59 protein-coding genes (2 of these 59 running past the window's edge) are annotated in these 57,671 nt (G+C 40.7%); 8 read left to right on the top strand and 51 right to left on the bottom strand.

Features of this window, described 5'->3' with window-relative positions; translation table 11 throughout:
• The 6 genes in view from AB5N96_RS02800 to comGA are tightly spaced (at most 12 nt apart) and all read right to left on the bottom strand, a layout consistent with a single transcriptional unit that may run on beyond the window.
• On the bottom strand, positions 1–324 hold the 5' portion of the coding sequence (locus AB5N96_RS02800; protein ID WP_204589326.1) for a ComGF family competence protein. It extends 114 nt beyond the left edge of the window; 324 of the gene's 438 nt are visible here — the first part of the coding sequence; the start codon lies at positions 322–324; the stop codon falls past the left edge of the window.
• Positions 312–581 (bottom strand): hypothetical protein, encoded by a 270-nt coding sequence (locus AB5N96_RS02795; protein WP_204589327.1) that lies wholly within the window; start codon positions 579–581, stop codon positions 312–314. The genes AB5N96_RS02800 and AB5N96_RS02795 overlap by 13 nt, the downstream gene beginning before the upstream one ends.
• Entirely contained in the window at positions 574–999 is a 426-nt protein-coding gene (gene comGD, locus AB5N96_RS02790; protein ID WP_499704618.1) for a competence type IV pilus minor pilin ComGD, read from the bottom strand. The genes AB5N96_RS02795 and comGD overlap by 8 nt, the downstream gene beginning before the upstream one ends.
• 5 nt (positions 1,000–1,004) lie before the next feature.
• A complete protein-coding gene (gene comGC, locus AB5N96_RS02785) occupies positions 1,005–1,310 on the bottom strand; it encodes a competence type IV pilus major pilin ComGC (protein ID WP_204589329.1) in 306 nt (101 codons plus the stop codon).
• 12 nt (positions 1,311–1,322) lie between these two features.
• On the bottom strand, positions 1,323–2,306 hold the full coding sequence (locus AB5N96_RS02780; RefSeq protein WP_204589330.1) for a type II secretion system F family protein: 984 nt from the start codon (positions 2,304–2,306) through the stop codon (positions 1,323–1,325).
• Positions 2,307–2,309: 3 nt separating this feature from the next.
• Entirely contained in the window at positions 2,310–3,302 is a 993-nt protein-coding gene (gene comGA / locus AB5N96_RS02775; protein WP_239584765.1) for a competence type IV pilus ATPase ComGA, read from the bottom strand.
• 241 nt (positions 3,303–3,543) lie between these two features.
• On the opposite strand from comGA, the gene AB5N96_RS02770 reads away from it, so the two are divergent.
• Positions 3,544–3,786 carry a DUF2626 family protein gene (locus tag AB5N96_RS02770; protein ID WP_204589389.1) on the top strand — a complete coding sequence of 81 codons (243 nt, stop codon included), beginning with the start codon at positions 3,544–3,546 and terminating at the stop codon, positions 3,784–3,786.
• 46 nt (positions 3,787–3,832) lie between these two features.
• Here the strand turns inward: AB5N96_RS02770 and AB5N96_RS02765 are convergent, their stop codons facing one another.
• A complete protein-coding gene (locus AB5N96_RS02765; RefSeq protein ID WP_204589332.1) occupies positions 3,833–4,465 on the bottom strand; it encodes an MBL fold metallo-hydrolase in 633 nt (210 codons plus the stop codon).
• 142 nt (positions 4,466–4,607) lie between these two features.
• Between AB5N96_RS02765 and AB5N96_RS02760 the strand changes: the two genes are divergently transcribed.
• On the top strand, positions 4,608–4,787 hold the full coding sequence (locus tag AB5N96_RS02760) for a DUF2759 domain-containing protein (protein WP_204589333.1): 180 nt from the start codon (positions 4,608–4,610) through the stop codon (positions 4,785–4,787).
• A 778-nt stretch (positions 4,788–5,565) separates the two neighbouring features.
• Here the strand turns inward: AB5N96_RS02760 and AB5N96_RS02755 are convergent.
• From AB5N96_RS02755 to AB5N96_RS02695, 13 genes are all read right to left on the bottom strand, one after another.
• On the bottom strand, positions 5,566–7,485 hold the full coding sequence (locus AB5N96_RS02755) for an LTA synthase family protein (RefSeq protein ID WP_499704588.1): 1,920 nt from the start codon (positions 7,483–7,485) through the stop codon (positions 5,566–5,568).
• Positions 7,486–7,649: 164 nt separating this feature from the next.
• The gene (locus tag AB5N96_RS02750) at positions 7,650–7,841 is read right to left on the bottom strand and encodes a YqgQ family protein (protein ID WP_342525433.1); all 192 of its coding nucleotides are present in this window, start codon (positions 7,839–7,841) and stop codon (positions 7,650–7,652) included.
• A 5-nt stretch (positions 7,842–7,846) separates the two neighbouring features.
• Positions 7,847–8,401, bottom strand: coding sequence for a 5-formyltetrahydrofolate cyclo-ligase (locus tag AB5N96_RS02745; protein ID WP_342525432.1), 555 nt, complete (start codon positions 8,399–8,401; stop codon positions 7,847–7,849).
• 117 nt (positions 8,402–8,518) lie between these two features.
• Positions 8,519–8,668, bottom strand: a complete 150-nt coding sequence (gene rpmG, locus AB5N96_RS02740) for a 50S ribosomal protein L33 (RefSeq protein ID WP_053588882.1) — start codon at positions 8,666–8,668, stop codon at positions 8,519–8,521.
• Between the two features lie 197 nt (positions 8,669–8,865).
• A complete protein-coding gene (phoU, locus tag AB5N96_RS02735; protein WP_204589337.1) occupies positions 8,866–9,522 on the bottom strand; it encodes a phosphate signaling complex protein PhoU in 657 nt (218 codons plus the stop codon).
• A 13-nt stretch (positions 9,523–9,535) separates the two neighbouring features.
• On the bottom strand, positions 9,536–10,324 hold the full coding sequence (gene pstB, locus AB5N96_RS02730) for a phosphate ABC transporter ATP-binding protein PstB (protein WP_204589338.1): 789 nt from the start codon (positions 10,322–10,324) through the stop codon (positions 9,536–9,538).
• Positions 10,325–10,350: 26 nt separating this feature from the next.
• Complete coding sequence (pstA, locus tag AB5N96_RS02725; RefSeq protein ID WP_204589339.1) at positions 10,351–11,229, bottom strand: phosphate ABC transporter permease PstA; 879 nt, start codon at positions 11,227–11,229, stop codon at positions 10,351–10,353.
• A 1-nt stretch (position 11,230) separates the two neighbouring features.
• Positions 11,231–12,166: a phosphate ABC transporter permease subunit PstC gene (gene pstC / locus AB5N96_RS02720; RefSeq protein ID WP_204589340.1), complete on the bottom strand. Its 936-nt coding sequence runs from the start codon at positions 12,164–12,166 to the stop codon at positions 11,231–11,233.
• 77 nt (positions 12,167–12,243) lie between these two features.
• Positions 12,244–13,200 carry a PstS family phosphate ABC transporter substrate-binding protein gene (locus AB5N96_RS02715; RefSeq protein ID WP_204589341.1) on the bottom strand — a complete coding sequence of 319 codons (957 nt, stop codon included), beginning with the start codon at positions 13,198–13,200 and terminating at the stop codon, positions 12,244–12,246.
• Positions 13,201–13,720: 520 nt separating this feature from the next.
• On the bottom strand, positions 13,721–15,937 hold the full coding sequence (locus tag AB5N96_RS02710) for a peptidoglycan D,D-transpeptidase FtsI family protein (RefSeq protein WP_499704587.1): 2,217 nt from the start codon (positions 15,935–15,937) through the stop codon (positions 13,721–13,723).
• Between the two features lie 99 nt (positions 15,938–16,036).
• On the bottom strand, positions 16,037–16,645 hold the full coding sequence (locus AB5N96_RS02705; RefSeq protein ID WP_204589343.1) for a superoxide dismutase: 609 nt from the start codon (positions 16,643–16,645) through the stop codon (positions 16,037–16,039).
• Positions 16,646–16,759: 114 nt separating this feature from the next.
• Positions 16,760–17,239: a DUF456 domain-containing protein gene (locus AB5N96_RS02700; protein ID WP_204589344.1), complete on the bottom strand. Its 480-nt coding sequence runs from the start codon at positions 17,237–17,239 to the stop codon at positions 16,760–16,762.
• A complete protein-coding gene (locus AB5N96_RS02695; RefSeq protein ID WP_499704586.1) occupies positions 17,240–18,871 on the bottom strand; it encodes a Na/Pi cotransporter family protein in 1,632 nt (543 codons plus the stop codon).
• Positions 18,872–19,029: 158 nt separating this feature from the next.
• Here AB5N96_RS02695 and AB5N96_RS02690 point away from each other — a divergent pair, with 158 nt between their 5' ends.
• The 3 genes from AB5N96_RS02690 to AB5N96_RS02680 all read left to right on the top strand — a co-directional run bounded on the left by AB5N96_RS02690 (position 19,030) and on the right by AB5N96_RS02680 (position 21,611).
• A complete protein-coding gene (locus AB5N96_RS02690; protein ID WP_499704585.1) occupies positions 19,030–19,539 on the top strand; it encodes a DUF1189 family protein in 510 nt (169 codons plus the stop codon).
• A gap of 382 nt (positions 19,540–19,921) precedes the next feature.
• Positions 19,922–21,043, top strand: coding sequence for a flavodoxin-dependent (E)-4-hydroxy-3-methylbut-2-enyl-diphosphate synthase (ispG, locus tag AB5N96_RS02685; RefSeq protein WP_275580355.1), 1,122 nt, complete (start codon positions 19,922–19,924; stop codon positions 21,041–21,043).
• Between the two features lies 1 nt (position 21,044).
• Complete coding sequence (locus AB5N96_RS02680; protein ID WP_392453894.1) at positions 21,045–21,611, top strand: hypothetical protein; 567 nt, start codon at positions 21,045–21,047, stop codon at positions 21,609–21,611.
• Positions 21,612–21,780: 169 nt separating this feature from the next.
• Here the strand turns inward: AB5N96_RS02680 and AB5N96_RS02675 are convergent, their stop codons facing one another.
• The 5 genes from AB5N96_RS02675 to AB5N96_RS02655 form a co-directional block, all read right to left on the bottom strand.
• Positions 21,781–22,194, bottom strand: a complete 414-nt coding sequence (locus tag AB5N96_RS02675) for a Fur family transcriptional regulator (protein WP_392453895.1) — start codon at positions 22,192–22,194, stop codon at positions 21,781–21,783.
• Positions 22,191–23,033: a metal ABC transporter permease gene (locus tag AB5N96_RS02670; RefSeq protein WP_392453896.1), complete on the bottom strand. Its 843-nt coding sequence runs from the start codon at positions 23,031–23,033 to the stop codon at positions 22,191–22,193. The genes AB5N96_RS02675 and AB5N96_RS02670 overlap by 4 nt, the downstream gene beginning before the upstream one ends.
• Positions 23,026–23,793 (bottom strand): metal ABC transporter ATP-binding protein, encoded by a 768-nt coding sequence (locus AB5N96_RS02665; protein WP_204589351.1) that lies wholly within the window; start codon positions 23,791–23,793, stop codon positions 23,026–23,028. Before AB5N96_RS02665 ends, AB5N96_RS02670 begins: the two co-directional genes overlap by 8 nt.
• Positions 23,794–23,897: 104 nt before the next feature.
• Entirely contained in the window at positions 23,898–24,782 is an 885-nt protein-coding gene (locus tag AB5N96_RS02660; protein ID WP_392453898.1) for a deoxyribonuclease IV, read from the bottom strand.
• Between the two features lie 11 nt (positions 24,783–24,793).
• Entirely contained in the window at positions 24,794–26,092 is a 1,299-nt protein-coding gene (locus tag AB5N96_RS02655) for a DEAD/DEAH box helicase (RefSeq protein WP_392453899.1), read from the bottom strand.
• A gap of 98 nt (positions 26,093–26,190) precedes the next feature.
• Between AB5N96_RS02655 and AB5N96_RS02650 the strand changes: the two genes are divergently transcribed.
• Both AB5N96_RS02650 and AB5N96_RS02645 read left to right on the top strand, forming a co-directional pair.
• Positions 26,191–26,424: a hypothetical protein gene (locus AB5N96_RS02650; protein WP_499704584.1), complete on the top strand. Its 234-nt coding sequence runs from the start codon at positions 26,191–26,193 to the stop codon at positions 26,422–26,424.
• 69 nt (positions 26,425–26,493) lie between these two features.
• Entirely contained in the window at positions 26,494–27,468 is a 975-nt protein-coding gene (locus AB5N96_RS02645) for a 4-hydroxy-3-methylbut-2-enyl diphosphate reductase (RefSeq protein WP_499704583.1), read from the top strand.
• A gap of 852 nt (positions 27,469–28,320) precedes the next feature.
• On the opposite strand, the gene AB5N96_RS02640 is transcribed toward AB5N96_RS02645, so the two are convergent.
• The 11 genes from AB5N96_RS02640 to ccpN form a co-directional block, all read right to left on the bottom strand.
• Positions 28,321–29,427 (bottom strand): Nif3-like dinuclear metal center hexameric protein, encoded by a 1,107-nt coding sequence (locus AB5N96_RS02640; RefSeq protein WP_499704582.1) that lies wholly within the window; start codon positions 29,425–29,427, stop codon positions 28,321–28,323.
• On the bottom strand, positions 29,424–30,116 hold the full coding sequence (locus AB5N96_RS02635; RefSeq protein WP_392453902.1) for a tRNA (adenine(22)-N(1))-methyltransferase: 693 nt from the start codon (positions 30,114–30,116) through the stop codon (positions 29,424–29,426). Before AB5N96_RS02635 ends, AB5N96_RS02640 begins: the two co-directional genes overlap by 4 nt.
• A gap of 94 nt (positions 30,117–30,210) precedes the next feature.
• Positions 30,211–30,588, bottom strand: a complete 378-nt coding sequence (cccA, locus tag AB5N96_RS02630) for a cytochrome c550 (RefSeq protein ID WP_499704581.1) — start codon at positions 30,586–30,588, stop codon at positions 30,211–30,213.
• Positions 30,589–30,719: 131 nt separating this feature from the next.
• The gene (locus AB5N96_RS02625; protein ID WP_204591882.1) at positions 30,720–31,859 is read right to left on the bottom strand and encodes an acyl-CoA dehydrogenase; all 1,140 of its coding nucleotides are present in this window, start codon (positions 31,857–31,859) and stop codon (positions 30,720–30,722) included.
• A 490-nt stretch (positions 31,860–32,349) separates the two neighbouring features.
• Complete coding sequence (locus tag AB5N96_RS02620) at positions 32,350–33,672, bottom strand: ISL3 family transposase (RefSeq protein ID WP_285615401.1); 1,323 nt, start codon at positions 33,670–33,672, stop codon at positions 32,350–32,352.
• 242 nt (positions 33,673–33,914) lie between these two features.
• A complete protein-coding gene (merA, locus tag AB5N96_RS02615; RefSeq protein ID WP_013859289.1) occupies positions 33,915–35,555 on the bottom strand; it encodes a mercury(II) reductase in 1,641 nt (546 codons plus the stop codon).
• Positions 35,556–35,579: 24 nt separating this feature from the next.
• Positions 35,580–35,972: a mercury resistance transcriptional regulator MerR gene (merR, locus tag AB5N96_RS02610; protein ID WP_499704580.1), complete on the bottom strand. Its 393-nt coding sequence runs from the start codon at positions 35,970–35,972 to the stop codon at positions 35,580–35,582.
• 888 nt (positions 35,973–36,860) lie between these two features.
• Positions 36,861–37,985 carry an RNA polymerase sigma factor RpoD gene (gene rpoD / locus AB5N96_RS02605; protein WP_204591880.1) on the bottom strand — a complete coding sequence of 375 codons (1,125 nt, stop codon included), beginning with the start codon at positions 37,983–37,985 and terminating at the stop codon, positions 36,861–36,863.
• A 31-nt stretch (positions 37,986–38,016) separates the two neighbouring features.
• Positions 38,017–39,834, bottom strand: a complete 1,818-nt coding sequence (gene dnaG, locus AB5N96_RS02600; protein ID WP_499704579.1) for a DNA primase — start codon at positions 39,832–39,834, stop codon at positions 38,017–38,019.
• Between the two features lie 207 nt (positions 39,835–40,041).
• Positions 40,042–40,863: a pyruvate, water dikinase regulatory protein gene (locus AB5N96_RS02595; RefSeq protein WP_204591876.1), complete on the bottom strand. Its 822-nt coding sequence runs from the start codon at positions 40,861–40,863 to the stop codon at positions 40,042–40,044.
• A gap of 13 nt (positions 40,864–40,876) precedes the next feature.
• A complete protein-coding gene (ccpN, locus tag AB5N96_RS02590; protein WP_239584990.1) occupies positions 40,877–41,530 on the bottom strand; it encodes a transcriptional regulator CcpN in 654 nt (217 codons plus the stop codon).
• A gap of 306 nt (positions 41,531–41,836) precedes the next feature.
• Here ccpN and AB5N96_RS02585 point away from each other — a divergent pair, with 306 nt between their 5' ends.
• Positions 41,837–43,207, top strand: a complete 1,371-nt coding sequence (locus AB5N96_RS02585) for a glycine--tRNA ligase (protein ID WP_499704617.1) — start codon at positions 41,837–41,839, stop codon at positions 43,205–43,207.
• Positions 43,208–43,223: 16 nt separating this feature from the next.
• On the opposite strand, the gene recO is transcribed toward AB5N96_RS02585, so the two are convergent.
• The 15 genes from recO to prmA form a co-directional block, all read right to left on the bottom strand.
• Positions 43,224–44,006, bottom strand: coding sequence for a DNA repair protein RecO (gene recO / locus AB5N96_RS02580; RefSeq protein WP_204591872.1), 783 nt, complete (start codon positions 44,004–44,006; stop codon positions 43,224–43,226).
• Between the two features lie 15 nt (positions 44,007–44,021).
• Positions 44,022–44,927: a GTPase Era gene (gene era / locus AB5N96_RS02575; protein WP_204591871.1), complete on the bottom strand. Its 906-nt coding sequence runs from the start codon at positions 44,925–44,927 to the stop codon at positions 44,022–44,024.
• A 28-nt stretch (positions 44,928–44,955) separates the two neighbouring features.
• A complete protein-coding gene (locus AB5N96_RS02570; RefSeq protein WP_499704578.1) occupies positions 44,956–45,315 on the bottom strand; it encodes a diacylglycerol kinase family protein in 360 nt (119 codons plus the stop codon).
• A 4-nt stretch (positions 45,316–45,319) separates the two neighbouring features.
• Complete coding sequence (ybeY, locus tag AB5N96_RS02565) at positions 45,320–45,790, bottom strand: rRNA maturation RNase YbeY (RefSeq protein ID WP_499704577.1); 471 nt, start codon at positions 45,788–45,790, stop codon at positions 45,320–45,322.
• Positions 45,787–47,898 (bottom strand): HD family phosphohydrolase, encoded by a 2,112-nt coding sequence (locus AB5N96_RS02560; protein WP_499704576.1) that lies wholly within the window; start codon positions 47,896–47,898, stop codon positions 45,787–45,789. The genes ybeY and AB5N96_RS02560 overlap by 4 nt, the downstream gene beginning before the upstream one ends.
• Positions 47,899–47,954: 56 nt before the next feature.
• On the bottom strand, positions 47,955–48,908 hold the full coding sequence (locus AB5N96_RS02555; protein WP_499704575.1) for a PhoH family protein: 954 nt from the start codon (positions 48,906–48,908) through the stop codon (positions 47,955–47,957).
• Positions 48,901–49,416 carry a hypothetical protein gene (locus AB5N96_RS02550; protein ID WP_499704574.1) on the bottom strand — a complete coding sequence of 172 codons (516 nt, stop codon included), beginning with the start codon at positions 49,414–49,416 and terminating at the stop codon, positions 48,901–48,903. Before AB5N96_RS02550 ends, AB5N96_RS02555 begins: the two co-directional genes overlap by 8 nt.
• A gap of 50 nt (positions 49,417–49,466) precedes the next feature.
• Entirely contained in the window at positions 49,467–49,988 is a 522-nt protein-coding gene (locus AB5N96_RS02545; protein ID WP_499704573.1) for a hypothetical protein, read from the bottom strand.
• Between the two features lie 25 nt (positions 49,989–50,013).
• The gene (gene floA / locus AB5N96_RS02540; RefSeq protein WP_499704572.1) at positions 50,014–51,018 is read right to left on the bottom strand and encodes a flotillin-like protein FloA; all 1,005 of its coding nucleotides are present in this window, start codon (positions 51,016–51,018) and stop codon (positions 50,014–50,016) included.
• Complete coding sequence (locus AB5N96_RS02535; protein WP_499704571.1) at positions 51,018–52,340, bottom strand: NfeD family protein; 1,323 nt, start codon at positions 52,338–52,340, stop codon at positions 51,018–51,020. Before AB5N96_RS02535 ends, floA begins: the two co-directional genes overlap by 1 nt.
• 996 nt (positions 52,341–53,336) lie before the next feature.
• The gene (gene rpsU, locus AB5N96_RS02530; RefSeq protein WP_004227078.1) at positions 53,337–53,510 is read right to left on the bottom strand and encodes a 30S ribosomal protein S21; all 174 of its coding nucleotides are present in this window, start codon (positions 53,508–53,510) and stop codon (positions 53,337–53,339) included.
• A gap of 108 nt (positions 53,511–53,618) precedes the next feature.
• The gene (gene deoC / locus AB5N96_RS02525; protein WP_204591854.1) at positions 53,619–54,290 is read right to left on the bottom strand and encodes a deoxyribose-phosphate aldolase; all 672 of its coding nucleotides are present in this window, start codon (positions 54,288–54,290) and stop codon (positions 53,619–53,621) included.
• A 550-nt stretch (positions 54,291–54,840) separates the two neighbouring features.
• Positions 54,841–56,181: a tRNA (N(6)-L-threonylcarbamoyladenosine(37)-C(2))-methylthiotransferase MtaB gene (gene mtaB, locus AB5N96_RS02520; RefSeq protein WP_499704570.1), complete on the bottom strand. Its 1,341-nt coding sequence runs from the start codon at positions 56,179–56,181 to the stop codon at positions 54,841–54,843.
• A gap of 14 nt (positions 56,182–56,195) precedes the next feature.
• Positions 56,196–56,930, bottom strand: a complete 735-nt coding sequence (locus AB5N96_RS02515) for a 16S rRNA (uracil(1498)-N(3))-methyltransferase (RefSeq protein ID WP_204590206.1) — start codon at positions 56,928–56,930, stop codon at positions 56,196–56,198.
• 11 nt (positions 56,931–56,941) lie between these two features.
• On the bottom strand, positions 56,942–57,671 hold the 3' portion of the coding sequence (gene prmA, locus AB5N96_RS02510) for a 50S ribosomal protein L11 methyltransferase (RefSeq protein WP_204590207.1). It continues 209 nt past the right edge of the window; only the last 730 of its 939 coding nucleotides appear in the window; the start codon falls outside the window, past its right edge; it ends in the stop codon at positions 56,942–56,944.

Here is a 57,671-nt window from a genome sequence, read left to right as displayed (position 1 = left end):
CAGCATCGGTTCATTTCCTGCCCCGTTCTTAGATTTACGAATCCGTGTCCCTACTTTTTCATAGCGATGCACTGTTGTTTGTTGCACGATGTTTAAGGAACACGAAGAAAAGTGCGGACTAACGTGGCTGCTGGAATGAATCAAATGCGTAAATTCCAACCAGAATTGATCGAATTCCTGATGCTCCGCACTCTCAGTATTTTTTACATAGTCTGCTAGTACCGCAGAAAAAACTAACAAAAGTGTAGTGGTGAGACCTAGCACCAGAATTTGCAAGAGCTGATCTGCTAGTGTAAATCCCTTCTCACTTTTTATTCTCGGCAAGAGAGTTCCTCTCCATTTTTGGCAATGCACCACATCTCTCCCTTCCAATAACTTGTATAGATTTCATTATCTAAGACAAGTCTCCCTTCTGATTTACCAACCAATTCATATTCCGCTAAAGTAGTGAAATAATCGAATTTTGAGGCAGTAAGATTTTCAGTCATCGCAGTCACTAATGGAACGGTCGTGAAAATCAACACTAACAAACAGCTAAATGCAGCAAGCGCCTCTACTGTACTCCATCCGCGTTCATTCAAGCTGCACCCTCCCTTTCCCAATATGAACCGTAATGGTCTTATCTCCTTTTGAAGTTACAAAGATTGCGGTCCCAAAGGAAGTGATTGATCCATCCGCAGTAAATTGGATGATTGATAAATAAGAGGTATCTTTAAACCTAACACTGTCAGGAAACTTGACTCGTTTAAGCTCATTAATTCCCGAATGTATTGTATAAACTTTTTGTGCGGAAGAAAAATTTACGGCATAAGGACGTTTTTGCTCGATGGAGGAGACTTGCGCAGACAAAATATCCTGTTTCAGGAGTAAGAAGAATTGCGTTTCCTCTATTTTTATAGAAGTTCGATAGCTGTATAGAATTGAAAAACTAAGTACTAGTGTAGCAATGAGTAATACAACGAGTGCTTCCGGAAATGTAAAACCTGACTCATTCTTCATACGCTTCACTTATTGTTAACTACACCTGCAGCTATCGTTAATTCGGTACCGTCTGGGCAGACCAATGGACCCTCTTTTACAAATCCCTCTGACTGTAAGTCAGCAAGGTCTGGTTTTTTCTTAAACTCGAGTTTATAAGACTCGATTTGACTAGAAAGCATCGTGCGATAGGCCTCGCATCCCTTTTCATCAATCGTCGCGGTTTGTCGTGCGATATTAGGAATTGTCACAAGCAATAATACAGAAATAATTAATAAAACGATCATCATTTCTACTAAAGTAAAACCTTTTTGATTTTTAAGCCATCTCATATTGAATTCCTCCTAAAGTGATAGTAGATTGTACATCGGTAACATTAACGATAAATAGGCACTCACCACTAAAGCGCCCAATACTAAAAATAAGACTGGTTGCATTATTGCAATCGCTTTTGTGACTTTTCGCTCAAGAGTATCCATTGTAAACTCTTGAAACAATTCAAGTTCCTTCGCAATATAACCATGGATTTCACCATATTCCACATATCGAATCAATGCTTTTGTGAACCACCCAGATAAATGCATAGCTTTTGAAAATGAATGACCACTATTCAGATGAAAGAGCGTAGCAGTTGCCGATGACTTTAAAAGTTCTGAACGGTTGGACTCCATGTAGCGAAGTGATTCTGCAATGGTAAAACCACTTTCAAGTAACATACTCAAGTCTTTTGATAGCATATATCCAGTCAGTTCGTTTTGGTACTTTCGGATAATACGGAATTGTCGAAAACGGTGGGTATTGGGTTTTCTTCTCATACTACCTATTACACACGCCATCATGACGAACAAAATAGCGGCTCCAGTTATAAAATAAAATGGCAAAGAAAAGACTATCTCTACATAGGTCACAGCTTCTGGATTTGCACGTTCAATAATGGGACGAAAAATCGGAAGGAAATATAATTTGAAGACAACAAATAACAGAGACATGAAGAACAATAGTCCGACTGGGTAGCTAAGGGTCCGGATTGCCTTTTGTTTTAAGTTGTATCGGACACGTAAATTATGCGCCGTCACTTTAAAAATGCGACTTATTTGGCCGTGAACTTCTGCTAATTTGATGGATTCTACAATAGCAGAGGAATAACCAAGATAGTGAAAACCCATCGATAACTCACCCCCTTCTTCAAACAATCGTTTTAATTCATCGACTTTATCAGAAGATAAGTAAAATGGTGTAAGTATAAACAGGGCATCTGTACTCGAGATTCCTTCCTCTATCGTAACAGCCAGCTTATCCAAAAGTTCCGCCTGTGCCTGTGGATGCATCACTTACTCTCGAACCGCATGTTCAATTTGATAGGCAAGTGATAAGTCGTGAGGAATTGTTGGTCGCTGTCCATTTTGAATTGAAACAACCAAGGATTGGATGTCGTCCGTCTCTAAAATTTCGTATACCGCACCTAGTGCATGCTTCACCTGTTTACGCAGTAACAGACGCTGAGAAATATATGCGCGCGAAACTTGGTTGATTTCTTCAAGCGTTACGTCTAAATCAAGTAAACGGTAAATCGCACCGATTGCGTCTTTCGCATGAATTGTTGAAATTACTAGGTGGCCAGTTAGAGCTGCCTCCACTGCAATTTTAGCTGTCTCTTTGTCACGTATCTCACCTATTAAGATGACATCTGGAGAATGCCGTAGTATCGCTCGGAGTCCTGCAGAATAGGTAAGACCTGCGCCTTCGTTGACTTGAACTTGTAATAAATAGTCTTGGCTAACTTCAACAGGATCTTCCAAAGAGATCACGTGGCGTGCCAGCTCATTGGAGCAATACTTCGTTAGAGCATACATCGTCGTAGATTTCCCAGAGCCAGTAGGACCTATTAGCAAAACCAAACCTTGTCGTGACGCGACAATTTTACGTAATTGGACTGCTTGTGAGGCACTTAAACTAATTTCATCAATAGGAACACTTACATTGGGTTTGGCAATGCGAATTACCATACTCTCTCTTTTGGAAACAGATGATAGGGTAGAAACACGGAAATTGTAAAATAAAGAGTCGAAGGGCATTTCAAATGCACCACTTTGAGGATTTCGCTTATTGGTAATATCAAGTGAGGATAAAAATTTGAAGTACGTAACAATTCGATCACCGAATGCATGGGGGATTTTACCGGCATCGAACATTTGTTGATTTCTTCTGAACAACAGCTGATAACTTTTTTCTATAGGTATAAAATGAAGATCTGACGCTTCAAATAAAATCGCTTTTTCAAGCAATTCTTTGCTCTTCTTTTCAATTGGATTTAGTTCAGACAAAGCTAGCTCCTTTTCTCCAGTACATCCTGCATCGCCACCAGAATGTAGTTTAAGTATACCTAAACAAAATTGTCTGTCTAGCATTATTTCTGAATTATCAGAACTTTATTAAATGAAGGCAAGATGTGACAACATCTTGTCATTGTCATTTCGAGGTGAGATTCTGTTTACATTCGTTTGTCCAATACATTATAATAAGAGTGTGATTCGTCTGCCGTTAAAAGGAGGGACTCTAATTATGATGGGCAATATGTATAAAGTAATGGCTTTTTGGACAGGTATTTTCTCTGTCATGTTCTACCTTGGCGATATGGTTCCAGCTTCATTGATCATGTTAGCAAACACCGGATTATTTCTTCTTCTTGGTTTCTTGAACTTATCTGAACGTATGTATATGTATATCTTCGGTGCGTACCTCATGTTTTTCTTTGCAGGATTTACGTACTATGCATCATTCATTCACGTACCAGGAGCAAGTCACTAATCCAAAAAAGACCAGATTCTCTTATCGAGACTCTGGTCTTTTTTATTTAAAAACCGTTTAGGAACGGATTCGTATCTAATTCCTGTTGAATCGTTGTCTCTTCACCATGACCGGAATACACAACCGTATCTTCTGGTAATTCAACAAGCTTACGTGTAATTGATTGCATTAAGAGTTTTAAATCGCCGCCGATAAGGTCCGTACGACCGATACTCCCTCTGAATAATACATCCCCACTCACAACAAACCCATGCTCTTTAAATGAATAGCTGACACTTCCTGGAGAGTGGCCTGGTGTCTCAAGTACGTCAATTTCAAATCCTTCGAGTGTTAACTTCCCTTCGCTAACAGGTGTGATTTCGACTGCTACTTCTACATTTGGAAGCTCAGCATATTTTCCTGACCCATTTTTCATTGGGTCAGACAGCCATTTTTCTTCTGCTTTATGCAAATACACAGGAATCGAATACTTATCAACCATCGCCTGAAGAGCTCCAATGTGATCAAAATGGGCATGCGTTAAAAGAATAGCGATAGGGCGTACATTAGATTGTTCAAGTGCTTGCGTAATTTTTGCAGGTTCGTCGCTTGGATCAATAATGAGTGCGGCATTTCCTTTTCGTACGATATAACAATTTGTTTGAATGGGTCCGAGTGGTAATCTTCGAATCGTTGTCATAATTTCACCTCCTACTTAGTGTAACCGAACGTTCAAACAAATGTCATGAATCCTACTCGACAAATGCGCAGGAACAACGTAAAATAAAAGAGGAATATTTGTTTACGGCATTCATTTTCTGATGTCGAAAGGAGTGTCATCCATGAACTTATTAATCGTTATTTTTGGTTTAACAACGATCTTAGCTATCGTTGGAACGTACCAAGCGTTTAAAGAAAGAAATTTCTTAGGCGTATTCTTTAATGCCGCAACTGTTTTAGTATTTGGTTTCTTTTCGGTTGCGACGGTTATCTTCCAAGGATATCCACCAGGATTACACTAATTTCATGCATGCATGAGCAACTTAGCCTCCCGATTAGGGGAGGCTTTTTTGTTTATGTAGATGTGAAGTCGACTCAATCTCTGGCGCTATGGCAGTGAGTTCCAGGGGGAGCATACCGGAGCCACCTCTTGGCATACGAGAAGCTTGCACTTCTCGCCTCCACTGTAATTAGATGTGGAGCCGACTGTTCAGAAATTGTGCAAGATGACAGCGGAGCCCGTGAAGCGCTCTTTACTTTATGGGATGCGATGGCTTCTTGCGGGATTTCTAGGAGGTGCAACTCGATTCCATTTAGATTAATAGAACGTCACCCCGGGAACTCACTACCTCCACTTGTCGATTGCGAAAGTCATAAGATTTTAGTAGTAAGACCCTTAAGAAATCAGGTCTGAGTTTTGGATTAGTTTCCATAATAGTACTTCGGTAGAATAAATCACGGTTAGTGTAGAAGAAAAATCAGTTTCAGTAGAAGAAATCCTGATTAGTGCAGAATAAATTACTTATTCATCCGATGAACGTTCGTTCAGTTTGATGCCGACAATTTTTTATAGGTGACAGGCCCCTTATAGGAAATCCCGGAGGTCAGGACGTTATTTCCCGGGCCATCTGGGTTTTCACGAGACCCGGCAACGAAGATGAAAGTGCTCTTCTTTCATCTTACGTGGGGAGGCTCGGGGAAACCCACCCAGGAAATGGCGTTCTGGGTGGAGGGATTTCCAAAATAAAAAACCAGCACCTTATCTTGAATTTAATCAAGTAAGGTACTGGTCCACTTCTTTTATTCTACTACAGGTTCTTCTACTGGCTCTTCTACTGAACCCTCTTCAATCAATAACTGGCCTGTCTCACGATTATAGAATCGTAATAAGTCTCCATTGATCAATTGATCCGAGTAATTTAATTCTTGGTTGGCAGCTGCTGCTTGTTCTTCACAATTTACAGCTTCAATTTCAAGGCCTGTTTTCGCATCATAACATGTGTTTTTCGTGAAAACGAAATCTTCTGTAGTAAAACCTCCATCACGGAAAACTACTTTCTGTTCACGATCTTCTGCAAACAAGTTAGTACCTAACTGAATATCCTTAGACGAATCAATTCCAGCCATGTGTAAAATTGTTGGGCGTAAATCGATTTGACCTGCGATATCTGTTTTCTCTCCACCCATTCCACTGTCTGGGATATGGATGAATAGAGGTACCTCTTGAAGGCCTGAAGAAACGTAAGGAGTAACTTCTTCCCCTAGATATTGAGACATTGCACGGTTATGGTTTTCAGAAATACCATAATGATCACCGTACATTACAATGATTGAATCTTCATACAAACCAGCTGCTTTTAACTCATCAAACAATACACGAAGTGACTCATCCATGTAGCGCACTGTTTGGAAATAACGATTTAGTGTTCCAGAGTTAGAGTCATACTCTGGAATAAATTTATCTTCTTCATCCAATGTAAATGGATAGTGATTTGTTAATGTAATCATACGTGTGTAGAACGGTTGTGGAATGTCTTTCATCAATTCCACAGACTGTTCAAAGAATGGAATATCTTTCATTCCCCAGTTGACCGCTTGACCTTCTTCAATCGTGTAGCTATCAATATCAAAGAATTTTTCAATGCCAAGAGATTGATACATCATATCACGGTTCCAAAAACTTTTATTGTTGGCATGCATTACAGATGTATGGTAGCCATTTTCACCTAAACGTTCAGAAAGAGAGTTGTACGTATTTCCACCATGCGTGAAGAATACCGCTCCCCCACCAAGTGGATAAAGTGAATTTTCAACGATAAATTCTGAATCAGATGTCTTTCCAAGTCCTGTCTGATGATAGAAATTTGAGTAATACATCGTATCCGGATCTTGCGTCAATTCATTTAGAAATGGTGTAATAACTTCTCCATTCATTTCTTCATTAATTACGAAGTTTTGAATCGACTCCATTGAAACCACGATGATATTTTTATCTTTTGCAATTCCTTCAAGAGGTGAAGGGCTATCCACATGATTTGCTCGGACGTAGTTATTCACTTCTACAAGTTCACTACCATCAGCAAATGCACGCTGCGCTTGGGATTTTGATTGCACATACGCATCATAGATGTGGTAGTTGTATGTGCCGATATTTTTAACAAGCATTTCACGATCAAAGCTGCGCGTCAATAACTGTGGACGTTCAATCTCTGCAAGCCCTAAATTTAGAAAGAAAATTGCAGCAGCAAACACAAAGTATGCCTTCCGGTGAATTTGCTTTTGCACAATTTCTGTATTTTGTTTCGTGAGTTTACGAGCAATTACGAACAACAAGATGACATCTACGAAGTAAAAGATATCCGTGAAATAAATACTATTTTTTGCAGAACTTCCGAGATCTCCGAAGTTACTAGTTTGGAACAAAACGGGTAGTGTAATAAAGTCAGTAAAGAATCGGTAGAACACTACATTTGCGTAAAGAACAATAGATAAAATTGTTGCTCCAGCCAAGATAAATCGACGACGGCTACTTTCTTTAGAGAAAAACAAAGAAAGACCAAAGAACACTAAAATAAAACTTAATGGATTTAAAAATAAAATAAACTGCTGCATGATGTTTTCTAATTTCAAGTCAAAACTTGTATGATAAACAGTAAATGTTTTTAACCAAGTCAATACTATTGCAGCAAATAGTAAAGAATGTGTAGACCGTTTTTTCATGGCCACTCCTCCTTCAATATATGTGGATACTCTTCACATATTCCATAAAATCTTTACATAACGTAAATATAATACCCTCTATTAGACGGATTTAGTCCTAATTAGTTTCAAAATTTATAAATTTTACACCAAAAGTCATAGTCAATTGTAAATCGTTCATGTATTTATATCCCTTTTGATACGCGATTTCGAATAATTAGCTTAGCTTTAATATAGTCATCAGTCGATAACAAACCCGAACTGTGCAATTCATACAGCTCAAATTCCATAAGATCTACATCTGCCTGTAAATCCTTTGTGTAAACAAAAATACCAAATTTCTTTAATAACTGCTGGACGTCATAAAATGATTCCACTTTGTTCACCTACTTGTATCAAAAATACCATCTTGTAAAACGAGATGCTTCACGGGGATATCATGGCTTTCATACGGCACGGCATCTCGGAGCTGGGTTTCAAATGCCAAAGAAAGCGTTTCTCCCTTGTACTCTTCTAAAAAACGATCATAAAAACCTCCACCAAAACCGATACGATATCCATCTTTCGAAAAGACCACTCCTGGAACTATAACTAAATCAAATGTTGTAGATTCAGGACTGCTCTCAATTGGCTCTAAGATCCCTTTAAAGCCAGGTTTAACATCATTCCATGAGGTGATCTTTATAAACTTCATCTGTCGTGTAGAAAAGTCACTTTTCGGAACGTACACATCTTTTTCTGCTTCCCACAGCCATTCAATCAAACGTTTTGTATCAACTTCAGGGTATGAGGAAATGGTTACGGCAACAGACTGTACAGACTTATCTTTTATATACTGCCAAACATGTTGATGAAGGAATGTACTTTTTTCAGCATGGTTTTCTTTTGATAAGTTTTGCAATTGATTCAATACATCTATTCGCAGCTGTCGTTTCATTTCCTGCAACTCCCTTCAAGAAGAACACTCATCTGATCAAGACCAGATGAGTGAATGATGTGGTATTATTTTTTTAAAAAAACCAAAATCCGAGCGGGGATTTTGGTTGATCAGTTATTATTTCGTTTCACGGTGAAGAGTCATTTTCTTTTCACGAGAGCAATATTTCTTAAGCTCCAAACGCTCTGGATTGTTACGTTTGTTCTTTTTAGAAATGTAGTTACGCTCTCCACAATCTGTGCATGCAAGAGTAATATTAACGCGCATTGTAGTCCCTCCCACTCTATAAAGGATGTATTAAAATCATTTTGAGCTGATTTATACGACTTACCTATTATATCACAATGAAATATAAAATCTAGTCATTTTCACTAAATTATTTTGATGAACTCTTGTTTTACTCTAAAGGAAAACCAGTGCATTCTCTATTGGTTCCATAGAGTCTGCACTGGATTGAAATAATTTTAGTTTAAATCAATGTGCTTTCCTTTGCGAAGGTACAGCAATTGCTCTGCCATGTTCGTTGCATGATCTGCTGAACGCTCTAAGTAGCGACAGATAAAGGCAAGTTGTGTGATTTGTGGAAGCTGGTCTGGACTTGATACACCAGACCCTAACAAGTCACGAATCAGTTCACCGTACATTTTATCAATTTCGTCATCGAGCTTCGCAATAGTTTGCGCTTGTTCAACATCTTCTGCGATAAATGCATCTAATGTCAGACGTAAGATAGACACGGTTTTGTCTTTCATCTCTTGAATTTTAGGCAATTGAGTTAAATGCTCTTGTGAACCGATGCGTTCCGTCTCTTTCGCAATGTTGACTGCATAGTCCCCGACTCGCTCCATATCTCCAGCAATCTTCACTAAGACCATTAATCGTCGCAAATCTGTAGCAACAGGTTGCTGTCTAGCTATCGTTAAAATGACCGCATCATTAATTTCTTCCTCGAGTTTATTAATCTCCGCATCTGCTTCTTTAATTTTACTCGCCAGCGCGACATCATGATTTGCAAGTGCATCTACAGATTCACTAAGACGTTCAATTGAAAGTTGACTCATATGAATGAGCTTTTGGTGTAAATTCTTTAATTCGTTATCAAACATTTCTCTTACTACCATGTGAATAGCCCCCTTAGCCGAATCGACCTGAAATATAATCTTCTGTACGTTGATCAGATGGATTTGAGAAAATCACATTTGTCTCATCGTATTCAACAACTTCCCCGTTTAAGAAAAATGCTGTCTTGTCTGAAATTCGTCCTGCTTGTTGCATGTTATGCGTGACGATGATGATTGAGTAATCTTTCTTTAATTCCTGCACCAATTCTTCTACTTTTAAAGTACTGATCGGATCTAGGGCAGAAGTAGGCTCGTCCATCAAGATGACATCTGGTTCGATTGCTAGTGCACGTGCAATACAGATTCGTTGTTGTTGACCACCCGACAAGCTGTAAGCATTTGTAGATAGACGATCTTTTACTTCATCCCAGATCGCTGCGCCACGTAAACTTTTCTCGACAATTTCATCTAAGATTTTCTTGTTTTTAATACCGTGGATACGTGGACCATAGGCAATGTTGTCATAGATTGACTTCGGGAATGGGTTTGGTTTTTGGAATACCATTCCAACCTTCGTACGTAGTTCTTCAACTGTGTAATCCTTATCAAAAATGTTGCGACCGCGGTAGTGAATTTCGCCAGATGTTTTTACACCTTGTGTTAATTCCACCATACGATTTAGCGTTTTTATATACGTCGATTTCCCACATCCAGATGGACCGATAATCGCTGTCACTTCATTTTCGTAAATTGGCAAATCAATATTTTTCAAAGCGTGATTCGTGCCGTACCAAAGATTCAAACCTTTTGTATCATAGACAATTTGAGTTGTTTCAGGCTTTTTATCAATTTGTTGTACCATGTGTAGTCTCCCCTTTTCCGATGCGTCTAGTAACGCTTCTGGAATTTATTACGTATTAATATAGCCACAGAGTTCATTAACAATAGAACAGACATCAAAACAATGATCCCGGCAGAAGCAACGTTTTGGAAGTCCGCTTGTGGACGCTTCGCCCAGTCATAGATCTGCATAGGAAGTGCGGTAAATGTATCGAACACACCACTCGGCAAGAACTGAATAATGACGGGAACTCCAATGACGACTAGTGGAGCTGTTTCTCCAATTGCTCGAGATAATGCAAGAATAGAACCTGTTAAAATCCCCGGTATTGCACTTGGCAATACGACGCGTGTAATCGTCTGCCACTTTGTAGCTCCCATTCCATAAGAAGCTGCTCGCACTTCACTAGGAACAGCACGGATAGCTTCTTGAGATGCCACAATAATCACCGGTAGTATTAAAAGACTCATTGTAAATCCAGCTGCTAATACACTATTTCCAAGCGCAAGCGCACGAACGAAAATCGTTAAACCAAGTAAACCGAATACAACAGAAGGTACGCCGGCTAAATTTGAAATATTGACTCGAATAAAATCATTGATTTTGTTTTTCTTGGCATACTCTTCTAGATAGATTGCACTACCGATACCTAAGAACATCGAAACAGGTGCGACAACAGCCATCAACCAAATCGATCCAATTAAAGCCGCTTTAATACCAGCTTTTTCTGGGAAGCGTGAGGCAAAGTTGTTGAAGAAATCCCAAGAGAGATAGCCTATTCCTTGAGATAAAATTCGATAAAATAGCACAGCAAGCGTCATAAGAGCGAGTATTGTCGCAAATAAGAAGATGCCTTTGAAGATAAGATTGACAATTTTACGTGAATTCATCTTTTTCATCACGGCTTCATTGTTCATATAGCGCATATCAATACTCCTCTCTGAAACGTTTTGAAATTCGTTGTGCTAACAAGTTCATCACTAGTGTGAACAAGAACAATGTAAACCCAACTGCGTAAATGGAATAATAGATTGTTGTGCCATACCCAGCATCACCTGTTGCTACTTGCACAATGTAAGCTGTCATGGTTTGAATACTGTCTGTGAATTGACCATCAAATCGAGGCGTTGACCCTGCTGCTAGAGATACAATCATTGTCTCTCCAATTGCGCGTGACATCGCTAATACAATCGATGCTAAAATTCCAGACAGGGCAGCTGGAAGAACAATCTTCAGTGCCACTTCAAGACGAGTTGATCCCATTCCAAGTGCACCTTCACGAATGCTGTTCGGTACTGCGCTCATCGCATCTTCAGATAAAGAAGCAATCATTGGAATAATCATGATACCCACTACGATACCAGGGCTGATTGCATTGAAGATCTTCAGTTCAGGAATAAACTGCTGAAGCACTGGAGTAACAAATGTTAATGCAAAGTAGCCATATACGATTGTTGGTACACCCGCAAGTACTTCTAGAATTGGCTTAATAATTCTTCTAGCAGTATCACTTGCATATTCACTTAAGTAGATAGCTGCCGATAGACCAAGTGGCACTGCTACAATTACTGCTATGAATGTTACTTTTAAAGTACCAACAATGAGGGGCAATATCCCAAATCGCGCTTCTGTATTGGAGAATGGTAACCACTCTGTACCAAATAAGAAAGAGAAGAAAGGTACTTCTGTAAAGAAGATAAATGTTTCAACTATTAGTGTAAATACAATACCTAATGTAGTTAGTACAGAGATTGCTGCAATGATGAAAAGGACAACCGGTATTGCTTTTTCAAGTGTTTTCCGGTTTCGCTTTGCTCCTGCGTTTGCAATCATCTCTTGAACAGATGGACGTTGCTCAGCCATCGTGATCCCCCTTTTCCAACTAGACGGAAGAAAAGAGTAGCAAGACGCTACTCTTGTTCTTCACGTATAAACAGTGATTATTTTAAAGCTTCAAGTGCTTCCATATCTGCGTCATACTCTTCTTGTGGTGCAGATACATACCCAACAGCCTCAGCCATTGCTCCTGCATTTTCAATCACATATTTCATAAAGTCATATACTGCTGGATTTTCAGCAATAGCTGCATTGCTCGCATATGTGTAGAGTGGGCGTGATAGTGGTGAATATTCACCAGATTCAATTGTTTCGTTGTTTGGCTCAACGCCTTCAATGCTCACTGCAGAAATTGTATCTTGGTTCGCTAGGTAGTGCGCATACCCGAAGAATCCAATTGCATTGACGTCACCTTGTACACCTTGTACAAGTATGTTATCGTCTTCAGAAAGAGTTGCAGCTGAAACCATGTCAGCATCTTCTAAGATAACTTCATTGAAGTAATCGTAAGTACCTGAGTCTGAACCAGGTGAATAGAACACGATTTCTTCTTCAGGCCATTCAGGGTTGATATCTGACCACATTTTTGTTGTGCCATCTTCTACCCAAATCTTCTTCAAGTCTTCTACAGTTAAATCAGATGCCCAGTCATTTTCACTGTTTACTACTACCGTTAATCCGTCATAAGCAAGTAGGAATTCTGTAAAGTCAATTCCTGCTGCTTCTAATTTTGCTGCTTCTTCTTCTTTGATTGGACGAGATGCGTTTGAGAAGTCTGTAGTTCCTGCGATAAATTTCTCAAATCCTCCACCTGTTCCTGATACACCAACTGTTACTTGTACTTCACTTTGTGCAGAATATTCTTCAACTAGTGCTTCTAGGATTGGCGCTACTGTTGATGAACCATCTCCTACTACTGAACCTTCAACGACTGCTTCTTCACTACCAGTATCTGTTGTATCTGTACCTTCTGCTGATTCCGCAGCTTCGTCTCCACACGCTCCTAAAATAAGTGCAGATCCAAGCATTGCTGTTCCCATAAAGTATTTCCAGTTCTTCATCAGGTGTGTCCCCCTACGTTTTCTTGTTTTTTTCTTACACTAGTAACTTTATCAAGACTTTGTTGAGTAGAAATGAACGTCTTGTAAAGAAATTGTAAATGACCTTTTAGATGTGGAGCCGACTGTTCAGAAATTGTGCAAGATGACAGCGTGGACCGTGAAGCGCACTTTGCTTCATGGGCCGCGATGGCTACTTGCGGGATTTCTAGGAGGCGCAACTCGATTTCGTTCGAAGTCGAATACTTGTTGAAAGAGCCAGATTCAACTTCAGATGATTACTTAAGATCTTGCTAGTAAGGACTTAAGAATTCGGCATTTAACGCCCGTAATGTGCCAATTAAGGACCGAGAGAGCTCATTTAGCGACCGTACTCTATCCATTAGCGACCGAGATCTCGTCATTAACGCCCCAAATGATTTTATGGAAACTAATCATCCGGCTCAATTTAATTTAAACAATAAAAAAGCACACTCTTTTGAAGTTCATCAAAAGAATGTGCTTAAAATATAGTACTTCTATTTTACGATTCATCTTCCTCGTCAAACGCATCTTCAGAAATGGATGGAATGATTTGTGGATACAAAGAATCGACTTTCTCTTCTCCTGCTCGGCGCTCCATAATTTCAAAATACGCATCGACTAATTCTCGTGTTAGTGGTGTGGATGTATTTGTTTCATAGACATCACGAGTCGAAGCCCATGGAATCATTGTAGAATATGCAACCACAGGATTATCATAAGGAGCAAAGCCTACATGAGAAAGTGTAACTGTTGGAAATTGTGTTCTTTGAACTGGATCGTATGCAAATGTTTCAGCAGTTCCGGTTTTTCCTGCTCCGTCATATTTGAAATCTGCAAATGATCCACGTGCCGTTCCTGCAGACCCGCTGTAAACACGTCGCATCGCAGAACGCATCCGCTCAATTTCGGATGGGGTATTTTCTAAGATATTCAACACAGTGGGTTGAATTTCTCTTTCTAATACACCCATTTCCACTCCATTCTCAGAAGCCTGGCGAATTTCTTTTAAAACTCTTGGTTGTATTCGTTTTCCACCATTCGCTAATGTTGCAATATATTGCGTTAATTGAAGTGGTGTATACGTATCATACTGCCCAATACTTAAATCGAGCAATTTCCCTGCCTCGTCATTATCAGAATTACTGAAACCTGAGACTTCACCAGGAAGATCAATACCCGTCGGAACTCCTAAACCTAGTTGAGCATAACCATTTCGCATTTTCGTGAAGGCGTCAAAATTAAAGTTAATGGATTGGCGTGGTCGGTACACTTCATCTGCTAATGTAAAAGCAGTTTTAAACATATATACATTGGATGAACGCTCAATAGCTGTTATATCATTCATAGAGATTCGACCCGTTCGATTAAATACAGAAGTTTTCGGTCTATCTTGAGCAATCAGAATCGGTTCGTCCACTTTTACATCACCAGGTCGAATCGCACCTTCACGGTAACCGGTTAGCAGTGTTCCTGCTTTAATAGTAGAACCAGCTTCATATGCAGTAGTAAACGTACCGAATGCATAGTCATCTACAATATAACCACCCGTTTGTGGGTCGCGTGCAAACTCTGAAGTTACGGGATCGCGTCGTAATATTTTACCTACCATTGCAATAACTTCACCCGTATTCGGATCCATCATTGTAAAGAACATACGATCTAAATGACGTGTCCCTGAATTTCGCTTCATTTCAAGAAGCCGCTGCGTCACAATCTCTTCGAGTTTAGCTTGCACTTCCGTATCAATTGAAAGTACAAGATCTTTCCCTGGGTCCCCTTCATATACAGTTTGCGTATCAATTACTCGGCCTTTACCGTCTGTGATATTCTTTACTACAGATTTTTGACCTTGTAATATTTCTTCATATTGTTGCTCAACATAACTGCGCCCTACTCGATCATTACGAGAATAATCGCGTGCAAGGTAGTGATTTAAATCCGAGCGAGGAATCCCCTCTTTTGGTAGTGTAGTTGTTCCTAAAATGGCAAGGTTTGAGTTTCGTACACGGCGCCAGTCTGTTGTTGTGTTAACGCCTGTCAATTCGTTCAAGCGCTCAGAAACACGTGCAAACTCTTCTACCGTCACATTTTCTCCTTTAATAATTTGAGGAGATAATGCATACCCAGAAACCATATCACGGTAAATCGCGATGTTCTCAAGCTCTTGCTCTGTAAAGGATTCAAGTTCTGCCTCTGGAATACTATCTCGAATCAAGCGATTCATCTGACGCGATTTTTCAGGATTCGTCAACGTCTCATCTTGTTCGATTGCATCTTGCTCATCCTTATCTACATAGCGATACATGTCGTCTTTATTTTTTCGTAACCAATAATCTTGTAAGTCACTTTTCGTAATTTGGGACGTTTCTTTTTCAATTAACTGGGCAAGCTGCTCAGCAATTCCCCACATCTCGTCACCTGTTGTTGTTTGCATCTTCGTGTATGTAATCGCGCGTTCTGCTTGATTGTCGACCAGAATACGCCCTTGACTATCAAAGATGCGACCACGCGGGACGCTCGTATTAACAGGAACTTCTTCCGTTCGTGCGAGTATTCGCGAGTAATCTTCTCCTTTTACTATCTGTAAATAGCCTAACCTGAAGATCAATGCTGTGAACAGAAGAAAAATTGTGAAAAACAAAATATTCATCCGGAAGATTAAATGGGCTCTTTGTTTTGATTTGGAACTTCTAGTTTGTTGTTTAGCTTTTTTCATTACGTGCACCTCGCTTACAAGTATAACACGTCTAACTAGATGAAAATGTTTCAACAAACCGAAAAAAAACCACAAACCGAAGTTTGTGGTCGTACTGTATTATTTTGCTGCTTCGTAACGTTTTGACACTTCATCCCAGTTTACAACATTCCAGAAAGAAGAAATGTAGTCAGGACGACGATTTTGGTAGTTCAAGTAGTAAGCGTGCTCCCATACATCCAAACCTAGTAGTGGAGTTTTGCCTTCCATGATTGGTGAGTCTTGGTTTGGAGTTGAAGAAACTTCAATTTCCCCGTTTGCTACTGATAACCAAGCCCATCCTGAACCAAAACGAGTAGTTGCTGCTTTTGTGAACTCTTCTTTAAACGCATCAAAGCTACCGAATTTGCTGTCGATTGCTTCAGCAAGTGCACCTGTTGGCTGGCCGCCACCATTTGGAGAAAGGATTTCCCAGAACAATGAGTGGTTTGCGTGACCTCCACCGTTGTTACGAACTGCTGTGCGAATGTCTTCAGGAACAGCATCCAAGTTTGCGATAAGTTCTTCAACAGACTTTGAAGAAAGATCCGAATGTCCTTCAAGAGCGTTGTTCACGTTCGTGATATACGTGTTGTGGTGTTTCGTGTGGTGAATGTTCATAGTCTCTTTGTCGATATGAGGCTCTAATGCGTCATATTCGTACGGTAATTTCGGTAATTCAAAAGCCATTGTCAATTCCTCCTAAGGTACTAGTGATACTTCCACTATTTACATTAGCAAAGAAGACAATGGCAATCAAATAAAAACTATTTATTGTTTCATTTTTCAGGCTTTTGACTGAACTTATACAAAGAAGATAAAAATCAAAATCATAATTGTGAAGAGTATCGCTTTCACCAAACTCGATGTCACAAGTCCAACAAACGAGCCTACCCCTGCACGGAATGCATCTTTCACATTCTTTTTCGAGAAAATCAATTCAGCAAGGAAAGCACCTAAAAATGGACCAACTATGATACCTACTACTGGAATCACAAAAGGACCGAAGATCAATCCGATTGTGCTTCCGTATAGGCCAGGCTTCGTGCCTCCAAAGCGTTTAACACTCGCGAGGTTGGCAAGTGTATCTGCGCTAAAGATTAGGACGACGAAGAACACTTGTATAATCCAGAACCATACTGTCAGTTCTGAGAATGAGAAGAACAATCCGTATAGAATATAACCAATCAGCAAGAATACAACTGATGGGATGATGGGATATACGAGCCCAACATAAGCAATGGCAAAACTTGCGATGATTAAAATCCATCCGATGATCTCCATTTATACACGCTTCCCAAGTACTGCTTCTGCGATATTTACAGAATGATCACCGATACGTTCTAAGTTGCTTAGAATATCAACGAACATAACGCCTGCTTGACCTGTACACTTGCCCTCGTTTAGACGAGCGATATGGTTTTTACGGAATTTACGTTCCATTTTGTCGATTGTGTTCTCTTGCTCTGCTACTTCACGTGCAAGCTCAGCAGAGTTTTCATCCAATGCTTTCATCGCTTTTGAAACTGTATCAATCGTTAACTCGAACATTACAGACACGTCTTCAATCGCATCTTCTGTCAATTGAAGCTTGTGTGCATCTTGGTATTGAATCAACTCGATGATGTTTTCGAAGTGATCTCCGATACGCTCGATATCGCGTACTGTGTTCATCAACATGTTATGACGTGTTGAATCTTGTGGTGAAAGCGACTGAGATGAGATTTTCACTAAATAATCCGTAATCTTATGGTCAAGATTGTTTAATGCCTCTTCAATCTGAACCGTAAGCTCAGCATCACGCTTTGTTCTATTTTTTAAATAACTATATGTTAATTCTAATCCTTGAACACTCATGCCACCCATGCGAAGAATTTCTTCTTTCGCTTGACCGATTGCAATCGATGGCGATTGTTCAATAAAGTTTTCATCTAAATGTTTTGGTTTGTATTCAATTGATACCTCTTCACCTGGAATCACTTTCGTTACAACATACGCCCATAAACCAATTAATGGGAATTGAATAATTGTGTTGGCAACGTTAAATGAACCGTGGGCAAATGCTATTTGCATTCTTTCTTCCAAACCTAGAAGGCCTGATAACCACAGAACATAACTTTCGAACAATGGAAGAATTAATAGGAATATAACTGTACCAACCAAGTTAAACAGTACGTGTACAGCAGCAGCACGACGAGCTACGATAGATGCACCAAAAGCAGCAAGGACCGCAGTGATTGTTGTTCCGATGTTATCACCGAACAAAATTGGTAAAGCAGCATCCAGTGTTACTAAATTTTCAGCATAAAGTTGTTGTAGAATCCCTATAGTGGCACTTGAGCTTTGAACAAGCACTGTGAACAATGTACCCGCAACAACTCCAAGAATAGGATTGACACTCATTTCAACTGTTAAATCTGTAAACGCTTGTACTTCGCGTAAAGGTTTCATCCCTTCACCCATAAGTTCTAAACCGAGGAACAGTCCACCAAATCCAAAAATAACTTCTCCGATGTTGTGGATACGTGCGTTTTTAAAGAAGAAAATTGCGAACGCACCCGCAGCCATGATTGGTAGTGCATAAGCACCAACATCAAATCCGATGATAAATGCCGTAACCGTGGTCCCGATGTTGGCTCCCATGATTACACCAATCGCTTGTCGTAAGTTCATAAATCCAGCACTTACAAGTCCGACAACTAACACGGTCGTACCAGATGAAGACTGAATAAGTATTGTCACAATGATACCGACTAACACACCCATAAAAGGATTCGTAGTAAAGCGATCTAAGATTTCACGTAGTCGATCACCTGCTGCTTTTTGCAGGCCATCACCCATAAATTTAATTGAGAATAAGAAAATACCTAAACCACCGAAGAAGGTGAACAGCATTTCTTGCCAGTTTAATTCCACGTAAAGGTCAACTCCCATACAATTTTTTGACACGCCACTCATTATGCTTAAAGTATAAACCTATTGTAAAGAGAAATCACAACAAATTTACAATATCTTAATAATTGAAGTTTTAAATTTTGACATGGTACAATACGGTTCGAAAGGACGCGTGACTAATGACTATATGGAAACTTTTCACGGCAAGTCTTAGTTCCCCTAAGAAACTAGCAGCTTTTCGACTAGCTCCGATGGGTAAGACGATGCAGTATATTTTTCTTTTTATCACTTTGTTTACCTTACTTGGTTTTTTTCAATTCACCACGCAAATCGGCCCGAGCACGACTGAATTGGATGGAGTTTTAGAGTACTTTAATGAAATCAATTGGTTGTTATATCCGTTTGCATTCTTACTTTTATTTATTATTCAAACGTTACTGATATTTGCACGAATCAGCCTATTATCAGGAATTGTCTGGCTACTAGCTCCTTTAGTTAAAAAACGCGGTGACTATCGATTCTTGTGGAGAACAACATTATTTGCAAACACATGGTCCTTCTTACTTTTACTAGTAAGCTACATGTTTATTGGTGATATAGTAAGTATTCAGTGGTTGAGTTATGCCCTCACTCTAATTTTCGCTTTATGGGCACTCAAGTATTATCCGAAGCTACCAAAAAAATCATAGAAATTTTCCTCCTCTCATATACTTTGTAGACAGGAGGTTTTTTTATGCGGTACATACTTGTTTCTTTGCTCATTTGTTTTATTTTGCTATGCAATACGTGTGGATTTAGAACAGGATTCCCTCGTTTCACATCCATCTACTTCGAACTATTCGGTTGTTCACTCCCAAAGCACTTCATTAAAAGAAAGTTATGCGGCTTCATCTTCTTCACTCTCCTTTGTAGATTGGCAAGAACTGGTCCGACAATTAAATCCGGCTGTCCGGAACTTTAATGAAGAAGCATACGTTTATCCTAAATGGACGGATTAAGCTTCCTTCTTGTCTTTCTGTCTGGTACATTGGTAGAATGAAGTGAAGCGCAACAACAAAAGGAGCGAAAACAATGCCAGAAATGATCCATCGTTCAAACACACGCCCAGTACGTGTTGGAGATATCACCATTGGTGGAAGTAATGAATTATTTATTCAAAGTATGACAACTACAAAAACACATGATGTGGACGCAACAGTAGCTGAGATTCTTCGTCTTGAAGAAGCCGGCTGTCAGGTTGTTCGTGTTGCATGCCCAGATGAGCGTGCAGCTTATTCAATCGGTGCTATTAAAGCACGAATCAACATCCCACTTGTTGTTGATATCCACTTTGATTACAAGCTTGCTCTGATTGCGATTGAGCAAGGTGCGGATAAAATTCGTATCAATCCAGGAAACATTGGACGTCGTGAAAAAGTAGAAGCTGTTGTAAATGCAGCGAAAGCGAAAAATATTCCAATTCGTATTGGTGTAAACGCGGGGTCACTTGAGCGTAAAATTTTAGAAAAGTACGGCTACCCAACTGCAGAAGGTATGGTTGAAAGTGCTTTACATCATATAAAAATTCTTGAAGACCTTGATTTCCATGACATCATTGTTTCGATGAAAGCTTCGGACGTCAACTTGGCTATTGAAGCTTATCGTCTAGCTTCACAAGCATTTGATTATCCCCTTCATTTAGGGATTACAGAATCCGGTACATTATTCGCAGGTTCAATCAAGAGTGCAGCCGGTTTAGGAACTCTTCTAAGCATGGGTATCGGAAATACATTACGTGTTTCTCTCTCAGCAGACCCAGTCGAAGAAGTTAAAGTGGCTCGCGAACTATTAAAAGTATTTGGATTATCCTCTAATGCTGCAACATTAATTTCATGCCCTACTTGCGGACGTATTGAAATCGATTTGATTTCTATCGCAAACGAAGTAGAAGAATATATCTCAACAATTAAAGCACCAATCAAAGTAGCTGTACTCGGTTGTGCGGTAAACGGTCCTGGTGAGGCACGTGAAGCAGATATCGGGATTGCTGGTGCACGTGGAGAAGGACTTCTCTTCCGTAAAGGGAAGACGGTACGAAAAGTGCCAGAAGAAACAATGGTGGAAGAACTAAAAATAGAAATTGATAAAATTGCAGCTGAATATTTTGCGCAACAAGAACTTGAAAAGCAAAATGCGCAAAGTCAGGAAGTCTAGAATGGCTCGTTTTGGAATCGATATCGATGGAACGGTCACGTGTCCAACGTCCCTTCTTCCCCATATCAATGAAGCCTTTGAGACAAATCTTGTTTTAGATGATATCAAAGAATACGATTTGACGGCAGCTTTCCCTGTCGATCAAATGACATTTTACAAATGGTTTAAAGAGGCCGAACCTAAAATCTACGCTACTTCTCCTATTCAAGAGCATGCAAAACGTGTGTTAGACGAGTGGAAGAAGCATTACGAGTTGTATTTCATCTCTGCACGAGGTGAAAACGTATCGGACGTGACGCTAGACTGGTTCAAACAACAAGAGCTCCATTATGATCATATTGAATTGATCGGTTCTCATAATAAAGTAGAAACTGCTCGTATTCATCAAGTCGATGCATTTTTTGAAGACAAGCACGACAATGCTGTAGAAATTGGTGAGGAACTCGATATACCGGTTTTATTATTTGACACACCGTATAATCGACAACCTGTTCCGAAGCAAGTAGTACGCGTACAAAACTGGAAAGAAGCAGATGCTTGGATTAAGTATCACTTTCCAATTAAATAAAAAAATCCAGCGGTTCTCTCATCTTGAGAAATCGCTGGATTTTTATTTTAGAAATAGAAAATTAATACTAGATATCTATTGAGCAAATAAAGTTGAGTGCAGTGGAACTCAACGTCATAGCAGGCACATCTTGTTTACTCGAAGTTTTTGAAGCCGCGGTCTGCACATTTTATAGTTGGCATTCTGGACATTTCCCATAAACCTCTAATTTATGGTTTTCAATGGCATATCCAGGAATTTCTTGCTTGATAGAGTCTATTGGACAAATTGCAATTTGTTTCGTGTCCCCGCACTCCATACATATAAAATGATGGTGATGATGATCCACGTCACAATGCATTCGGAAATGTTTCTCTCCAGAAAGCTCTGTCTCTTCTAAGATTCCTAACTCTACAAATGTATGCAAGTTGCGATAAATCGTATCAAAGCTCATAGATGGATAATCTGCACGCAGTTCTGTGGCTACATTTTTAGCCGTCACATATTTATCTGTTTTCGTTAAAAGTTCCACAAGGCGCTCTCGTTTATCTGTCCGTTTAAAACCATTTTCTTTCAATATTCCCCATGCTTTTCTTTCATTCATACTACTCTCCCCTTCCGATTCGAAACAATTGCAATGACAATAAGTAAAATCAAAATAGATGTCAACACAATCGTTGCGCCTGGAGCTAGGTCCAAATAAAAGGCAGTCACAAGACCAATTAATACTGCCGACTGGCCAAACAATAACGACCAAAGTATGGCACTTTTAAAACTTTTCGCAATCCGCATTGCAGCTGCTACCGGTAAAGTCATTAGTGAAGACACTAAGAGAATTCCCACAATGCGCATTGAAGCAGCAATAACTAAAGCTGTAACAATCATGAACATAAAGTGAATCCATTTTGCGGGAAGACCTACAGCAGATGCATACTCGTCATCAAATGATAATACAAATAGTTCTTTAAAGAATGCAAGTAAGAATAGTACAACAATTGCTGTAACGGCGATAACAATCATCATATCTTGATAGCTCACCGCAGATACCGAACCAAATAAATACGAAAATAGATCTGTTCGGAAGCCATCCGCAAGTGAAATAAATAAAGCAGCTAAACCAAGTCCTGCAGACATGATAATGGGTATAGCGAGTTCTTGGTAGTGTTTATAAAGAGAACGTAATTTCTCAATTAAGGTTGACCCTGCCACAGCTGACGCCATTCCGAGATACAACGGATTGAGCAACGCAAGGGCCGGCACAGTTTGACTCAAAAATAAGCTACCCGCGATTCCTGCAAGGGTCACATGGCTCAGTGCATCTGCAATGAGCGAAAGACGACGTACCACTATGAACACACCTAGTAGAGGCGCCATAATCCCAATTAATATTCCTGAGATAAATGCTTGCCGTAAAAAATCATACGTAAGGATTGCTTCAATCATGGGTATGGCCTCCCCCGTGTGTCACACGTCGGACGGGATGGCCGTACCATTTCTCAAGCTGTTCATCGGAAAGCATTGCCATATCTTTTTGATAGCCATGAAAATGAATCGTGCGGTTCAAACAAGCCACGTGTGAAATACTTTTAGAGACGGCATCGACATCATGCGTTATTAAAATGATTGTAATTCCATGATGCGTATTCAAATGCGTTAACATGCGATAGAACGATTGCATGTTCTGTTGATCAATTCCTACAGTTGGTTCATCAAGCAATAATATCTTAGGCTTGCTAATTAACGCCCTAGCAATAAACACACGCTGCTGCTGTCCCCCAGATAAAGCACTTATTGGGCGATCACTATACGCTTGCATACCGACAGAAATCAAGGCTTCTTTCACTTGGTCTGCTACATTTTTTGGATACCTATGAAATAAACCTGATTTTTTTGCAAGACCACTTCGGACTACTTCAAAAACTGTAGCAGGAAAACCACTATTAAAGCTATTGGATTTTTGAGAGACGTAACCGATGCAAGCACGATCCTTAAAATCTTGCACAGGCTTTCCAAATAAATGGACTTCCCCTTTCATAGGACGAAGGAGGCCTAGAATTATTTTCATTAACGTCGATTTCCCTGAACCATTCGGGCCAATAATCGCTAAAAAGTCTCCTTCATTGATTGTGAGCGAGACATCTTGTAGAGCTTCCGTTTTATCATAGTAGAAACTCACATTATTCATTTCTATATATGGAGTCATAGACGACACTTCTTTCTAACTAATAATCATTCCGATTTACACTTGATTCAGTATACTGGAAGTAAAATTGAATGTAAATAAAAAAAGACCGCCAATTGGCGATCTTACATAAGCGCATTTAATGCATCCGGATTAAATTTACCAGATTTCAACATCTCAATTTCGATTGCATACGGTGCTTTTTTTGATTTTGCATCGACACCAACAAAAGGTGTTTCTAAGATTTTGGGAAGTGCTGCAAGTTGTGGATGATGAATCACATAATGCAGTGCTTCAAATCCAATTTCACCATGACCAATATTGGCATGGCGGTCCTTCGCTGCGCCCTGTACATTTTTCGAGTCATTGACATGAATGACTTTTAGTCGATCAAGCCCAACAATTTTATCAAATTCATTTAATACACCATCGAAATCTTCTCGAACATTGTAGCCTGCGTCGTGAACGTGACAGGTGTCCATACAAACAGATAAACGTTCGTTATGTGTAACACCCTCCATAATCATCGCAATCTCTTCAAATGTTCGACCGATTTCAGACCCTTTTCCTGCCATTGTCTCAAGAGCAATCTGGACATCACCTTTTGTCTCAAGCACTGTATTTAAGCCTTCAACAATACGCGCTACGCCCGCTTCTACACCAGCGCCCACGTGTGCACCTGGGTGGAGAACAATCTGTTTTGAGCCAAGCGCGTGTGTGCGTTCAATCTCACTTTGCAAAAAGTCTACACCAAGTGCGAATGTTTCGGGTTTTGTTGTGTTGCCTAAATTGATGATATACGGAGCATGAACGACAATATTGGACATACCATTCGCTGCCATATGCGCAAGGCCAGCTTCGATATTTAATTCTTCGATTGGCTTTCTTCGAGTGTTTTGAGGTGCCCCTGTATAAATCATAAATGTCGATGAGCCATAACTTCGTGCTTCTTCACTCGCACCTTCAAGCATTTTCTTGCCACTCATTGAAACATGTGACCCTAGTAACATTGTTCATCCCCCTAGCGTTTGCGGTTACGAATTTTGCGTTCTCTCTTTTTCACTTTGTCCATTTCCCATTTCATGTTGCGTTTGTATCCAGGTTTTACTTTTTTCGGTTTACGGACAAGTGCTTTTGCTTTCGCATCTATTTCATTGTCTACTTTTTGACGATTCTTACGAGCATGGCGGTCTTTCAACTCGACCCATTCATCATTTTTGATATCAACATGCTTAAATGTGATTCCCATTTTTTCAATGCGGTTTAGCGCATCCTCATCTTCTGGTTGGTACAAGATAATGGCTTGTCCTTCAAGTCCAGCACGTGCTGTACGACCAACACGGTGTATGAAGAACTCAAGGTCACTTGGAATTTCTAAGTTGATCACATGTGATACACCTGGAATATCAATCCCACGTGCTGCTAAATCTGTTGCTACAATGTACTGATACTCCAAATCATGAACACTCTGCATCATTTTTTTTCGTTCACGTGGAGAAATATCACCGTGAAGTAAGCCGACTTTGTAGCCATTTTCATTTAAATGTTGCGCTACTTTGTCTGCGTATTTCTTTGTGTTGACGAAAAGAATTGCGAGATACGGATTAATAACTTCTAACACTTCGACCAAACGGTTCTTTTTAGATTTACCGCGCACAGGTACCGCTAAAAACTCAATGCCTTCTGCTACAGGTTTTTTATCATTGATGTTGATATGTTCAGGTGACGCCATATACTTTTTCAAGAACGGTTGCAATTTCTCTGGAATGGTTGCCGAGAAAACGTACATCTTTAAATCTTCTGGCATCTTCCCTGCAAATTGATCGATATCTGTGATGAAGCCTAAATCAAAAGCAAGATCTGCTTCATCGATAACTAGAGTAGACGCCGTATGCACGTGTAAAGCACCTTCAACCATCAAGTCCTTAATTCGACCTGGTGTACCGACCACAATATGCGGTTGTGTTGTCAGTTTTGAAATTGCACGGGCTTTATCTGTACCACCGATAAATAACTTCGATTGGATATCTGAGTGCTCAATCAGTTGCTGAAGTGCCTTGTGAATTTGCGTGGCAAGTTCACGTGTTGGAGACGTAATAATAGCTTGCACTTCTTGTTTGTCCGTGTTGATTTGTTCCACGATTGGCAAAAGGAAGCTGTGCGTCTTGCCAGTCCCTGTGTGAGACTGCCCAATGGCACTTTTCCCTTTCATAATGAGTGGGATCATTTTTTGTTGAATCGGTGTTGGTTTGTCAAATTTCAAGTCATTGATGGCATCCATCAAAAATGGCTGGAAATTATAGTCGCTAAATTTGGACATAGCTGTCCCTCCTATCCGGTTACTACCTTCGTTTATTGTACCATGTCTTTAACGTCTTTCCCTATCATTCATATACTAACTATGAAAGGAGTGACCGAGTGAAGTACAAAGAATTTTATCCATTCGAATTAACTCAAGCCACAAAAAAAACAGATAACCTGATGGAATGGCTGCAAGTTGCTCATCAACTTGCCCCGCTCATTAAACAGGTTAGTCCGTTGCTTCAACAGTTCATAATGCTAGCTAGCCTGCTCCAGGGAATCTCTTCCCCGATACCGCAGGAACGAAAAAATACACACTCTCGTGATTCTACAGTATTTATGCCAAAATAGCTATACTTTGCTACGACACCATTCCTTCGTTATAATGAATGTAGTATGTGTTGTGAAAGGAGTTTCTCCATGAAAGTAAAAAAAATCTCACCCCGCGGCTATTGTTATGGTGTCGTCGATGCGATGGTCATCGCGCGAAATGCTGCACTAGATACAAGTTTGCCACGACCAATATATATCTTAGGAATGATTGTTCATAATAAACATGTGACAGATGCGTTCGAAGAAGATGGGATCATTACACTTGATGGTCCAAATCGTCTCGAGATTCTTCGTCAAGTAGAATCGGGAACAGTTATTTTCACGGCTCACGGAGTGTCCCCGCAAGTGCGTGAACTGGCAAAGCAAAAAGGCTTAGTGTCTATTGATGCGACATGCCCAGACGTAACGGTGACGCACGATTTGATTGCTGAGAAAACAGTGGAAGGGTATGACATTCTCTACATCGGGAAAAAAGGACACCCAGAACCTGAAGGCGCGATTGGGGTTGCACCTGATCACGTGCATTTGATTGAAAAGTTGGAAGACGTCGATAATCTTACATTAACAAATGAAAAACTTTTAGTAACGAACCAAACAACAATGTCTCAGTGGGACGTTGTAAAGTTAATGGATGCATTAAAAGCTAAATTTCCAACTATTGAAGTGCATAAAGAAATTTGTTTAGCTACTCAGGTTCGCCAAGAGGCTGTTGCTGAACAAGCGGGCGACACAGAATTATTAATTGTTGTTGGGGATCCAATGAGTAACAACTCAAATCGTCTAACACAAGTATCAGAAGAAATTGCAGATACGCCATCGTACCGTATTGGAGATATTTCTGAATTAAAGTTAGAATGGTTAGAGGGTGTTGAAACGGTTTCTGTTACTGCAGGTGCTTCTACCCCTACACCTATCGTAAAAGAGGTCATTCAGTTTTTAGAAAAGTATGACCCCGCAGATTCATCGACACATGATACTACGAAAAAAGTAGCAAATGATAAAATTTTACCGAAAATTAAAGTTCCAAAACCAGTAATACGTATCGAACCATACGCTAACTAATCAAAAAACAGCAGTATCCCCTTTTGAATTTATTCAAGAGAGGATACTGCTTTTCTTTTTGTCGCATAATTAAGTTTCCATAATATTATTATTTTTCTAGGTACCTGTCCCAAACACTATTCTGACATCCATGACTATTCACTAAATATGCACTTAGAAGCCGCATTCCTCCGTTATGTTCTCGATATTTATAAATTGTATTGGAATTGTTTGGGTACCAGGTACCTTTTGGGAAAAATAGCTAGTTGTCTCTTATCTGGAAATCCTTCCAACTAGACCGTAATTTCCTGTGGGCTTTGAACAATTTGATTAAGCTTACGAAGATTGCTTACAAGATCAAATTAAGAACGAAAAGGACTGGGGCCGCTTTTTAGAGCGGCCCCAGCGCGATTCTTCTTACTGTGTTCTTACGCAATCGTCTTCAGTCAAATCAAAATTTTTCGAGTCCATATTTGCAGGAAGTTGTGCCTATCATCGTCTTTGAGTCAGCTCCGCCTCTATGAAGCACTCGAATAAAGATAGGATGGCTGCAGATAAATATATACTGCCAGGCTGTGCTAACGCAAGGCCTGATAAAGAAAATAAAAAACATAGTTTAGGAAAGCGAGCATGCTCTAACTTAAAGAGAAGAAAGCCTATAATTTGATATGTATGCTGATTGCTAGTTTAATTTACATGTCAAAGCTCGGAAGCTAGGACGTTATTTCCCGGGCTATTTGAGTTTTCGCGAGACCCGGCAACGAAGATGAAAGTGCTCTTCTTTCAGCTTACGTGGGGAGGCTCGGGGAAACTCACCCAGGAAATGACGTTCTAGTTGTAGGGCTTTTCAAGTTCTAATGGCGTTCTGTATTTTTAGACTAGCTTAAACGGTTCAGTAGAAATGGTAGAAGCAATGAATTCTGGCGCTTTCTTTTCGTTTTTTAGAAGCTCCGTCATGTAATCAACAGTCCCCTGCTTCATAATTGCTTCGACATGATGTCCCGGATCCACAATCGACAAGCCGATTGTCTCCGCATCCTGCGCTGTGTGGAAATACATATCCCCCGTAACAAGTACATCCGCACCTGCACGTTTCGCATCATAAATATACTTATTGCCGTCTCCACCAATCACAGCTATTTTTGTAACTGACTTTGAAAAATCTCCCGTCACTCGAACAAACGGGACGCCGAGTTTCTGTTTGACGTAACTGGCAAATTGCTCTAGGTTCATGTCATGAACTCGCCCGATTCGGCCAAGACCATGTTCGTTTGCTTCAATGTCTAATGTATAGATATCATATGCCACCTCTTCATAGGGATGGGCATTCAACATTGCTTTTACTACACGTGCTTTTTTAGATGTTGGAAAGACGACTTCAATTTTCTCCTCATCGACAAGTTCCAACTTACCAATCTCTCCTATAAACGGGGCTGCTCCTTCCGCTGGACGAAAACGACCTTGACCTTTCATTGAATACGATACGTGTTCATAGTCTCCAATTTCTCCTGCCCCAGCGCCCGCTAACGCTTGACGCATAGCATCTGCATGAGTTTCTGGAATGAAAACAGCTAATTTCATAACCCGCTCCGAGTACGTTTCAGTCAGTATTTCGATATCTTCAAGTTCTAAAGCTTGTGCGAGCATATCGTTCACACCACCTGCTGCGATATCTAAATTGGTATGTGCAGCATAGACCGCGATGTCATGCTTGATACATTTCTCAATCATAGCGCCAACTGGTGTAGATGTATCGACAGCCTTTAGCTTTCGAAAGATCGGAGGATGGTGCGCAATGATTAACTCGCAGTGATTGTCAATTGCTTCTTGAATGACTGCAGGTGTGACATCAAGAGTAACCAAAACACGAGAAATCTCTTTGTTTAACGTTCCAATATGCAAACCAATGGGATCTCCCTCCATGGCGAGGGTTGGTTTTGCCCATCTTTCGAATAATTCAATGACTCTGTGTCCATTCATTGAAGTGCCTCCTCTACGAGTTTGATCTTCCATTCAAGCTCTTGTCGTTTTTCAGCTAGTTCCGGACGGTCTGAATCAGGGAGATTTTGCAAGATCCGTTTCCACTCTGTAGATTCTCTAGTCCATTTTTTCGTGAAAGTTGCAGATTTTTCGTGCATCAATAGTGGACCTAGCAAACGTTCTTGATCCGTCAAATTCATAGTCCCTTTTTCAAGTACCAGTAGTTCATAAATTTTTTGATTCTCTTCTAAAATCTCTTCGTGAATGAGTTTCCACCCGTTTTGTTCTGCCCACTCGCGTATAGCAAGTGCATGAACATTCGGCTGTAAGATTAAGCGTTCAGCTAGATTCGCTTTAATTTTCCCACGCTCTACTATTTTGGCAATGAGTGGACCGCCCATGCCAGCAATTGAAATCGTTGAGATATGGTCTTCTGCACGAATGACATCTAACCCATCTCCCATCCGGACTTCAATTATGTCTGTAAGACCTTCTGTTCTCACTTGACGTTCTGCGGATTGAAATGGCCCTTTGACGACTTCTCCAGCAATCGCAAATTCAATTCGTTGCTGCTTGGCTAAATAACATGGTAGATATGCATGGTCACTACCAATGTCTGCAAGACGTGCATTCTTAGGTACATGCTCTCCTACTCGTTTCAAACGTTCTGATAATTGTTCACTGTTCATATTTAACACCTCATATGTAGTATACCGATTTCAACAAAGAGAAGAAAGCAAAGAAAAAAGCCCCACTCTATATAGAGTGAGACCTTCTAGCTTACTATTCTAACGATTTAACCCATGCAGCCATCTCTTCGATGTTTTCAGCAGGAACTAATCCGCCTGGCATTGCACCTTTACCATTAGCAAGGATGTCAGCGATTTCTTCTTCAGATAAAGCTGATCCTTTAATACCTGGGAATGCGCCTTGGCCTTCATAGCTGCTTCCGTGACAGCTGATACATTTTTGCTGAGCTAGAACTTCAGGGTCGAATTCACCTGCAGATGCTTCTTCGCCACCTTCAGTTGACTCTGTACCCTCTTCGCCAGATTCAGCTATTTCTGCTTGGTTTCCAACACCCTGAACAGAAAGGAAGAAAATAAGTCCGATCCCGAAAAGCATGATTAAAATGTACGGAACGATTGGATTCTTTGTCATCAATAACCCTCCCTCTTGGTCACACTATCACTAATAACATTAGTCAACATCATTATTGTACTCCATTCACGAAAAAACGAAAAGAGAAATAAGGCAAGTTTTGTTGCATTGTGACAAATTCGACAAATCTATCAGCACCCGATATGACGCGCAATGACCATTCGTTGAACCTCTGAAGTTCCTTCACCGATTTCAAGTAATTTCGCGTCACGCATGAATCGCTCGACCTCATATTCTTTCATATAGCCATAACCACCATGGATTTGAATAGCCTCATCTGCAACTTCCATCGCAATCTCAGAAGCATATAGTTTACACATCGCCGCCTCTTTTCCGAATGGTCGTCCTTGATCTTTTAACCAAGCTGCTTTATAGACCATTGTGCGTGCAAGTTCAATTTTCATCGCCATATCTGCTAATTTGAACTGTGTGATTTGGAATTCAGATAGAGACTTGCCAAATTGTTTACGCTCTTTTGAATAACGAAGCGCTTTATCAAATGCCGCTTGTGCAATCCCAACAGCCATTGCTCCGATTCCGATACGACCGCCGTCGAGTGTTGTTAGGAACTGGCGGAAGCCGTTTCCTTGAACACCCAATAGGTTTTCTTTTGGAACACGGACGTTTTCAAATACTAGTTCAGTTGTATTGGAAGCGTTGAGTCCCATTTTCTCGTAGTTATCGATGATTGTGAAGCCTTCAGCGTCAGTTGGCACTATGATAGCAGAAATCTCTTTACGGCCGTCATGCGTCCCTGTAATGGCTGTGATAGCCAAGTGTTTGGCGTGACTAGCATTCGTAATGTATACTTTGCTTCCATTAATTACCCATTCGTCTCCTTCAAGTTTTGCAGTGGTTTGTGTACCACCCGCATCTGATCCAGCATTTGGTTCTGTTAAACCAAATGCACCGAATGATTCTCCAGAACAAATAGGTGCAAGATAGTTTTGTTTTTGTTCTTCTGTTCCAAATAGATGAAGTGGCGCACCACCTAATGAAATATGCGCGGAGTATGTAATTCCTGTAGAAGCACATGCTCGGCTCAGTTCTTCTGTAACGATTGCAAAGCTGATTGTATCTGCACCAGCACCACCGTATTCTTCGTCGAAAGGTAAGCCCATCATCCCCATGTCGCTTAATTCTTTGAAGATTTCAGTAGGAAATTGTTTCGTTTTATCGCGTTCGATTGCACCCGGTGCGACTTTTTCATTGGCAAAGTCTCGCATCATGTTTTTTAGCATTTGGTGTTCTTGTGTAAGATCAAAATTCATGTTGACATCCCCTTTTTTCTCCCTTAGTAAACGCTTACATGTTTGATTATACAGAACTTTTTGAGGAATTGGCATAAAAATGAATGTGTTTTAATTCACATGTACTTCTAGATGTGGAGCCGACTGTTCAGAAAGATGTACTCAATCTCTGGCGTTACGGTAGTGAGTTCCAGGGGGAGCATACCGGAGCCTCCTCTTGGCATACGAGAAGCTGGCACTTCTCGCCTCCACTGTAATTAGATGTGGAGCCGACTGTTCAGAAATTGTGCAAGATGACAGCGGAGCCCGTGAAGCGCTCTTTGCTTCATGGGATGCGATGGCTTCTTGCGGGATTTCTAGGAGGTGCAACTCGATTCCATTTAGATTAATAGAACGTCACCCCAGGAACTCACTACCTCCACTTGTCGATTGGAGCTGAAGAGTTGACAGTCAGCACTAAAAAGAACTCCCAATAAATAAAGGGTATTCGGATTTCATGGTGGAAAAGGGCTTATAAATCACCCTTCTCCAAATTCTTAATAAGTGTGGAAAAATCGACACCAAAGTTGTCTGTAATGTCGTGATCATTCACTTCATACCAATTGAAAGTATCGTATAACATAGCTTTATTGAAAGCACTTGAATTAAATCGTGGCTTACGCTTTTTATGGAGCTTCTCATTGAAAAGGATTTTGGCTCGTAAGGCATCAAACGAGTAACCTCTACCCATTCGCTCTACCTGCCTAATAATGCTGTTAATTGACTCCGTATAAGCGTTAGTGAGCCTTTTATCAAAGTAGTTGAATATTTCGACATGCCAGTTGTCTACGGCTCTCACAAGGTCTTTATATGCGTCTTTAGAGTTACTGGACATACAACGGTGTCTCCATTGACTATAACGAAGACGACCTTCATCTGGATCAGGAGTATCCCATATCCAGTAAAACTCTTCTTTGAGTTCATAGGCTTCTTTTAAAGCAGGAAGATTACCTAACCAAGTATCTAAGAGGAATGATTCACGTTCATTTAGATCGTGTTTACGCTTTAGAAGGATAAACCTTTCACGCATAAGGGTACGTCTTTCTTTTTGGCTCATATGGGCTTTCAAAGACTTTCTGACGTTATCTAAGGCTTGATTAGCCATTCTAACTACATGAAACTTATCTACGACAACTTTAGCGTGTGGAAGGATAGTGTTCACTGCGTCTTTGTAAGGCTTCCACATATCCATTGTGACGTACTCAATATAAGTCCTGTCACTGATTTCTGAAAGACGTTGGATGACTGTTTCCTTGTTACGGTTTGGCTTGATGTCATAAATAGTCCTGCGTTCAATATTAGTCAATACAAGCCGAGGTCTACGGATAATATGTATCTCGTCTATCCCAAGCCACTTAGGAGTTTCAAACTGGTATTCACGTTCTTTGAGTGCCACATAGTCCTTAAAAACGTTCCTAATAGTTTTCTCGTCAACACCAACGCTTTCTGCGACTTCTACAAAGGTCTTAGACATGGATTGCTCTTGAATGGACTTTAAAAGCCTTTTGGTCATACTACGCTTTTCATCTACAGATATTAGGCGTTCCCAGAAGGTGGATCCGCATTCACGACACTTGTATCGTCTACGGTTCAATTGTAAGCCCACTCGCTTTAAACGAATGGGCAAATCCATAATTAGTTGATTTCTTGAACTGTGTTTGTACAACTTGTCAAAACCACATTCAGGACAACGTTCAGGTGGTCCGACTGCTTCAACTTTAAACATCATATCGGTTTCATTTTCTTGTGGTGGTTCTATTGTTTTAATGTCTGGTAGGGATAATAAGTCTGACATATTGTTCATCCTTTATTACTCTGCGGTGTTAAGGTATCAATTATAGATTTGATGTCGAAATCATCAGTGTTAAATTATTTTTGTGACCACAAATGCACTTAGAAAATCCCTTAAAGCATTTATATAATGGGTGATCGCAAAATAGTGTATGAAATCTTTTGTAGACTTTGCTAAACTACTGCACACCTTTAGTACAGTATTAGCTGGTTCACTTGAATAGGGAGTTGTAAAAAAAAGTTCCCTTAGCCTGCACAACAAGATAATTTCGAAACATCTTTATCGAACGTAAGTGCAGCTAATTTTAGCCCTTCAGCCATTGTTAAATATGGTGCTAGGGTTTCTGTTAAATCTTCTATCGTTAAGCCAAATTTAACAGCTAATGATGCTGCATAGATGACATCTCCTGCATTCTCAGATACAATATGAACCCCTAATACTTTTAGTGTTTCTGCATCTGCTACTAGTTTAAATACACCGGTTGTTTCACGGTTTACAATTGCTCTTGGAACAGCATCTAAAGGTAATACAGATGTCTTCACATCATACCCTTTCTCTTTTGCTTGTTCTTCTGTTAAACCAACCGTTGCAACCGTCGGATTCGTAAACGTAACAGCAGGAACTACCGATAAATCTATTTTTTTGTTTAATCCACCGATAGCATTATCAGTAATAATTCCACCTTCATAGGCTGCTACATATACAAATTGCGGTCCTAACGTCACATCTCCTGCTGCATAAATCTTTTCATTACTTGTTTGACCAAAATCATTGATCAGGATTTCATTATTTTTTCCAGTTTCAACACCTGCTGCACTTAAATTTAAAGAATCCGTATTTGGTTTTCTTCCAGTGGCAACAAGTAACTGATCTGATTCAATGACTTCTTTACTGCCATTTACTGTTATGTAAACCTTTTTTATCTCTCCACTTTGTTCAACACGCTCAAAAGTTGCCCCTTTGACAAGGTTTATACCCTGTTCAATTAACGCTTTTTCAACTGACTCTGAAATCTCAGGATCATACTCCTTTAAAAGTCGCTCACTTCTTTGCATAAGCGTTATTTCTGAACCTAAATGATGAAATAGTTGTCCAAGCTCCATTCCAATGTATCCTGAGCCAATTACAGTTAATCGTTTTGGTATTTTCTTTAACTCAAGAAGTGTTGTACTAGTTAAATAGTCCATTTTTTCAAGTCCTGAAATTTGGGGCAACGAAGGCGATGCACCTGTTGCAATTAAAAAGCGTTTTGCAGATAACTTTGCCCCATTGACCTCAACCGTACTAGCATCAACGAATTTTGCTTCACCTTTAATTAAATCAAAATTATATTCATCAATTAAATCCATATATTTTTGATTCCGAAGTTCGCTCACCAATTTATCCTTTTGCGTGATTAAACTAGCTAAATCCACTTCTCCAGCGGATGTTTGTAAACCTTTAAACGGATTGTCTTTTGATAAATGATTGATTTCCCCTGCCCTAAGAAGAGTTTTTGACGGAACACAGCCAATATTCACACAGGTTCCCCCAACCGTTCCACGCTCAATCATTCCAACTTTTGCACCGTATTCTATAGCTTTAATTGCCGAAGAAAAGGCAGCAGCACCAGAACCAATAATAAGAAGGTCATAATCGTCTTCATTAATTAACGCCACGTTTTCTAGTGATGATACTTCTTCAATTTCTCCGGCTTGGTAATTTGCTTCATCAATCGCCTTTATTGCACTTTCAACCTCAATATCATCGGGCAGTTCAAATACTGCTTCACCACGACGAAAATTAGACTCAATATTTTTAGCACCTATCTTTTCAAGTGCTGATTCTACGTGTTTTTCACAACCCGTACAAGTCATTCCTTGAATATTTACCTTAAATTTATTCATAAAAAAGCCCCTTTCGTTAATGTCTCATGTTAATGTTTCTATTATTGGACACGAATGTAATTGCTTTTCATCTGGACATCGTTGTTTTAAGTCGTCTAACATAGTTTCAATTCGTTTTAAATCCTCTATTTGTTTTTGCACTTCCTTTTGTTTTTTAGAAACAAATTCGAACATGTCTTGACAACGAACTTCATCTTTATCTACAACACCAAGTAATTTATAAATCTCGCTTAAAGAAAAACCAAGTTCCTGTATTCGTTTAATAAACCCAACACGCTTAACGTCATCATATGTATATATCCGATAACTAGCTTCCGTTCGGTGAGGTTCTTGTAATAAATTTTTTCTCTCGTAATATCTAATCGTTTCTTTATTAACTCCACATTTATCTGCAAACTCACTAATGCGATAAATCATCTTATTTCACCCCATGAATATTATAAACCGTGTACCATAGTACGCGGTCAAGTAAATTGGACTATTTTATTTTTCCCCAACGTATCACTCGTATGTGATTGATACTTTTATATAATACTATTGATTGTCCTAACATCCCACCAGAAAATCCGATTTAAACACCAGTTGTTTTTAAACTATTAAGAAAGTAATTCCACTATATATTCCGAAGACCCGAAATAAAACACATGTGCTTTTAGATGTGGAGAACGCCACTCAAGAAACTCGATTACTTTAGATGTGGAGCCGACTGTTCAGAAAGATGTACTCAATCTCTGGCGTTACGGTAGTGAGTCCCAGGGGGGAGCATACCGGAGCCTCCTCTTGGCATACGAGAAGCTTGCACTTCTCGCCTCCACTGTAATTAGATGTGGAGCCGACTGTTCAGAAATTGTGCAAGATGACAGCGGAGCCCGTGAAGCGCTCTTTGCTTCATGGGATGCGATGGCTTCTTGCGGGATTTCTAGGAGGTGCAACTCGATTCCATTTAGATTAATAGAACGTCACCCCAGGAACTCACTACCTCCACTTGTCGATTGGAGCTGAAGAGTTGACAGTCAGCACTCAAAAGAACTCCCAATAAATAATTAAAGAAATCGAATACAGTGTGCTTTCCATCGAATTACAAGGCTTATCTATATTTGCTGTAAAATCCCGGAAGTCAGGACGTCATTTCCCGGGCCATCTGAGTTTTCCCGAGACCCGGCAACGAAACTGAAAGTGGCCTTCTTTCAGTTTACGTGGGGAGGCTCGGGAAAACTCACCCAGGAAATGGCGTTCTGAGTGTAGGGATTTTCTAGGAAAAAATCGCCAAAAAACCCCTCAACACGGAAGTTGAGGGGCAAGATATTAATCTAAGAAATCTTTTAAACGTTTGCTGCGAGACGGATGACGTAGCTTGCGAAGAGCTTTTGCTTCAATCTGACGAATACGCTCACGCGTAACACCAAATACCTTGCCGACTTCTTCAAGTGTACGTGTACGCCCATCATCTAAACCAAAACGTAATCGTAAGACATTCTCTTCTCGATCTGTTAACGTATCCAGAACATCTTCTAACTGTTCTTTTAACAACTCATAAGCTGCATGGTCTGACGGAGATTGCGCATCTGCATCTTCAATGAAATCCCCAAGGTGGGAATCATCTTCCTCACCGATTGGTGTTTCTAATGAAACAGGCTCTTGAGCAATCTTTAAAATTTCACGCACTTTTTCTGCAGGAAGGTCCATCTCTTCTCCAATTTCTTCTGGAGATGGCTCACGGCCTAAGTCTTGCAGAAGTTGACGCTGCACACGAATCAGTTTGTTGATTGTTTCAACCATGTGAACCGGAATACGGATTGTACGAGCTTGGTCAGCGATTGCGCGAGTAATGGCTTGACGAATCCACCATGTTGCATACGTACTGAACTTAAATCCTTTGCGGTGATCAAACTTTTCTACTGCTTTTATTAATCCCATGTTTCCTTCTTGAATTAGATCAAGGAACAACATCCCACGACCAACGTAGCGTTTTGCAATACTAACTACAAGACGTAAGTTCGCTTCTGCAAGACGTTTGCGTGCTTCTTCGTCACCTAATTCGATTCGTTCTGCTAATTCAATTTCTTGCTTAGCATTTAGAAGTTCGACACGGCCAATTTCTTTTAAATACATACGAACTGGGTCATTAATTTTCACACCAGGAGGAACGCTCAGATCATTTAGATCGAAGGTTTCCGTCGTTTTTTTATTCATTAGCTGATCGAGTTCTTCTTCATCCCCATCTTTTCGGCCAAGCTCAATTCCTTTGCCTTCTAGTTGATCAATGAATTCTTCAATCTGGTCTGACTCGAGTTCAAATGTAGCTAATTTCTCAGCGATGTCCCCGTATGTCAATTCCCCATTTTTCTTACCTAACTCAATCAGTTGCTTTTTTGCTTCATCTAATGACAATTCCAAATCCTCTTTCACCTGATCTGATTTTTCTGCCATAAGAATTCCTCCTTTACGTGCCTAAATGACATCAGATTTTATGAAGTGTGCGCTTGAGTTCGATCGCTTGTTTTGCAAGATCGAGCGCTTTTGTATAATCTGATAATTTTTCAGCTACTTTTGATTCGTGCATTAAGTGCTCAATACGTTTCTCTACCCGATATTTGCGTAGTTGACGCATACTATCTTCAATTTCCTTTTTGCTACTTTCTGGATCTTTCTCTAGCATAGTGGCAAACATATACACTCGTTTCAACTCTGCATTTTCCGTCACTTCAAGCAATCTTTGAAAATCGCCTTGTGGGTAATTTTCATAGAACGCTAACAGATGAATAAATGCCTCTACGAGTTCATCGTGTACAAACACTTCCATATCTTCTTCTATTCCAAGTGACCTTAGCGCAGTCGGGTCATCTAAAAGATGGGCAAGAAGTAGATATTCGGCTCGACTTGTGGCATCGAGTTTTTGTGTTTTTCTTTCTGATATAACCACTTGAGGCGCTTCTCGTGGTGTTTGTTCGGAACGCGCACGTTTTGCGAGCAATTTTCGAAGTTGTTGTTCAATGACGGATTGGTCAATTCCAACTTCGTTCGCTAATTGCTTTGTATAATACGATTGTTCAATGGGTGATGAAAACTTGGCAAGAGCTTCTAACACATTTTCTGTGTAGCGAAGTACATCCGTATCATTTTGAAAGTTGAGTCCTTTTCTGAAATAAAGCATTGTAAATGCCATTTCTGATAGACCCTTTTCTTCAACGATTTTAGTGAGTGCATCCTTGCCATTTGTTCGAACAAAATCATCGGGATCTTTTTGATCAGGTAAAACGATTGCGGTGCGCTGGACTTGTTTAGCTTCCGTAGCCGCAAATGCTTTTCTTGTCGCTTCAAACCCCGCTTTATCACCGTCAAAACAAAAGACGAAATTTGTCGACAAACGTTTCAAACGTGTGATGTGATTTTGAGTGAGTGCTGTTCCCATTGTTCCGACAACATGATCGATACCCGATCGTGTGAATGCGATGACATCAAGAAACCCCTCCGCTAAGATGACTTGTTTCTTAAGTCGAATCGACATTCGGGCATTGTGCAAATTGTAAAGCACATCATTTTTTTGGAACAGCTCACTTTCTGGACTATTTAAATACTTGGCTTCATCAGCATCCGAATTCAAAATACGTCCAGAAAACGCAATGACTTGACCTTTTTCATCCATAATAGGAAACATAATACGTCCACGGAAACGATCAAAGTACCGCTCGTTCTGCTCTTGACGAACGACGAGTCCACAAGCCTCCATATCAGCAAGATCATAGTCTCTTTGTTTAAGCAGTGATGAAAGATTGTCCCACCCTGGCAAACTCCAACCGATTTGAAACTTCTTGATGGTCTCTTCATCGATTCCACGCTCATGTAAATAGGCTAAAGCTTGTTCACCTTCCACCGTATTAAGTAAAAGGTGATGATAATAAGATGCAGCGAATGTGTGGGCTGCTTTCCACTTCTCATGAGCAGAGTTTTTAACAGGTTCTCGAGCAGTTCCACTGTCCTCAATTTGAACATCGATTCCGACACGTTCAGCTAAGCGATTAATCGTTTGTTGAAAGCTCAATCCCTCGATATCCATTAAGAAGGTGATGACATTTCCACCCGCACCACACCCAAAACAATGAAAAATTTGTTTTTCTTGTGCTACAGAAAAAGAAGGTGTTTGTTCACCATGAAATGGGCACAGTCCGAAATAGTTTCGTCCACGTTTTGTCAATTGAACATATTCCCCAACAACATCCACAATATCGACGGATGACCGGACTTGTTCAATCACTTCATCATCCACATGCTTAGCCATTTTGGTTCACCTACTCTTTGCTTACTCTATCGTTATTCTACAAGTGATAACGAAAATCCTTCAAAAATCGACATTAATTCTTTAAAACTAGTTAAATTCTAATCACAAAGAATTATTATAAACTAAATCGGGGTCAATCGCTATGGAATAATTTGATTTTGAAACGTATACCGTGACAAAATCCGGACGATGGTCGCCCGGATTTTTTTAAGTACGTGTGCAATTTTTTAGTGAATCTTGTCTTTTGGATATGATAATGTTTGCCGTTTCTTCGACTGCGCGATTCGTAACATCAATAACTTCACACTGAATTTTAGAAACGACTGAGTGGAAGTGGTCAAGCTCTTCTTGTATTCTCTCTATTTTAGCGTAGTTTGCCTCGTCACTCAAGCCAATTGCCTTGAGCCGCTCCCGCCTAATAGAATTCAATTTTTCAGGATTGATTACTAAGCCAAAACATTTTGCCGGGTCGATCTCATAGAGTTCTTCTGGCGGCTCCACTTCTGGAACCAAGGGTACATTCGCAACTTTCCATCGTTTGTTCGCCAAATATTGCGATAGAGGCGTCTTGGATGTGCGAGAAACCCCTACTAAGACGATATCAGCTTGCAAAAGACCTCTTGGATCTCGTCCATCATCATATTTGACAGCAAACTCTACCGCTTCGATTTTTGCGAAGTAATCTTCATCTAAGCGGCGAACAAGACCTGGTTCTTGCATCGCTTGTGAACCGATGACTTTTTCAAACTTTGTGATAACAGGTCCCATCAGATCAATTGCTTCGACACCTGACTGCTCAGATAGGGATGCCACTTGATCTTTCATGTCGTCCCGCACGAGTGTGTAGATGATAATTGCACGATGTGACTTTGCAAGCGTCACTATTTCTTGAATATGCTCAAGAGAATCAATATGGGTAAAGCGTTTAATTTTTGCTTTATGATACACTTCTTCGAATTGGCTGAGCGCTGCTTTCGCTACGAGCTCTCCAGTTTCTCCGATTGAATCTGAAATAATAAAAATGTGCATGCAGCCACTCTCCTTAAATGTCGTGTTCATCTGCAAGCGCTAAAAATGCGCGAGTGATTGTCGTCTTCGTTACACGGCCCACAACTTCAAACCCATCTTCTTGTTTTCTGACGACCGGCAATGCATCGATTTGTCGATCCATTAAGAGTTGAGCGGCACTTAACAGCGGATCCTCTTTTTGGCAGACCGTTATATTTGGCATCCGCGTCATCATCATATGCACCGGCATCTTCGTCAGGTCTTGGTTCCCTATAGATATGCGGAGCAAGTCTTTGCGCGACACTACACCTGTTAAAATTGCCGCTTTGTTCACAACGAACATCGAGCCAACATCCTCTAAGAAGAGCTGACAAATTGCGTCGTAAACGGAGATATGTTCTTGTATGACAACCGGGACAGATTGAAAATCTTTGACCTTCCACTTGGTCATCGTTTCAGAAATTGCCTGTCCAGATTTTTTTCCAGAATAAAAATAACCGACACGAGGTCGTGCATCAAGATAGCCTGCCATTGTCAGTATGGCTAAATCCGGGCGAAGTGTCGAGCGCGTTAGACTAAGTCGGTCCGCAATCTGTTCACCTGTGATCGGTCCATTCTCTTTAACAATATCGAGGATCTCTACTTGTCGTTTATTGAGTTCGATTGTTTCCACCGCCTCAAAGTTCATCAAAATTTCAGTCTAATTATAGCGCACATAAGGAGTGATTGCGAAGTAAACTTGCTCATGCTATACTAATTTTATTCAAATAGAGACGTTGAGTGGACAATAAGTAGTACCGCCTAAAGCGAGCAGGAAATAGTGAAAGCCTGCATGGTATGAAACGGCATCCAGGAGTCTTATCCGGACAAAGAGGACTGACTAGTTTCAGTCAATCGAGGTGGAACCGCGGGTTTAACGACTCGTCCTCGGGCAATAGGCCCGTGGGCGGGTCGTTTTTCTTTGTCCAATACTTAAGGAGGAATAGCGATGAACATGGAGACGATTGTAAGCATTGCCAAGCAACGTGGATTTGTCTTTCCTGGCTCTGAAATCTATGGTGGTTTAGCGAACACATGGGATTACGGCCCACTAGGAATCGAACTGAAAAACAATATTAAAAAAGCATGGTGGAAAAAGTTTATTCAAGAATCGCCAACGAATGTCGGAATTGACGCAGCGATTTTAATGAACCCAAAAACGTGGGTGGCTTCTGGACATATCGGAAACTTTAATGATCCGATGATTGATTGTAAAGCCTGTAAATCACGTCATCGTGCAGACAAGATCATTGAAGACGCACTTGACGCAAAAGGAATCGAAATGGTTGTCGACGGTCTATCCTTTGATGACATGAAGAAATTAATCGATGAGCACAACATTGTCTGCCCGACTTGTGGGAAGTTCGACTACACAGATATTCGTCAGTTCAACTTGATGTTCAAGACATTCCAAGGTGTTACGGAAAGCTCTACGAACGAAATTTTCTTACGTCCTGAAACGGCACAAGGTATTTTCGTCAATTTCAAAAATGTACAGCGCTCTATGCGTAAAAAAGTGCCGTTTGGGATTGGTCAAATCGGAAAAAGTTTCCGCAATGAAATTACACCGGGTAACTTTACATTCCGTACACGTGAATTCGAACAAATGGAGCTTGAATTCTTCTGCAAACCAGGGGAAGACCTAGAGTGGTACGCATTCTGGCGTGACTTCTGTAAAGATTGGTTACTAAACCTAGGGATGAAAGAAGATACGATTCGTTTGCGTGAGCACGATCAAGATGAGTTGTCGCATTACTCAAATGCAACAGTCGATATCGAATACAAATTCCCATTTGGATGGGGCGAGCTTTGGGGAATTGCAGACCGTACAGACTTCGATTTGAAGCAACATATGGAACACTCAAACGAAGACTTCACATACATTGATCCTTTAACAAACGAACGTTACGTCCCTTATGTGATCGAGCCTTCTCTTGGTGCAGACCGCGTAACACTTGCTTTCTTGATCAATGCGTATGAAGAAGAACAATTAGAAGGTGACGACACACGAAATGTGATGCGCTTCCACCCAGCTCTTGCTCCGTTCAAAGCAGCAATTCTTCCACTTTCGAAGAAATTGAGCGAACCTGCAGGTGAATTATTTGCTGAACTTAGCAAACATTTCATGGTGGACTACGATGAGTCGCAATCCATTGGGAAACGCTACCGTCGCCAGGATGAAATTGGCACACCGTTCTGTATCACGTATGACTTTGATTCACAAGAAGATGGACAAGTGACAGTGCGTCACCGTGATTCAATGGAACAAACACGTATGAAAGTCGCAGACGTGAAAGCGTACATTGAAAAACACTTAGAATTTTAATAGATAAAGGACGTCCCTAGTCTTCAGGGACGTCCTTTTTTTCGTCTGCAAACAGCAAAGGATTGCGTTCGATTTGCGTTAAAAATTTCCGTGACTTCAAATGGATGCCCACTTGTTCCTCGTAAATTGTTGAAACAATCTTTCGCATGAATTGCTTCGTTTCTTTTTTCAGTTGAATGGAGTTCACTTCTTCGAGTGACGTGAACATAAATGTTCGAATCAAGCGAACTTGCACAGGTGTCAATCGAATGATGTAAGGGTCTATGTGAAAACATCTATGGCACAAAAATCCGATCTGTTGAAAAGAAAATGCAAACTCCCCTTCTTTTGACCCGCAATTTGCACAACCATCTAAGAAGGGTCGAATTCCAGCGACCGGTAACATCTTCCATTCCACGAACAATAAAATAGCTTCTGGATCTTGTTCTTCTTCAATGGCTTGCATTGCTTGATGAAGAAGCTGATAAATGCCACTCGAGGCTACATCTTGTTCTGTCAGTTTATCAACAAGCTCTGTTATAACACTCGCATACGCTGTCTTTAAAAAATCCTCACGGATATGACGCATCGACTGAATAATTTCTGCTTGTTGCAGGGTCCCCATTCCTTTTCCCTGTTGAAGTAAAAAGTGACCATGTGTAAAGGGCTGCGTGACAGCAGAAAATCGACTTGCCGGCTTTTTAGCTCCACGCGCCATGGCTGTTCGCTTCCCAAGTTCTTCGGTGAGAATAGTTATAATTTTATTGTTCTCTCCGTAAGGAATCGCTCGTAGCACATATCCCTCTACTTTTGTCAGCATGGTGAGGCCTCCCTCTTAATACTCATCGTCACGGAAACCGTAATCGCGCAATTGATTAGACTTATTGCGCCAGTCTTTTTGAACTTTTACCCAAAGCTCTAAAAATACTTTTGAACCAAGAAGCATTTCAATGTCTTGACGCGCTTTTGTTCCGATGTCTTTAAGAAGCGCTCCTCGTTTACCGATGACGATTCCTTTTTGAGAATCTCGTTCTACTACAATCGTTGCAGAGACATTGATTAATTCTTTCCCCTCTTCTTTTCGTATCTGCTCGATGACAACTGCGATTGAATGAGGAATTTCTTCACGTGTTACATGCAATACTTTCTCACGAATCAATTCCGAAATAATAAAACGTTCTGGGTGGTCAGTTACTTGATCAGCTGGATAATACTGAGGTCCTTCCGGTAAGTAGCTTTCGATTGTAGACAGTAGACGATCTATATTGTTTCCTTGCAGTGCTGAGATGGGTACGATTTCCGCAAATTTGTATTCATTTTTATAAGAATCAATGATTCCAAATAGTTCATCTGGATGTACTTCGTCAATTTTATTAATCACTAAAAATACAGGTGTTTGATTACCTTCTAGTAGTTCCATAATCATTTTGTCCCCAGATCCAATGGGCTCAGTTGCATTGACCATGAACATGATGACGTCTACTTCTTTCATCGTGTTCTTTGCAACTTTCATCATAAAATCACCCAGTTTATGCTTAGGTTTGTGCATACCTGGTGTATCAATAAAGATCATTTGGCTCGTATCTTGTGTCAAAACACCTTGCACTTTATTGCGAGTTGTCTGTGGTTTGTCACTCATGATAGCGATCTTTTGACCGATGACTCGATTTAAGAATGTCGACTTTCCTACGTTTGGTCGACCAATGATCGAGATAAAGCCTGATTTAAATTTTGATTCCATACTAAAAAATTCCTCCGTTCATTCCTCTCTAACTGATCACTTCAATTAGTTTTGGAATGTATAGTATACACCCAATTGCTAGTGCACCGCACGCATAAATGAGACATGCGCCTGCCGCAATGTCTTTTATCTGTCCTGCCCTCTCATCCCATTCAGGCTGCACGAAATCAACTAAACGCTCAACTGCAGTGTTGACCAACTCTAGTGCAATCATTCCACTTATGGTCAGGACAAGGACCACCCACTCTAAAGCGGAAAACTGAAGAATGAAAGCACCAGCAATCGTTCCGATAGCCGCTACAATATGAAACTTTAAGTGACGCTCCAACTTGGTTGCACGAAAAATCCCTTGCCATGCATTTTGGAATGACTTTACTTCACGTCGCATACGCTTACTCAGTTGTGCGAGGTAAGCCGAACTCAGTTAAATAGTGTTCTTGTTTGGCAAACATCTCACGTTCGTCTTGTTCTGTCATATGGTCATATCCAAGTAAATGCAAAAGTCCATGAGCTGCTAAAAATGCTAGCTCTCGTTCAAAACTGTGGCCATACTCGATAGCTTGCTCTCTGCCACGATCTACTGAGATAATGATGTCACCTAGAAGGATTGGTTCTTCGCCAATAATCTGGATTTCCCCATCCCCTTGCTCTTGCATCGCAAATGAGATGACGTCTGTCACTGCATCTTTGCCCCTGTAAGTTTTATTGATCTCTTGAATCTCTTCATTGGTCACAAAGGACACAGAGAGTTCGGCATCTTGAGCAACGGATTCTTTATCTGCAATAAATAGCAATACATCTTCCACTAACTGCAACGTCTTTTCATCCGCCGCATTTTGCTCATTTTGAAAATCGACAATCATTTTTTGTCCTCCTCTGGATATTGAATACGCTCATGATAAAACCCTTTTAATGTTGTACATATACTTTGTTTTACAATTTGTAAGTCTTTCATTGAAATATCACATTCATCGAATTGCCCATCATTCACACGATTCTTGATAATCGAATCAACAAGTTTCATTATCTTTTCACTATCGGGTTGTTTCATAGAACGAACTGCTGCTTCTACACTGTCAGCTATCGAAATAACAGCTGCTTCTTTTGTTTGAGGTTTTGGTCCTTCATAGCGGAAATCCGCTTCTATACATGTCTCGTCGTGTTGCTTAGCTTTATGATAAAAGAATTTAATACATGTTGTCCCATGATGTTGAAGTGCAACGTCTACGATTGCCTTAGGTATTCGGTTTTGCATCAATAAGGCTGCCCCATCTGTCGTGTGTTCACGAATTATTGAGGCACTAGTTTCTGGCGGGAGACTGTCGTGGGGGTTATACCCATTGGTTTGATTTTCAATGAAAAACCCAGGTCTTCTTGTCTTGCCAATATCATGATAATAACAAGCTACACGCGCAAACAGACCATTTGCTCCGATTGCTTCGCAAGCTGCTTCCGAAAGGTTTGCGACCATAACACTGTGATGGTAAGTACCCGGCGTTTCCATTAACAACTTTTTTAGAAGTGGATGCCCAGGATTCGCAAGTTCGAATAATTTCATTGTAGACAAAATGCCAAAAGCTGATTCAAAGAACGGCAATGTACCAAATGTGAACGCTCCGGAAATTAAACCTGATAATAGTGCGAGACCTAATGAAAGTAATGAATAATTTAAAGTCAATGCGCTTGTTGAGAGTAACAAATAAGCAAGCATAAAGAGAGCATTCGTTGCCGCAACTATACCACTTGCTTTTAATATTGGAGCACTTCCTGATAGGAACTTAAAGGCGAATATACCTGAAAGACCACCAATCAATGTATAAAGTGCTACATCGGTTTGTAAAAAAGTCGTGAAGTCTTCTCTGAAAATATATCCTGACAGTAACGCATTTGCGATTAGTGAAATATAGGCAAGGCGTTCGCTCGTCAACAGATAAACTGTCATGGCAACAAATCCTGTTGGAAATAAAAATGCAAGTGAGATTGTGAAATTATCATCAATCATAGAGGTCAATACCATTAAGATTGATGCAACAAGTATCACAACAAGTGCCACCGTCAACCAAGTGAGTCGTGTTTTACGCGTAGCTTTTGTTAAATGGATAGCGCAGTATACCATAGCTACCGCTAAGAAAATTAACACAGCTAGACCAAAGTAAGATTTGTATTGGACAGTATCTTCAATCATTCCAGTCAATTCAAGTTGGCGATAAATTTCACGGTCGACATACTGGCCTTGTTGCACCAGTAGTTGTCCTTGTAAAATTCTTGTAGGTTCTACTGCATTGACAGCTTGTTGAATACGTTGTTCAGTCAATTCTTCATCTAAAAATTCTGTTTCAATGATCGCAACAGCCATGATTTTTGTGAGAATTGTTTCAAAGTTAGTTGGAAATGGCAAACGTTCTAGTAGACGAGATGCGGCTTCTTCTCGTGCTACAGTTAATTGAGGACCACGAATAGGTTGATTTAGCGCTGTAGCCACTTCATCGGTTACAACCTCTTCTGCGGTTGTAAGAGTCGATGCAGGTTGGTTCAGTAATATGGATAGTTCTTCATCACTCAGTCGTTCAACAAGTTCGTTTGATAACGCTTCTAATTCTACTTTTAGTTGTTGAACGGGTGGTTGTTCACTATCTTCAGACAGTGCTTCTTGCTTCACCACTAAGATTGTTTCAAACACAGAAGAAGTCCATGCGGCTTGGTTATCGCTAGCTTCTTCTTGAAACACATAAACTGGATCAACTGACTCTCGAGCAGCTAGTCGATCCTGTTCAGTTTTTAAAGGATCTTCCACCGTTTTGGTGGAACGAATCGTTTCAGGAGACAATTGGAAACGCTCGATTGTATATGTATTTTCATTCGTTATAAATGAGAGCAAGACAAACAATACTACTGCCATCACTAATGTTACAGATGCAAAAACACCTTTTTTATCATGTACGGTTTGTAAAAAAGAAAGAATCCGGTTCACAAGCACCCCTCCATCTTCCATAAGTATACCATGTAAAAAGCAGTAGTCGAAACCGACTACTGCCCTTCTTCATACGCTTGTATTATTTTTGCGACCAATGGATGACGTACAACGTCCCCTTGCTCTAAATAATGGAAATCAATCCCTTTTACTGTTTTCAACATTGATTCTGCAATCATTAGACCCGATTTCGTATTTTTCGGAAGGTCAATTTGTGTCTTATCACCCGTGATGACCATTTTAGAGCCAAACCCTAGGCGTGTTAAAAACATTTTCATTTGGGCAGGTGTCGTATTCTGTGCTTCATCTAATATGACAAACGCATCATCTAATGTTCTACCACGCATATAGGCTAAAGGTGCGATTTCAATAACACCACGTTCAATAAGGCGTTCGGTTTGTTCTGCTCCTATGACATCATGAAGTGCATCATAAAGTGGACGTAGATACGGATCTACTTTTTCTTTTAAATCGCCTGGCAAGAAGCCTAAACTTTCGCCGGCTTCTACGGCTGGACGAGTTAAAATGATACGCTTGACATGTCCGTTTTTAAGAGCTTGCGAAGCCATTACAACAGCTAGATAGGTTTTCCCTGTTCCAGCTGGTCCGATTCCAAACGTCAAATCAAAATTCTTAATGCCTTTGACATAGGCTCTTTGACCGATTGATTTTGCTCGAATAACTTTTCCTTTTACAGTACGAGCAATCTCTTCCTCGTAAAGGCGAACAAAATAATCCATTGTTCCTGCGTTTGCCATTTCAAGAGCAGCAACCACGTCACGCTCATTTACTTGAATACCTTTACGAATCAATTCTAGTAAAGCGTTCACTACACTATGCGCCTTTTTAACAGCTTCTTCCTCGCCAACAATTAAAAACGTGTCGCCACGCGCGATTAGCTGGACCGAAAAGTTTTCTTCAATAAGCGCAAAGTTTTTATCCCCATTACCATGAAGCTGCGCCGCTTCTGCAGGGTCATTCACTTTGATTTCGAGTTTTTCTTCAGTCATTTACTATCTCCTTAAGGTACTCCGTTTTCGCGATGTTGCCATGTAAGTTGACTAGTACCTTACCTCTTACTTTACCATTATTATTTTGCAAATGTAAAACCTTTACACCGAGTATTTTCACATCTTCATCACTCTCCGAAACAAACTGTCTCAAAAGCTCAGTAATGTGACTCGATTCAAGCTTGAAATTCTTTTTCGTAGTGGTGGCCTCAAACTCTAGTTCTCTCCAAAACGTTCCATAAATCTTGCCCTTTTCTAGCTTCCCACCTGAATTGGGCCGTGCAAGAACAGTGCCCTTCTTGACAACATCTTTTCTTACGACAAGAGCCTCGCCTTCCACTAAATAAACACGCTCCACTTGAACATTGTAGTTCGCACCAAACACTTCACCTTCCGGCCAGGCATGAGGTTCTACAAGGTTCGGTGCAGATACCACTTGAAGTTGAACGGTTGATTTGATAAGGAGATACAAGGATAGACTCATTTCTACATAGTGAGGATTCAACAAAAAAACACCCCTCTCTTACATATGACTATGTAAGAGAGCAGGTGTTCAGACTAGCGTCTTTTTGAAATTGGTGGTGCAAGCACTTCTGATAGAACAATGGCCTGTGCCAATTGTTCTTTTGAATCAATCAGCTTTTTTACCGGTATTTCCTTCATTGGTTGTTCTTTTGGTTTATTGTGAGCAGACAAACGACCAGGACGTGATTGACCGATTTCACCAGCTGCAATGACTGGATCTACTTTAGCGACCCGCTCAGGTCGAATCGTTTGAGGCCGACTTTGAGAAGATCGTTCTCGAACTTCAGTTTCGGCCTGCTTCACAACTTCCTTCACTTTGGGAGGAATCTTTTCTTCATTCTGCTCAAGCATCTGTCTCGTCCAGTCCTCTAATTCTTTTAAAGAACGAGGGCGAGCAGGTTGTTGTTGACTCGCTTGTCTAGTTTGAGCCGGTTGCGATGTTTGAGTTGGTTCTTTTTGTCTCACTGGAGGTGGAGTTTCTTGACTTGCTTTTTTCTTGCTGCCAAAAAACGAACTGATAATTAGCGACAAGACAATTAGCAATAATCCTTCCATGTCCGCTCCTCCCTTCTACTCGAACTTACGAGTTTGTCGGATTGTCTTTGCTATCATCTTTTCCAACTTTGCTGATAGAATCACGCATGGATGTATCGGCTTGGATATTCTTGTAGTTCATGTAATCCATCACACCGATGTTTCCATCTTTTAAAGCGTCTGCCATTGCAAGTGGAACTTGTGATTCCGCTTCAACAACTTTCGCGCGCATTTCTTCTACGCGAGCTTTCATCTCTTGCTCTGTAGCTACGGCCATTGCACGACGCTCTTCGGCTTTAGCTTGTGCAATTTTCTTATCTGCTTCAGCTTGCTCTGTTTGTAGTTCAGCACCGATGTTTTTGCCGATATCAACGTCCGCGATATCAATCGATAGAATTTCAAATGCTGTACCTGAATCAAGACCTTTAGATAGTACGGTTTGAGAAATCATATCTGGGTTTTCAAGTACTTTTTTGTGATTTTCTGAAGAACCAATAGTACTTACAATCCCCTCACCAACACGAGCAACGATTGTTTCCTCACCAGCACCCCCGACAAGACGGTCGATGTTTGCACGAACTGTAATTCGCGCTTTCGCTTTTACTTCAATCCCGTCCATCGCAACACCCGCGATAAATGGCGTTTCAATTACTTTTGGATTAACAGACATCTGTACTGCTTCTAATACATCACGACCTGCTAAGTCAATTGCTGCAGCTCGTTCAAATGATAACTCAATGTTTGCACGGTGTGCTGCAATTAGAGCATTTACTACGCGGTCAACATTACCACCCGCAAGGTAGTGACTCTCTAGTTGGTTGATCTGAACGTCAAGACCCGCTTTATGTGCTTTAATTAACGGATTAACAATTCGGTTTGGAATAACGCGACGTAAACGCATCCCGATTAGTGTGAAAATACTGATTCGTACGCCTGCAGCTAGTGCGGAAATCCATAACGTGACAGGTACGAAAGTGAAAAATACGGCAAGGAATAAAAATACGATAACAATCGCTGCTACCAAGCCTACAATTCCAAAGCTTTCTATCATTACATTTCCTCCTCTTTCAGTTCACGAACTACTATTCGTGATCCTTCTACTTTTCGGATGATTACTTTTTTGTTGCGGTCAATAAAATTCCCTTCAGAAACCGCATCCAATCGCTCATCACCAATAACAATAGTACCAGATGGACGAAGTGGTGTTAAGGTGTCTGCTGTAGATCCAACTAATTCTCTTCGTTCTATAGACGAGACATACCCTCTCTCCGTAGACGTTGAGTCACTTAAAATTATTTTATTAAACAATTTTAATCTTCTTCCAAAAAACTTCATAATGATCACCATTCCTATAATCGCAACTCCAAGTGCAATTAAAATTGAGATACTAATTTGTGTCATATCTGCCCCTGCTAAATAAAGGCTTCCGATGATCGCTATCCCTCCAAGTACACCACTGATACCAAAGGGGAGGAAAATCTCTGCAATCAACAAGATGACGCCTAGAGCAAATAAAAGCATCGCTTCATACCCCGCAAGCCCAGCAATCATGTGCCCGTAGAAAAACAGCATTAAAGCACTCAAGCCCGCAATTCCTGGCAGACCAAATCCTGGCGAGTAGAGTTCAAGCACTAGTCCTAGACTTCCGATGGAGAGCAAAATTGGAACAACAATCGGGTTTGTAACGAATCGGGCTAGTTTGACCAAGAAAGATTCTTCTACTGAGACGACCTCTGCATCTGCGAGACCAACTGCATCTAATACTTCATCTAATGAATTGACAATACCTTCTGCATACCCAACCTCTAAAGCTTCACTTGCTGATAGAGTCAGAAGTTCTCCGGCATCCACACCAAGTTCCGGAATCTCTAAAGACTCATCCACCATAGCCAGTGCATAGACAGGATTACGTCCAGAGTATTCCGCGGCGTTTCGCATGGAAGCTGCCCAGGCACTGCGCGCTTTTTCATCAGCAGCATTTCCAGTTTGATCAATGACAGCCGCTGCTCCCATTGTAGCATTCGGTGACATGTAAATCTCTTCTGCGTAAAGCGCTAAGAATGCTCCGGCAGATAATGCTCGGTTATTGATAAAGAGATAAATTGGAATGTCCTCGGTATCAGCCATTAGCTTTGCAATATTTTCTGCTTCGTCTACAAGTCCACCGGGCGTATTCATTTCAATAATAATAGCTTCTGCGTTAGCTTCTTCCGCTTCTTCAATAGATTGTGCTAGAAATGTGTATAGCGCCTTTTCTACGACATCATCTAATGGAATACGGTAAACGGTTTCATTTTGAGCAGCAACGGAAAAAAGTGGCAAGAGGAGTCCAAGTAAAAGTGAGAGGACCCATACAATTCGCAATTTTTTCACCTTTTCACCCCACTTTCTCGATCTGTCTACCTGCTTCTACGATTATCATACCGAAAAGTTTCATACGCATGCATGTTTTTTGATTGTATTAGCCGGAAATTATATGAGTTGAGGCAGAAATGTGTCTTTGGTCTTGGATAACGCCGTTTTAGATAGTTTAGTAGAATCAATCTCTGGCGTTACGGTAGTGAGTTCTAGGGGGAGCATACCGAAGCCTCCTCTTGGCATACGAGAAGCTTGCACTTCTCGCCTCCACTGTAATTAGATGTGGAGCCGACTGTTCAGAAATTGTGCAAGATGACAGCGGAGCCCGTGAAGCGCTCTTTGCTTCATGGCATGCGATGGCATCTTGCGGGATTTCTAGGAGGTGCAACTCGATTCCATTTAGATTAATAGACCGTCACCCCAAGAACTCACTACCTTCTCTTGTCGATTGAATCAAGCCACTAAATGAACCAAGTCGCACCTCCACTACACTCAAACTAAGTAGTAGAAATAAGGGGTTTCATTGTAAAATATCGCCTCTAAGAAGAATCGAATGAAGCTGAGCGCTCGTTCATCGGATGAATTGAGGATTTATTCTACCGAAACTACAATTTATTCTACCGAAACTACAATTTATTCTACCCAAAACAAATTTGTTCTACCGAAGTCATATTATGGAAACTATTTCAAGATCAACGCCCAAATTTTCAAACAGTTAAATGGATTAATTGAGAAATCCCGGAAGCTAGGTCGTCATTTCCCGGGTCATCAGGATTTTCCCGAGACCCGGTAACGAAGATGAAAGTGCTCTCCTTTCAGCTTACGTGGGGAGGCTCGGGGAAATCCTCCCAGGAAATGGCGGCCTGGGTGGAGGGATTCCCTGCCAAGAAGTGGAAAATGGTGACAGGCACCTAGTGCAAAATTAAAAACCCGCAAGCTCCAAAAGGAACTTGCGGGTTTGTGTTCGATTTAATCATCAAGTGTTAGTAACGCAGGGATGCATCGGGAAGATTACCACTTACGTTTACGCGCAGCTTCTGATTTCTTTTTACGTTTTACGCTTGGTTTTTCATAAAACTCGCGCTTTCGTACCTCTTGAATAGTACCGCTTTTAGAAACAGTACGTTTGAAGCGTCGAAGAGCATCCTCAAGCGATTCGTTTTTGCGAACGACAGTTTTTGACATCTCTCTTTCCCTCCCTCCGAACACACATCAAAGCACATAACAACAAAGTTATGTTACCTAAAAATTATAGCGTATCCAGCAAGAAACGTCAACTAGTGCTACAAAATATTAGTAATCAGAATCGCTCTTTTTACCTTCCATAATTAACACACCAGAACTTGCTCCAATACGAGTCGCTCCAGCTTCCACCATTGTATTGAAATCTTCGATACTACGAACGCCGCCTGATGCTTTAACTTCAAGGTCATCACCAACAGTTTTCTTCATAAGTGCAACGTCTTCTGCAGTTGCGCCACCTGTAGAGAATCCTGTAGATGTTTTCACAAAGTCAGCGCCAGCATTTTTTGAAAGTTGAGAAGCTAGTACGATTTCGTCTTTCGTAAGTAGGCATGTTTCAAGAATCACTTTAACGATTGCTTTGCCTTTAGCTGCTTCAACAACTGCTTCGATGTCTTTTTGTACTTCTTCTGTCAAACCTGATTTTAATGCACCTACGTTTAAAACCATATCGATTTCAGTAGCACCTTTTGCGATGGCATCTTTTGTTTCGAATGCCTTTACATCAGTAGTTGATGCACCTAGTGGGAATCCGATAACCGTACAAACTTTTACAGGGCTATCTGTCAAAAGTTCCGCTGCAAATGCAACCCATGTCGGGTTTACACATACAGATGCAAATTCGTATTTTGCCGCTTCTTGGCAAAGAACTTCGATTTGAGATTTTGTCGCGTCTTGTTTTAGTAATGTATGATCAATGTATGATGCTGTTGATTTTTTCATCAATAGACACTCCTTTAAATTGAGTTGTACGTACCTCTTCATCATAAGCAATTTAATTGGAAATAGCAAGGTAGAGTTCTAGATGTGGAGCCGACTGGTCAGAAATGTTGCGAGAAGACAGCGTGGACCGTGAAGCGTTTTTTGCTTCATGGGCCGCGATGGCTTCTTGCGGGATTTCTAGGAGGCGCAACTCGATTTCACTTAGATGTGGAGAACGCCACTCTATACGTTGAGTTTCACTGCGGGGCTGCTTTCCGTGGGGCGCTGCGTGAGCTTCCTCGTCACATGCTCCTACGGGATCTCACGTCAGACTGGAATCCCACTGGAGTCAACCCCTCCATTCCACTCAACTTTAGTTTTAGATGTGGAGCCGACTGGTCAGAAATGTTGCGAGAAGACAGCGTGGACTGTGAAGCGTTTTTTGCTTCATGGGCCGCGATGGCTTCTTGCGGGATTTCTAGGAGGCGCAACTCGATTTCATTAAAAGTCGAAGATTATTTCAAATGATAAGAAAACGCCGCTTCCGAATTGGAAGTGGCGTTACTTGGTCTTATAGGGCGACAAAATTTTCTTCTAAAACACGAACAAATTGACCTTCATTGTATGGATAGCCGGCTTTCGTGATTTTCACTTTCACTAACTGACCAATCAGCTCTTCTGTTCCAGGAATAACAACTTTTAAATAGTTATCTGTATACCCGACAACGAAGTCTCCAGGCGTATCTGATTGATAGCGCTCTTCTGGGATGATTTCTAACACTTCGTCTTCATAGCTCGACGCATACTCTTTTGCAAGTTGGTCGTTTAAAGTGATCAAGCGATGCACACGCTCATTTTTGATGTCTTCGTCTACTTGATTGTCCATGCGAGCTGCAGGTGTTCCAGTACGTTTAGAGTAGGGGAATACATGCAATTCTGAGAAACGGTGTGTACGAATAAATTCGTACGTTTCCATAAACTCTTCTTCTGTTTCGCCTGGGAATCCAACGATAACGTCCGATGTGATAGCTAAATCTGGCAAAGCTTTGCGCAACTCGATTAAACGGTCTGCGAAAAATGCCATCGTATATTTACGACGCATACGCTTCAATACGGTATCCGAGCCAGACTGAATCGGAATATGTAAATGGCGTACAACAATTTTAGATTCTTTCAAAACTGCAATGACCTCGTCTGTTAATTGACTCGCCTCAATGGAACTGATGCGAAGTCTTTTTAGGCCTGTCACTTGTGATTCCAAGTCACGAAGAAGCTGAGCTAAATTGTAATCTTTTAAGTCTTCTCCGTAACCACCTGTATGGATACCTGTCAAAACGATTTCTTTATAGCCTGCTGCTACAAGTTGTTTTGCTTGATTCACCACTTCTTCTGGATCACGTGAACGAATTAAACCACGCGCCCAGGGAATGATACAGAATGTGCAGAAGTTGTTGCAGCCTTCTTGGATTTTTAGCGAAGCGCGCGTACGATCAGTAAAGTTCGGGACATCTAATTCTTCATACACACGATTTTTCATGATATTGCCTACCGCATTGATCGGTTGACGCTCGACTTTGTATTGTTCAATGTAATCTAGCATTTTTCTGCGATCTTGTGTTCCTACAACAATATCAACGCCTGGAATAGCCATGATTTCTGCAGGAGACGTTTGTGCATAACAACCGGTTACACAGATGACAGCATCCGGATTTTGTCGAATTGCACGGCGGATCACTTGACGACTCTTTTTGTCCCCCGTGTTCGTTACCGTACATGTATTGATCACATACACGTCTGACTGTTTATCAAACTCTGTTCGTTCATAGTTTTGTTCTTTGAAAAGTTGCCAAATTGCCTCTGTCTCGTAATGATTTACTTTACATCCGAGCGTATGGAATGCTACTGAAGCCATAGTAGCCACCTCTTTCATTCATATTCATAGGAAATTGCAGCTAGTGCATATAATGGAGCTGTTTCTGCACGAAGTATGCGAGGACCCAGTGTTACGGCAGATGCACCGTTTTCGACAAGGCGTTCCACCTCATGGCGTGCAAGTCCACCTTCAGGTCCAAATACGAGCAGTATCGACTTATTATCATACACCGTTTTGATGTGGTCTGCAAACCGGATGCGCTCTGATTTTTTCGCTTCTTCTTCATCGCAAATCAACACAACATCAAATGTTTCAGACACTTTTACAAGATCTTTGAACGAAAGCAGTGAGTGGACATGCGGAATCACTGTTCGATGACTTTGTTCGGCCGCTTCTTTCGCAATCTTTTCAAATCGTTCTTGTTTTTTTGTCCATTTTTTCGCTTCCCATTTTACAATCGAGCGGTCTGCCTCAAAAGGAATAAACCCAGTCATTCCAAGCTCTGTAGCTTTTTGAATGACTAGGTCTAGTTTATCCCCTTTAGGAAGACCGCATGCTATTGTCACATCAACCGGAAGTTCAACCTCTCGCTCGACTGCTTCTTGTACCTGCACAGTTACTCCTTCATCTCCTAAAGAAGTAATGGACGCTACATAAGCTTTTTTATCTGCCACGATAATCACTTGATCGTTTTCTTTCATGCGCATCACACGTGCGATGTGACGGGCATCGTCTCCAGTAATTACCGCAGTAGGATAGTCGAGTGAATCGACAAAATACCGTTGCATGCCGTTCCCTCCTACTGCTTTCGTGCAATGATGGCAACCCAATCTTCCATCATCATCACTTCTTCAATTGTAAATCCTGCATCTACCAATCCTTGTTTAACATCTTCTTTGCGTGCCCCAATGATACCCGAGGTGATATAGACACCACCCGGTTTTACCATCTGATACGCATCCTCAGTGAAGGACAAGATGATGTCAGCCAGAATATTTGCGACTACAACATCTGCTTGTGCATCAACTGAATCTAGTAAATTTCCATGTACTGTCCGTACGCGGTCCTGCACATTATTCAGCTCAACATTTTCAGTCGCAGCTTTTACAGCGATCTCATCAAGATCTAGTGCGTGCACATGGTCTGCACCAAGAAGAGCGGCACCAATTGCAAGGACACCTGAACCCGTTCCAACATCAATCACTGAATGTCCTGACTGAACTTGTTTTTCAAGTGCTTGCAAACACATGACTGTTGTAGGATGTGTTCCAGTTCCGAATGCCATCCCTGGGTCGAGTTCTATAATCAACTCATCGGACTGGACAGGTTGGTAATCTTCCCACGTAGGAACAATTGTAAATCGGTTTGAAATCTTCACAGGGTGATAATACTGCTTCCAAGCAGTCGCCCAGTCTTCTTCGTCTACTTCATGTAGTGTGACGATGCCTTCTCCAATCGAAATGCCAAAAGTGCGGAGATTATCAATCGCAAGTTTAATTTCTTCAACGGTTTCATAAATAAAGCTTGTC

The sequence above is a fragment of the Chryseomicrobium imtechense genome, assembly GCF_041475995.1.
Taxonomy (GTDB): Bacteria; Bacillota; Bacilli; order Bacillales_A; family Planococcaceae; genus Chryseomicrobium; species Chryseomicrobium aureum.
Note: the sequence above shows the minus strand (reverse complement) of the source record. Positions and strands in the feature narration are given on the sequence as shown.

Bases quoted from the DNA above. Each gene is read 5' to 3' on its own strand.
- rpoD (WP_204591880.1), bottom strand. From the start codon at position 37,985: ATGGCAGAAAAATCAGATCAGGTGAAAGAGGATTTGGAATTGTCATTA.
- AB5N96_RS02655 (WP_392453899.1), bottom strand. From the start codon at position 26,092: ATGTCCAAATTTAGCGACTATAATTTCCAGCCATTTTTGATGGATGCC.
- phoU (WP_204589337.1), bottom strand. From the start codon at position 9,522: ATGGTAGTAAGAGAAATGTTTGATAACGAATTAAAGAATTTACACCAA.
- AB5N96_RS02690 (WP_499704585.1), top strand. From the start codon at position 19,030: ATGACTATATGGAAACTTTTCACGGCAAGTCTTAGTTCCCCTAAGAAA.
- AB5N96_RS02545 (WP_499704573.1), bottom strand. From the start codon at position 49,988: ATGGAAGGATTATTGCTAATTGTCTTGTCGCTAATTATCAGTTCGTTT.
- pstA (WP_204589339.1), bottom strand. From the start codon at position 11,229: ATGCGCTATATGAACAATGAAGCCGTGATGAAAAAGATGAATTCACGT.
- AB5N96_RS02710 (WP_499704587.1), bottom strand. From the start codon at position 15,937: ATGAAAAAAGCTAAACAACAAACTAGAAGTTCCAAATCAAAACAAAGA.
- ispG (WP_275580355.1), top strand. From the start codon at position 19,922: ATGCCAGAAATGATCCATCGTTCAAACACACGCCCAGTACGTGTTGGA.
- recO (WP_204591872.1), bottom strand. From the start codon at position 44,006: ATGCTGACAAAAGTAGAGGGATATGTGCTACGAGCGATTCCTTACGGA.
- deoC (WP_204591854.1), bottom strand. From the start codon at position 54,290: ATGAAAAAATCAACAGCATCATACATTGATCATACATTACTAAAACAA.
- AB5N96_RS02780 (WP_204589330.1), bottom strand. From the start codon at position 2,306: ATGCATCCACAGGCACAGGCGGAACTTTTGGATAAGCTGGCTGTTACG.
- dnaG (WP_499704579.1), bottom strand. From the start codon at position 39,834: ATGGCTAAGCATGTGGATGATGAAGTGATTGAACAAGTCCGGTCATCC.
- AB5N96_RS02625 (WP_204591882.1), bottom strand. From the start codon at position 31,859: ATGAATTTTGATCTTACACAAGAACACCAAATGCTAAAAAACATGATG.
- AB5N96_RS02770 (WP_204589389.1), top strand. From the start codon at position 3,544: ATGGGCAATATGTATAAAGTAATGGCTTTTTGGACAGGTATTTTCTCT.
- merA (WP_013859289.1), bottom strand. From the start codon at position 35,555: ATGAATAAATTTAAGGTAAATATTCAAGGAATGACTTGTACGGGTTGT.
- AB5N96_RS02705 (WP_204589343.1), bottom strand. From the start codon at position 16,645: ATGGCTTTTGAATTACCGAAATTACCGTACGAATATGACGCATTAGAG.
- pstB (WP_204589338.1), bottom strand. From the start codon at position 10,324: ATGGTACAACAAATTGATAAAAAGCCTGAAACAACTCAAATTGTCTAT.
- cccA (WP_499704581.1), bottom strand. From the start codon at position 30,588: ATGACAAAGAATCCAATCGTTCCGTACATTTTAATCATGCTTTTCGGG.
- AB5N96_RS02620 (WP_285615401.1), bottom strand. From the start codon at position 33,672: ATGTCAGACTTATTATCCCTACCAGACATTAAAACAATAGAACCACCA.
- pstC (WP_204589340.1), bottom strand. From the start codon at position 12,166: ATGGCTGAGCAACGTCCATCTGTTCAAGAGATGATTGCAAACGCAGGA.
- merR (WP_499704580.1), bottom strand. From the start codon at position 35,972: ATGATTTATCGCATTAGTGAGTTTGCAGATAAATGTGGAGTTAATAAA.
- AB5N96_RS02660 (WP_392453898.1), bottom strand. From the start codon at position 24,782: ATGTTACTAGGGTCACATGTTTCAATGAGTGGCAAGAAAATGCTTGAA.
- mtaB (WP_499704570.1), bottom strand. From the start codon at position 56,181: ATGGCTTCAGTAGCATTCCATACGCTCGGATGTAAAGTAAATCATTAC.
- AB5N96_RS02680 (WP_392453894.1), top strand. From the start codon at position 21,045: ATGGCTCGTTTTGGAATCGATATCGATGGAACGGTCACGTGTCCAACG.
- AB5N96_RS02665 (WP_204589351.1), bottom strand. From the start codon at position 23,793: ATGACTCCATATATAGAAATGAATAATGTGAGTTTCTACTATGATAAA.
- AB5N96_RS02670 (WP_392453896.1), bottom strand. From the start codon at position 23,033: ATGATTGAAGCAATCCTTACGTATGATTTTTTACGGCAAGCATTTATC.
- floA (WP_499704572.1), bottom strand. From the start codon at position 51,018: ATGATAGAAAGCTTTGGAATTGTAGGCTTGGTAGCAGCGATTGTTATC.
- ybeY (WP_499704577.1), bottom strand. From the start codon at position 45,790: ATGATTGTCGATTTTCAAAATGAGCAAAATGCGGCGGATGAAAAGACG.
- AB5N96_RS02765 (WP_204589332.1), bottom strand. From the start codon at position 4,465: ATGACAACGATTCGAAGATTACCACTCGGACCCATTCAAACAAATTGT.
- AB5N96_RS02555 (WP_499704575.1), bottom strand. From the start codon at position 48,908: ATGACTGAAGAAAAACTCGAAATCAAAGTGAATGACCCTGCAGAAGCG.
- AB5N96_RS02635 (WP_392453902.1), bottom strand. From the start codon at position 30,116: ATGAACAGTGAACAATTATCAGAACGTTTGAAACGAGTAGGAGAGCAT.
- AB5N96_RS02745 (WP_342525432.1), bottom strand. From the start codon at position 8,401: ATGAAACGACAGCTGCGAATAGATGTATTGAATCAATTGCAAAACTTA.
- AB5N96_RS02760 (WP_204589333.1), top strand. From the start codon at position 4,608: ATGAACTTATTAATCGTTATTTTTGGTTTAACAACGATCTTAGCTATC.
- ccpN (WP_239584990.1), bottom strand. From the start codon at position 41,530: ATGAACTTTGAGGCGGTGGAAACAATCGAACTCAATAAACGACAAGTA.
- AB5N96_RS02515 (WP_204590206.1), bottom strand. From the start codon at position 56,930: ATGCAACGGTATTTTGTCGATTCACTCGACTATCCTACTGCGGTAATT.
- comGC (WP_204589329.1), bottom strand. From the start codon at position 1,310: ATGAGATGGCTTAAAAATCAAAAAGGTTTTACTTTAGTAGAAATGATG.
- AB5N96_RS02640 (WP_499704582.1), bottom strand. From the start codon at position 29,427: ATGAATGGACACAGAGTCATTGAATTATTCGAAAGATGGGCAAAACCA.
- AB5N96_RS02675 (WP_392453895.1), bottom strand. From the start codon at position 22,194: ATGAATGAAAGAAAAGCATGGGGAATATTGAAAGAAAATGGTTTTAAA.
- AB5N96_RS02595 (WP_204591876.1), bottom strand. From the start codon at position 40,863: ATGCACATTTTTATTATTTCAGATTCAATCGGAGAAACTGGAGAGCTC.
- comGD (WP_499704618.1), bottom strand. From the start codon at position 999: ATGAAGAATGAGTCAGGTTTTACATTTCCGGAAGCACTCGTTGTATTA.
- rpsU (WP_004227078.1), bottom strand. From the start codon at position 53,510: ATGTCAAAAACTGTCGTTCGCAAAAACGAATCGCTTGAGGATGCTCTT.
- era (WP_204591871.1), bottom strand. From the start codon at position 44,927: ATGGAATCAAAATTTAAATCAGGCTTTATCTCGATCATTGGTCGACCA.
- AB5N96_RS02645 (WP_499704583.1), top strand. From the start codon at position 26,494: ATGAAAGTAAAAAAAATCTCACCCCGCGGCTATTGTTATGGTGTCGTC.
- rpmG (WP_053588882.1), bottom strand. From the start codon at position 8,668: ATGCGCGTTAATATTACTCTTGCATGCACAGATTGTGGAGAGCGTAAC.
- AB5N96_RS02755 (WP_499704588.1), bottom strand. From the start codon at position 7,485: ATGAAAAAACGGTCTACACATTCTTTACTATTTGCTGCAATAGTATTG.
- AB5N96_RS02570 (WP_499704578.1), bottom strand. From the start codon at position 45,315: ATGCGACGTGAAGTAAAGTCATTCCAAAATGCATGGCAAGGGATTTTT.
- AB5N96_RS02700 (WP_204589344.1), bottom strand. From the start codon at position 17,239: ATGGAGATCATCGGATGGATTTTAATCATCGCAAGTTTTGCCATTGCT.
- AB5N96_RS02585 (WP_499704617.1), top strand. From the start codon at position 41,837: ATGGAGACGATTGTAAGCATTGCCAAGCAACGTGGATTTGTCTTTCCT.
- AB5N96_RS02715 (WP_204589341.1), bottom strand. From the start codon at position 13,200: ATGAAGAACTGGAAATACTTTATGGGAACAGCAATGCTTGGATCTGCA.